This is a genomic window from Rhodanobacter sp. Root561, from assembly GCF_001427365.1.
Lineage (GTDB): Bacteria > Pseudomonadota > Gammaproteobacteria > Xanthomonadales > Rhodanobacteraceae > Rhodanobacter.
Genome location: NZ_LMGH01000011.1, coordinates 279,011 through 334,479 on the forward strand (window position 1 = coordinate 279,011; position 55,469 = coordinate 334,479).

55 protein-coding genes, 2 tRNA genes and 1 other RNA gene (2 of these 58 running past the window's edge) are annotated in these 55,469 nt (G+C 67.8%); 33 read left to right on the plus strand and 25 right to left on the minus strand.

Annotated features, from left to right (window positions below):
- The 5 genes from ASD55_RS10115 to msrA form a co-directional block, all read right to left on the minus strand.
- On the minus strand, positions 1-190 hold the start of the coding sequence (locus tag ASD55_RS10115) for a 3-hydroxyanthranilate 3,4-dioxygenase (protein WP_056718787.1). 332 nt of this gene lie to the left of the window's left edge; the window shows 190 of its 522 coding nt (coding positions 1-190); its start codon is at positions 188-190; its stop codon lies beyond the left edge, outside the window.
- Positions 191-299: 109 nt separating this feature from the next.
- The gene (locus tag ASD55_RS10120) at positions 300-818 is read right to left on the minus strand and encodes a fasciclin domain-containing protein (protein WP_343123501.1); all 519 of its coding nucleotides are present in this window, start codon (positions 816-818) and stop codon (positions 300-302) included.
- A gap of 200 nt (positions 819-1,018) precedes the next feature.
- Complete coding sequence (gene parE, locus ASD55_RS10125; protein WP_056765829.1) at positions 1,019-2,908, minus strand: DNA topoisomerase IV subunit B; 1,890 nt, start codon at positions 2,906-2,908, stop codon at positions 1,019-1,021.
- A gap of 75 nt (positions 2,909-2,983) precedes the next feature.
- A complete protein-coding gene (locus ASD55_RS10130; RefSeq protein WP_235577778.1) occupies positions 2,984-4,828 on the minus strand; it encodes an ABC transporter ATP-binding protein in 1,845 nt (614 codons plus the stop codon).
- Between the two features lie 112 nt (positions 4,829-4,940).
- Positions 4,941-5,651, minus strand: a complete 711-nt coding sequence (gene msrA / locus ASD55_RS10135; protein WP_056765834.1) for a peptide-methionine (S)-S-oxide reductase MsrA — start codon at positions 5,649-5,651, stop codon at positions 4,941-4,943.
- A gap of 186 nt (positions 5,652-5,837) precedes the next feature.
- Between msrA and ASD55_RS10140 the strand changes: the two genes are divergently transcribed.
- The gene (locus tag ASD55_RS10140) at positions 5,838-6,656 is read left to right on the plus strand and encodes an arylamine N-acetyltransferase (protein ID WP_056765836.1); all 819 of its coding nucleotides are present in this window, start codon (positions 5,838-5,840) and stop codon (positions 6,654-6,656) included.
- 1 nt (position 6,657) lies between these two features.
- On the opposite strand, the gene ASD55_RS10145 is transcribed toward ASD55_RS10140, so the two are convergent.
- From ASD55_RS10145 to ASD55_RS10155, 3 genes are read right to left on the minus strand one after another with little or no spacing between them, the layout of a single operon-like run.
- The gene (locus tag ASD55_RS10145) at positions 6,658-6,921 is read right to left on the minus strand and encodes an RNA-binding S4 domain-containing protein (protein WP_056765838.1); all 264 of its coding nucleotides are present in this window, start codon (positions 6,919-6,921) and stop codon (positions 6,658-6,660) included.
- 23 nt (positions 6,922-6,944) lie between these two features.
- The gene (locus tag ASD55_RS10150; protein WP_056765840.1) at positions 6,945-7,382 is read right to left on the minus strand and encodes a barstar family protein; all 438 of its coding nucleotides are present in this window, start codon (positions 7,380-7,382) and stop codon (positions 6,945-6,947) included.
- Complete coding sequence (locus ASD55_RS10155; protein WP_056765841.1) at positions 7,379-7,804, minus strand: ribonuclease domain-containing protein; 426 nt, start codon at positions 7,802-7,804, stop codon at positions 7,379-7,381. Before ASD55_RS10155 ends, ASD55_RS10150 begins: the two co-directional genes overlap by 4 nt.
- 149 nt (positions 7,805-7,953) lie before the next feature.
- Between ASD55_RS10155 and ASD55_RS10160 the strand changes: the two genes are divergently transcribed.
- Positions 7,954-9,507 carry an oligopeptide:H+ symporter gene (locus ASD55_RS10160; protein ID WP_056765843.1) on the plus strand — a complete coding sequence of 518 codons (1,554 nt, stop codon included), beginning with the start codon at positions 7,954-7,956 and terminating at the stop codon, positions 9,505-9,507.
- A 93-nt stretch (positions 9,508-9,600) separates the two neighbouring features.
- Here the strand turns inward: ASD55_RS10160 and ASD55_RS10165 are convergent, their stop codons facing one another.
- Positions 9,601-10,434, minus strand: a complete 834-nt coding sequence (locus ASD55_RS10165; RefSeq protein WP_056765844.1) for a DUF72 domain-containing protein — start codon at positions 10,432-10,434, stop codon at positions 9,601-9,603.
- Positions 10,431-11,222 carry a phosphatase PAP2 family protein gene (locus ASD55_RS10170; protein WP_056765847.1) on the minus strand — a complete coding sequence of 264 codons (792 nt, stop codon included), beginning with the start codon at positions 11,220-11,222 and terminating at the stop codon, positions 10,431-10,433. The genes ASD55_RS10165 and ASD55_RS10170 overlap by 4 nt, the downstream gene beginning before the upstream one ends.
- Positions 11,223-11,373: 151 nt before the next feature.
- On the opposite strand from ASD55_RS10170, the gene ASD55_RS10175 reads away from it, so the two are divergent.
- Together ASD55_RS10175 and ASD55_RS10180 are read left to right on the plus strand one after the other, a co-directional pair.
- Positions 11,374-13,047, plus strand: coding sequence for a serine hydrolase (locus tag ASD55_RS10175; protein ID WP_056765849.1), 1,674 nt, complete (start codon positions 11,374-11,376; stop codon positions 13,045-13,047).
- A gap of 63 nt (positions 13,048-13,110) precedes the next feature.
- On the plus strand, positions 13,111-14,739 hold the full coding sequence (locus ASD55_RS10180) for an alpha/beta hydrolase-fold protein (RefSeq protein ID WP_056766071.1): 1,629 nt from the start codon (positions 13,111-13,113) through the stop codon (positions 14,737-14,739).
- A gap of 102 nt (positions 14,740-14,841) precedes the next feature.
- Here the strand turns inward: ASD55_RS10180 and ASD55_RS10185 are convergent, their stop codons facing one another.
- Entirely contained in the window at positions 14,842-17,244 is a 2,403-nt protein-coding gene (locus tag ASD55_RS10185) for a DUF3772 domain-containing protein (RefSeq protein ID WP_056765851.1), read from the minus strand.
- 172 nt (positions 17,245-17,416) lie between these two features.
- Between ASD55_RS10185 and ASD55_RS10190 the strand changes: the two genes are divergently transcribed.
- Positions 17,417-19,258, plus strand: coding sequence for an ABC transporter ATP-binding protein (locus ASD55_RS10190; protein WP_056766073.1), 1,842 nt, complete (start codon positions 17,417-17,419; stop codon positions 19,256-19,258).
- 31 nt (positions 19,259-19,289) lie between these two features.
- Here ASD55_RS10190 and arsH read toward each other — a convergent pair whose 3' ends face one another.
- Entirely contained in the window at positions 19,290-20,057 is a 768-nt protein-coding gene (gene arsH, locus ASD55_RS10195) for an arsenical resistance protein ArsH (RefSeq protein ID WP_200946142.1), read from the minus strand.
- A gap of 74 nt (positions 20,058-20,131) precedes the next feature.
- On the opposite strand from arsH, the gene ASD55_RS10200 reads away from it, so the two are divergent.
- Genes ASD55_RS10200 through ASD55_RS10210 form a run of 3 tightly spaced genes read left to right on the plus strand, consistent with a single transcriptional unit; the run spans position 20,132 to position 22,079 of the window.
- Positions 20,132-20,635: an arsenate reductase ArsC gene (locus tag ASD55_RS10200; protein WP_056765853.1), complete on the plus strand. Its 504-nt coding sequence runs from the start codon at positions 20,132-20,134 to the stop codon at positions 20,633-20,635.
- Positions 20,632-21,711, plus strand: a complete 1,080-nt coding sequence (gene arsB / locus ASD55_RS10205; RefSeq protein ID WP_056765855.1) for an ACR3 family arsenite efflux transporter — start codon at positions 20,632-20,634, stop codon at positions 21,709-21,711. The genes ASD55_RS10200 and arsB overlap by 4 nt, the downstream gene beginning before the upstream one ends.
- A 17-nt stretch (positions 21,712-21,728) precedes the next feature.
- Positions 21,729-22,079 (plus strand): metalloregulator ArsR/SmtB family transcription factor, encoded by a 351-nt coding sequence (locus tag ASD55_RS10210; RefSeq protein WP_056765858.1) that lies wholly within the window; start codon positions 21,729-21,731, stop codon positions 22,077-22,079.
- 40 nt (positions 22,080-22,119) lie between these two features.
- Here the strand turns inward: ASD55_RS10210 and ASD55_RS10215 are convergent, their stop codons facing one another.
- The 3 genes from ASD55_RS10215 to ASD55_RS10225 form a co-directional block, all read right to left on the minus strand.
- Positions 22,120-22,524, minus strand: coding sequence for a VOC family protein (locus ASD55_RS10215; RefSeq protein WP_056765861.1), 405 nt, complete (start codon positions 22,522-22,524; stop codon positions 22,120-22,122).
- Between the two features lie 114 nt (positions 22,525-22,638).
- Positions 22,639-23,112: a cupin domain-containing protein gene (locus tag ASD55_RS10220; protein WP_056765863.1), complete on the minus strand. Its 474-nt coding sequence runs from the start codon at positions 23,110-23,112 to the stop codon at positions 22,639-22,641.
- 9 nt (positions 23,113-23,121) lie between these two features.
- On the minus strand, positions 23,122-23,919 hold the full coding sequence (locus ASD55_RS10225) for a hypothetical protein (protein WP_056765866.1): 798 nt from the start codon (positions 23,917-23,919) through the stop codon (positions 23,122-23,124).
- A 91-nt stretch (positions 23,920-24,010) separates the two neighbouring features.
- Between ASD55_RS10225 and ASD55_RS10230 the strand changes: the two genes are divergently transcribed.
- Complete coding sequence (locus ASD55_RS10230) at positions 24,011-25,450, plus strand: PLP-dependent aminotransferase family protein (protein WP_056765869.1); 1,440 nt, start codon at positions 24,011-24,013, stop codon at positions 25,448-25,450.
- 12 nt (positions 25,451-25,462) lie between these two features.
- On the opposite strand, the gene ASD55_RS10235 is transcribed toward ASD55_RS10230, so the two are convergent.
- Positions 25,463-26,722, minus strand: a complete 1,260-nt coding sequence (locus ASD55_RS10235) for a mechanosensitive ion channel domain-containing protein (RefSeq protein ID WP_235577779.1) — start codon at positions 26,720-26,722, stop codon at positions 25,463-25,465.
- Between the two features lie 64 nt (positions 26,723-26,786).
- Positions 26,787-27,239: a PA2169 family four-helix-bundle protein gene (locus tag ASD55_RS10240; RefSeq protein ID WP_056718806.1), complete on the minus strand. Its 453-nt coding sequence runs from the start codon at positions 27,237-27,239 to the stop codon at positions 26,787-26,789.
- Positions 27,240-27,458: 219 nt separating this feature from the next.
- On the opposite strand from ASD55_RS10240, the gene ASD55_RS10245 reads away from it, so the two are divergent.
- The 8 genes from ASD55_RS10245 to ASD55_RS10275 all read left to right on the plus strand — a co-directional run bounded on the left by ASD55_RS10245 (position 27,459) and on the right by ASD55_RS10275 (position 36,087).
- Positions 27,459-27,884, plus strand: a complete 426-nt coding sequence (locus ASD55_RS10245) for a heavy metal-responsive transcriptional regulator (protein WP_056765871.1) — start codon at positions 27,459-27,461, stop codon at positions 27,882-27,884.
- On the plus strand, positions 27,881-30,379 hold the full coding sequence (locus ASD55_RS10250) for a heavy metal translocating P-type ATPase (RefSeq protein ID WP_056765873.1): 2,499 nt from the start codon (positions 27,881-27,883) through the stop codon (positions 30,377-30,379). The genes ASD55_RS10245 and ASD55_RS10250 overlap by 4 nt, the downstream gene beginning before the upstream one ends.
- Positions 30,380-30,488: 109 nt before the next feature.
- Positions 30,489-30,653, plus strand: a complete 165-nt coding sequence (locus tag ASD55_RS18720; RefSeq protein WP_200946143.1) for a hypothetical protein — start codon at positions 30,489-30,491, stop codon at positions 30,651-30,653.
- Between the two features lie 76 nt (positions 30,654-30,729).
- Positions 30,730-32,028 (plus strand): bifunctional tetrahydrofolate synthase/dihydrofolate synthase, encoded by a 1,299-nt coding sequence (folC, locus tag ASD55_RS10255; RefSeq protein ID WP_056765875.1) that lies wholly within the window; start codon positions 30,730-30,732, stop codon positions 32,026-32,028.
- 64 nt (positions 32,029-32,092) lie between these two features.
- Positions 32,093-33,106 carry an SPOR domain-containing protein gene (locus ASD55_RS10260; protein ID WP_056765878.1) on the plus strand — a complete coding sequence of 338 codons (1,014 nt, stop codon included), beginning with the start codon at positions 32,093-32,095 and terminating at the stop codon, positions 33,104-33,106.
- 24 nt (positions 33,107-33,130) lie between these two features.
- The gene (locus ASD55_RS10265; protein WP_056765879.1) at positions 33,131-33,760 is read left to right on the plus strand and encodes a CvpA family protein; all 630 of its coding nucleotides are present in this window, start codon (positions 33,131-33,133) and stop codon (positions 33,758-33,760) included.
- Between the two features lie 27 nt (positions 33,761-33,787).
- Positions 33,788-35,263, plus strand: coding sequence for an amidophosphoribosyltransferase (gene purF / locus ASD55_RS10270; RefSeq protein WP_056765882.1), 1,476 nt, complete (start codon positions 33,788-33,790; stop codon positions 35,261-35,263).
- A gap of 11 nt (positions 35,264-35,274) precedes the next feature.
- Positions 35,275-36,087 carry a ferritin-like domain-containing protein gene (locus ASD55_RS10275; RefSeq protein ID WP_056765884.1) on the plus strand — a complete coding sequence of 271 codons (813 nt, stop codon included), beginning with the start codon at positions 35,275-35,277 and terminating at the stop codon, positions 36,085-36,087.
- A gap of 96 nt (positions 36,088-36,183) precedes the next feature.
- On the opposite strand, the gene ASD55_RS10280 is transcribed toward ASD55_RS10275, so the two are convergent.
- Positions 36,184-36,260 (minus strand) — tRNA-Pro (locus tag ASD55_RS10280).
- Between the two features lie 164 nt (positions 36,261-36,424).
- Here ASD55_RS10280 and hisS point away from each other — a divergent pair.
- From hisS to ASD55_RS10295, 3 genes are all read left to right on the plus strand, one after another.
- Entirely contained in the window at positions 36,425-37,813 is a 1,389-nt protein-coding gene (hisS, locus tag ASD55_RS10285) for a histidine--tRNA ligase (protein WP_056765887.1), read from the plus strand.
- Between the two features lie 115 nt (positions 37,814-37,928).
- Entirely contained in the window at positions 37,929-39,875 is a 1,947-nt protein-coding gene (locus ASD55_RS10290) for an aromatic amino acid lyase (protein WP_056765889.1), read from the plus strand.
- 25 nt (positions 39,876-39,900) lie between these two features.
- The gene (locus tag ASD55_RS10295; protein ID WP_056765890.1) at positions 39,901-40,299 is read left to right on the plus strand and encodes a DUF6165 family protein; all 399 of its coding nucleotides are present in this window, start codon (positions 39,901-39,903) and stop codon (positions 40,297-40,299) included.
- 12 nt (positions 40,300-40,311) lie between these two features.
- On the opposite strand, the gene ASD55_RS10300 is transcribed toward ASD55_RS10295, so the two are convergent.
- Positions 40,312-41,364, minus strand: coding sequence for a glycosyltransferase family 9 protein (locus tag ASD55_RS10300; protein ID WP_056765892.1), 1,053 nt, complete (start codon positions 41,362-41,364; stop codon positions 40,312-40,314).
- A 35-nt stretch (positions 41,365-41,399) separates the two neighbouring features.
- Here ASD55_RS10300 and ASD55_RS10305 point away from each other — a divergent pair, with 35 nt between their 5' ends.
- The 8 genes from ASD55_RS10305 to ASD55_RS10335 all read left to right on the plus strand — a co-directional run bounded on the left by ASD55_RS10305 (position 41,400) and on the right by ASD55_RS10335 (position 46,541).
- The gene (locus ASD55_RS10305; protein ID WP_056765895.1) at positions 41,400-42,131 is read left to right on the plus strand and encodes a 3-deoxy-D-manno-octulosonic acid kinase; all 732 of its coding nucleotides are present in this window, start codon (positions 41,400-41,402) and stop codon (positions 42,129-42,131) included.
- Complete coding sequence (locus tag ASD55_RS10310; protein ID WP_056765896.1) at positions 42,128-42,886, plus strand: MBL fold metallo-hydrolase; 759 nt, start codon at positions 42,128-42,130, stop codon at positions 42,884-42,886. Before ASD55_RS10305 ends, ASD55_RS10310 begins: the two co-directional genes overlap by 4 nt.
- A 94-nt stretch (positions 42,887-42,980) precedes the next feature.
- Positions 42,981-43,070, plus strand: a tRNA-Ser gene (locus ASD55_RS10315).
- Between the two features lie 217 nt (positions 43,071-43,287).
- An RNA gene (gene ffs / locus ASD55_RS18095) (signal recognition particle sRNA small type) lies at positions 43,288-43,384 on the plus strand.
- An 81-nt stretch (positions 43,385-43,465) separates the two neighbouring features.
- On the plus strand, positions 43,466-45,139 hold the full coding sequence (gene dnaX / locus ASD55_RS10320; protein WP_056765898.1) for a DNA polymerase III subunit gamma/tau: 1,674 nt from the start codon (positions 43,466-43,468) through the stop codon (positions 45,137-45,139).
- Positions 45,139-45,462: a YbaB/EbfC family nucleoid-associated protein gene (locus tag ASD55_RS10325; protein WP_040672683.1), complete on the plus strand. Its 324-nt coding sequence runs from the start codon at positions 45,139-45,141 to the stop codon at positions 45,460-45,462. Before dnaX ends, ASD55_RS10325 begins: the two co-directional genes overlap by 1 nt.
- 107 nt (positions 45,463-45,569) lie before the next feature.
- Positions 45,570-46,172, plus strand: a complete 603-nt coding sequence (gene recR, locus ASD55_RS10330; protein WP_056765900.1) for a recombination mediator RecR — start codon at positions 45,570-45,572, stop codon at positions 46,170-46,172.
- A gap of 24 nt (positions 46,173-46,196) precedes the next feature.
- Positions 46,197-46,541, plus strand: a complete 345-nt coding sequence (locus ASD55_RS10335; RefSeq protein WP_056765901.1) for a histidine triad nucleotide-binding protein — start codon at positions 46,197-46,199, stop codon at positions 46,539-46,541.
- A 48-nt stretch (positions 46,542-46,589) separates the two neighbouring features.
- Here ASD55_RS10335 and ASD55_RS10340 read toward each other — a convergent pair whose 3' ends face one another.
- From ASD55_RS10340 to ASD55_RS10365, 6 genes are all read right to left on the minus strand, one after another.
- Entirely contained in the window at positions 46,590-47,171 is a 582-nt protein-coding gene (locus ASD55_RS10340) for a Slp family lipoprotein (protein ID WP_056765904.1), read from the minus strand.
- A gap of 48 nt (positions 47,172-47,219) precedes the next feature.
- Positions 47,220-49,184: a DUF3488 and transglutaminase-like domain-containing protein gene (locus tag ASD55_RS10345; RefSeq protein ID WP_056765905.1), complete on the minus strand. Its 1,965-nt coding sequence runs from the start codon at positions 49,182-49,184 to the stop codon at positions 47,220-47,222.
- Positions 49,181-50,134, minus strand: a complete 954-nt coding sequence (locus ASD55_RS10350; protein ID WP_056765907.1) for a DUF58 domain-containing protein — start codon at positions 50,132-50,134, stop codon at positions 49,181-49,183. The genes ASD55_RS10345 and ASD55_RS10350 overlap by 4 nt, the downstream gene beginning before the upstream one ends.
- On the minus strand, positions 50,134-51,075 hold the full coding sequence (locus ASD55_RS10355; RefSeq protein WP_056765909.1) for a MoxR family ATPase: 942 nt from the start codon (positions 51,073-51,075) through the stop codon (positions 50,134-50,136). Before ASD55_RS10355 ends, ASD55_RS10350 begins: the two co-directional genes overlap by 1 nt.
- 70 nt (positions 51,076-51,145) lie before the next feature.
- Complete coding sequence (locus ASD55_RS10360; RefSeq protein ID WP_056765911.1) at positions 51,146-51,742, minus strand: Maf family protein; 597 nt, start codon at positions 51,740-51,742, stop codon at positions 51,146-51,148.
- Complete coding sequence (locus ASD55_RS10365; RefSeq protein ID WP_056766077.1) at positions 51,739-52,194, minus strand: hypothetical protein; 456 nt, start codon at positions 52,192-52,194, stop codon at positions 51,739-51,741. The genes ASD55_RS10360 and ASD55_RS10365 overlap by 4 nt, the downstream gene beginning before the upstream one ends.
- A gap of 182 nt (positions 52,195-52,376) precedes the next feature.
- Here ASD55_RS10365 and ASD55_RS10370 point away from each other — a divergent pair, with 182 nt between their 5' ends.
- From ASD55_RS10370 to fabG, 5 genes are all read left to right on the plus strand, one after another.
- Positions 52,377-52,850, plus strand: coding sequence for a YceD family protein (locus ASD55_RS10370; RefSeq protein ID WP_056718828.1), 474 nt, complete (start codon positions 52,377-52,379; stop codon positions 52,848-52,850).
- 63 nt (positions 52,851-52,913) lie between these two features.
- On the plus strand, positions 52,914-53,108 hold the full coding sequence (rpmF, locus tag ASD55_RS10375) for a 50S ribosomal protein L32 (RefSeq protein WP_007081784.1): 195 nt from the start codon (positions 52,914-52,916) through the stop codon (positions 53,106-53,108).
- 157 nt (positions 53,109-53,265) lie between these two features.
- Positions 53,266-54,240, plus strand: coding sequence for a beta-ketoacyl-ACP synthase III (locus ASD55_RS10380; protein ID WP_056718829.1), 975 nt, complete (start codon positions 53,266-53,268; stop codon positions 54,238-54,240).
- Positions 54,241-54,385: 145 nt separating this feature from the next.
- A complete protein-coding gene (fabD, locus tag ASD55_RS10385; protein WP_056766080.1) occupies positions 54,386-55,333 on the plus strand; it encodes an ACP S-malonyltransferase in 948 nt (315 codons plus the stop codon).
- 39 nt (positions 55,334-55,372) lie between these two features.
- Positions 55,373-55,469 carry the 5' portion of a 3-oxoacyl-ACP reductase FabG gene (gene fabG / locus ASD55_RS10390; protein WP_056765913.1) on the plus strand. The gene runs 647 nt beyond the window's last position, so 97 of the gene's 744 nt are visible here — the first part of the coding sequence; the start codon lies at positions 55,373-55,375; its stop codon lies beyond the right edge, outside the window.

A 55,469-nucleotide genomic window follows, 5' to 3' on the forward strand; every position in this document is an offset into this window, starting at 1 on the left:
TCTCGCCTTCAAGCTGATAGAAGAATTCGGGACCTTCGTCGTAGTGGTAGTCGGTGCGCGCATTCGGGCCGCCCACGATCATGATGATGAAGTCGCCGTCGACGATGCACTTGTTGCCCACCGGCGGTTTCAGCAGGTGGCGGTGTTCGTCGATCCAGCGCTGCAGGTTGAGGGGCGGCAACAGGGCCATGCGCAATGCTCGCGGGGAACCAACTCGCACCATAGCGCCGCCATCGCCACAAAAGAAGCCGCCCGGGCGACCCGGGCGGCTTCTTTTTGTGGCGATCGCAACTTCGCTGTTACGGCATCAGCACCTTGTCGATCACGAAGATCTCGCCGTTGGACTGGGCGACGTCGGCGATCGTGATATTCGCGACATTGCCCTTGGCATCGGTGACGGTCCACTTGCCGTTCTTGCCGGCGACGGTGATCGAGTCGCCCTCGACCGTCTTCAGCATAGCCTTGCCGGCGTGGGCCTTGGCCAGCTTGGCCAGGTCGTGCGCGGTGTATTTGCCCGGCACCACGTGGTAGGTGAGGATATTAGTCAGCGTGGCCTTGTTTTCCGGCTTCAGCAGATTGTCCACGGTACCGGCGGGAAGGGCGGCGAACGCCTCGTTGGTGGGCGCGAACACAGTGAACGGACCCGTGCCTTCGAGCGTCTCGACCAGGCCGGCGGCCTTCACCGCGGCGACCAGGGTGGTGTGATCCTTCGAGTTCACCGCGTTCTCGATGATGTTCTTCGTGGGATACATGGCAGCGCCGCCAACCATCACGGTCTTCTGCATGCTCATCGACTCCATCTGGCCGGCCATCGCCATCGGCACCACGGCAGCGGTGGCCAGAGCCATGGAAAGGCCGATGGCCAGGGCACGCATGCGGGAAAGGGTCTTCATGAATGTTCTCCAGGTTTTCCGCTTCGCGGATTGGAAGCAACTGGAGATACGCAGCTTGCATCGGAACGGATGCACGGGAGCCGCCTGGCACCCAGTGCAGGGAAGTCAGGCTAGCGACGCTCGGTTCAGACCTCGAGTGTGGCCAGGTCGCCTTTTTCTTCCAGCCACGCCTTGCGGTCACCGGCACGCTTCTTGGCCAGCAGCATGTCCATCAGTTTCGACGTGCCGTCGTCGTCGCCGATGGTCAGCTGCACCAGCCGGCGCGTATCCGGGTGGATGGTCGATTCGCGCAGCTGCGGCGGGTTCATCTCGCCCAGGCCCTTGAAGCGGGTGGTGCTGACCGCGCCCTTCATCTTCTCGCGCTCGATCCGCTGCAGCATCGCTTCCTTCTCGCCCTCGTCGAGGCAGTAGAACACCTGCTTGCCCACGTCGACGCGGAACAGCGGCGGCATCGCCACGAACACGTGGCCTTCGCTGACCAGCCTCGGGAAGTGCCGCAGGAACAGCGCCGACAGCAGGGTGGCGATGTGCAGGCCGTCGGAGTCCGCATCGGCCAGGATCACGACCTTGCCGTAACGCAGGCCGGACAGGTCGTCCTTGCCCGGATCGCAGCCGATCGCCACCGCCAGGTTGTGCACTTCCTCGGACGCCAGCACCGAGGTCGATTCGACTTCCCAGGTGTTGAGGATCTTGCCGCGCAGCGGCAGGATCGCCTGGAACTCCTTGTCGCGCGCCTGCTTGGCGCTGCCGCCGGCCGAGTCACCCTCGACCAGGAACAGTTCGGTGCGGGTGAGGTCGGTGGCGGTGCAGTCGGCCAGCTTGCCCGGCAACTGCGGGCCCTGGGTGATCTTCTTGCGCACGATCTGCTTGGCGGCTTTCAGTCGTGCGCTGGCTCGCTCGATCGCCAGTTGCGCGATGCGCTCGCCGGTACTCACGTTCTGGTTCAGCCACAGGCTGAAGGCATCGTGGATGACGTTCTCGATCATGCCTGCAGCCTGGCGCGAGGACAGCCGCTCCTTGGTCTGGCCGGCGAACTGCGGGTCCTGCAGCCGGGCGGACAGCACGAAGGCGATGCGCTCCCACACGTCTTCCGGCGCCAGCTTCACGCCGCGCGGCAGCAGGTTGCGGATGTCGCAGAACTCGCGGATCGCGGTGGTCAGGCCGGTACGCAAGCCGTTGACGTGGGTGCCGCCCTGCGCGGTGGGGATCAGGTTGACGTAGCTTTCCTGCACCAGCTCGCCTTCGGCCAACCAGGCCAGCGCAACCTCCATGCCCTCGGTATCGCGGGCCATCTGGTGCACGAACAGCTCGTTCGGCAACACCTCGTTGCCGTCGAGTTCGCCGCGCAGGTAGTCTCGCAGGCCATCTTCGTAATGCCACTCGATGACTTCACCGCTGGCCTCGTCGGTGAGCTTCATGTTGAGGCCGGCGCATAACACCGCCTTGGCGCGCAGCAAGTGCTTGAGCTTGCCCAGCGAAATCTTCGGTGAGTCGAAATATTTTGCTTCGGGCCAGAAGTGCAAGGTGGTGCCGGTGCGCTTCTTGCCGACCGTGCCGATCACTTCCAGCGGGCTGACCATGTCGCCATGTTCGAACGCCATCGCATACTCGGAGCCGTCGCGACGGATGTTCACTTCGACGCGGTCCGACAGCGCATTGACCACCGACACGCCAACGCCGTGCAGGCCGCCGGAGAAACTGTAGTTCTTGCCGCTGAATTTTCCGCCCGCGTGCAGCCGGGTCATGATCAGCTCGACGCCGGACACGCCTTCCTCCGGATGAATGTCCACCGGCATGCCGCGGCCGTCGTCGCTTACCGACACCGAGCCATCGGCGTGCAGCACCACCTCGATCGCACTGGCGTGGCCGGCCAGCGCCTCGTCCACCGAGTTGTCCACCACCTCCTGCACCAGGTGGTTTGGCCGGGTCGTGTCGGTATACATGCCAGGTCGGCGTTTGACCGGGTCCAGGCCGGACAGGACTTCAATATCGGCGGCGTTGTAGCGGCTGCTCATGCGTGTGTTTCGATTAAGACGAGACGACGAAGCATGGGGCGCGCGGGCGGGCAGGGTCAAGCCGATCGCGCTGAATCAGCGGTAGCCCTGCGCCTGTAGCGAGAACAGATGCGCGTAATGCCCGTCCTCGGCCATCAGCTGCACATGGTTGCCGCGTTCGATGATGCGGCCGTCCTGGATCACGATGATCTGGTCGGCCATGCGCACGGTGGAAAAGCGGTGCGAGATCAGGATCGCGATGCGGCCGCCGGAGAGTTCGCGGAAGTGTTCGAAGATGGTGGCTTCGGCTTGCGCGTCCATCGCGGCGGTGGGTTCGTCCAGCACGAGGATGTCGGCGCGTGAGCGCATGAAGGCGCGGGCCAGGGCGATCTTCTGCCACTGGCCGCCGGACAGCTCGCGGCCGTCGTTGAACCACTTGCCCAGCTGCGTATCGAAACCGGCCGGCAGGCTGTCGATGAAATCGCTGGCCATGCCCTTGTCGCTGGCCTCGCGCCAGCGCGCCTCGTCGTCGAAGTGGGTGACGTCGCCGGCGCCCACGTTCTCGCCCACGCGCATCTGGTAGCGGGCGAAGTCCTGGAAGATCACCCCGATGCGCTGCAGCAGCACGGCTTCGTCCCACTCGCGCAGGTCGGTGCCGTCGAGCAGGATGCGGCCGCTGTCGGGCGTGTACAGACGCGTGAGCAGCTTGATCAGGGTGGTCTTGCCCGAGCCATTCTGGCCAACCAGGGCCAGCGATTCGCCGGGGCGGATGTGCAGGTCGATGTCGCGCAGCGCCGGCTCGCTGGCGCCGGGGTAGGTGAAGCTGACCTGCTCGAAGCGGATGCCGTCCTCGGGTCTCGCGCCGCGTTGCGCCATGCCGGTCGCCGGCGGCACCGGGGTTTCCAGGTATTCGTACAGCGTGGAGAGATAAAGGTTGTCCTCGTACATGCCGCCGATCGCCGACAGCATCGCCGACACCGCCGACTGGCCCTGGCGGAACAAGGCCAGGTACATCGTCATCTGGCCCAGGGTGATGCGCGCCATCACGGTGCTGGCGGCGATCCACGCATAGGCGCCGTACAGCGCCAGCGTGCCCAGCAGGCCCAGCACGAAACCCCAGCTGTCGCGACGCACGGCGAGGTCGCGGTCGGCGCGGTACAGACTGTGGAAGATGTCGCGATAGCGCTGCAGCAGCAACGGGCCGAGGCCGAACAGCTTCACTTCCTTGGCGTGGTCCTCGCGCGCCAGCACCGTTTCCAGGTACAGCTGCATGCGCGTTTCCGGCGAACGCCAGCGGAACAAGCGGAACGCGTCGCCGGAGAATTTCGTCTCGGCGAAGAACGAGGGCAGGCCGGCCAGCAGCAGCACGGCCACCGCCCACGGCGAGAACTGGAACAGCAGGCTGCCGTAGCTGAGCAGGGAGATCGCGTTCTGGCCCAGCCCGAACGTGCGCGTCACCAGCGACAACGGCCGGCTCGATGCCTCGCGCCGGGCGCGGGTGAGCTTGTCGTAGAACTCCGAATCCTCGAAGTGCGCCAGCTCCAGGGTCAGCGCCTTCTCCAGGATCATCACGTTGACGCGCTGGCCCAGTTGCGCGCGCAGCAGCGACTGGCACAGCGACAAACCGCGTTGCGCGCCGGCCAGCGCGGCCACCAGCAAGCCTTCCAGCGCCACCCATTCGAAGACGGATCGCAGCGGGGCGGTTCCGTGGGCAGCCCACGACGTGCTGGCGCCGACCACGGCGTCCACGATATGCGCACCGACGTAGGCAATGCCGGCCGGCAGCAGGCCGGCGACCAGGGTCAGCGCGGCCAGCGCGATGGTCAGCCCGCGGCTGGTGCTCCAGACCAGTTCCAGCGCGCGCCCGCTATAGCGGAACACGCCCAGAAAGCTGCGGGTGAGTTCCTTCGGTGGAGCAGGAGGGGCGGCATGAGGCGGCACGTGGGGAGGATATCGGAAGCGCGCAATGACGCGCGAAGCTTCCGAGATGGGGGCCGTGCCGCCTCAGGCAACCCGAGGCGGGAAGACATCGGCAATGCAGCGCCAGATCGATTCAATGCAGCTGGACTTCCACCAGATGTTGCGGAGCCTGGTAGAGCTCGGGAAACAGCTGCTGCAGGTGGGCGACCTTGGGCGCATCGTTGAACACGATGTACGGGTTGTTCGGATGCAGGTCGTAGTAGTGCTGGTGGTAAGCCTCGGCCGGATAGAAGGCCTTGAGCGGCACCACCTGGGTGACGATCGGTGCGCCGAACGCCTTGATGGAAGTCAGCTGGGCGATGTAGCCGGTGGCGATCTTCCGCTGCTCGTCGTTGGCGTAAAACACCACCGAGCGATACTGCGTGCCGCTGTCGGGGCCTTGCCGGTTGAGCTCGGTGGGGTTGAGCGCGACGGAGAAGAACACCTGCAGAAGCTGGCCGTAGCTGACCCGGGATGGATCGAATTCCACTTTCACCGACTCGGCGTGACCGGTGTCGCCGTTGCCGACCTCTTCGTAGTGCGCCGTATCGGCGTCGCCACCGGAATAACCGGCGGTGACCCGCTGCACGCCCTTGATGCGTTCGAACACCGCCTCGATGCCCCAGAAACAGCCGCCGGCAAGCACGGCCACTTCGTTGTGCGCGGTCGAATGGGTGGAGTCGACGGCGGGAGCGGGCAGGCGCGCCAGTTCGCCGGCAACCGCCGTGGGTTGGCAGGCGGCGAGGCCGGTGAGCAGGATGGCGCCGAGAAACGGAAGCAGGCGAAACGCACGATGGCGGAACATGGGCAACCTCGCGGACGATGGGCATGCACAAGCACGGCATGCATGGATGTTTACGCGCAACGGACGGCAACGGATGCCTGCCGTTTCTGCGCGCTCACCTGATGATTCGCCGACCGCTCACCCACGGTTACATGCAGGCACGCGGCGCGCTGGCTACCATGGGCGGGGAATTCATCGGAGAATTGCATGTCCGACGCCATCAACTTGGATGCCTATCTGCGCCGAGTGGGCTGGTCTGGTCCGGTTGCGGCCGACCTTGCCACCCTGCGCGGGCTGGCGATGGTGCACGTGGCGACGATCACCTTCGCCAACCTCCATCCGCTGATGGGCTTGCCGGTGGCACTGGATCTGGTGACGTTGCAGCGCAAGCTGGTGGATGAAGGTCGCGGCGGTTACTGCTTCGAGCAGAACCTGCTGTTCGAGGCCGTGCTGCGCGAGATCGGCTTCGAGGTCAGCGGCCTGATCGCCCGCGTGCTGTGGAGGCATCCGGAGGATGCGGAAACGCCGCAGACCCACATGCTGCTGCACGTCGTGCTGGATGGGGAGGGGTGGCTGGTCGACGTCGGCTTCGGTGGCCATGTGCTCACCGGTGCGCTGCGATTGCAGAGCGATATCGAGCAAGCCACGGGCCACGAGCCGTTCCGGTTGCTGCAGCACGACGCCGAGTGGCGCATGCAGTCGCTGGCTCGTGGCGAGTGGCGCACGTTGTACCGCTTCGATCTGCGGCCGGTGCCGATGGTCGATTACGTGGTAGCCAACCACTACGTGTCGACACATTCCGCCTCACGCTTCGTGAACAACCTGCTGCTCGGGCGGACCACGGCGGATCGACGGTTGAGCCTGCTCAATTACGAGTTCACCGAGCGGCGGATCGGCCACGAACCAACGCGCCAGCGCATGCAAGACGTGGCCGAGCTGCGGGACGTGATGGAGCGTGAATTCCTGCTGCGCATTCCCGCCGACGCGGACTTCAATCGCCGGCTGGAAGGTTTGCCGCGAGACTGATTCAGCCGGGGCGGCTGGCCTGCGGACGGCCGTCGTCGAAGCCTTCCGGGTCGGCCAGCACGTGGATTTCCACGTCGTCGATGGTGGCCACCTGGCCTGCGTGGATCTTGCAGGTCTTGCGCAGCTCGATCTTGCCATCCACCGCCACCGCGCCAGTGGCCACGATCGCCTTGCCGGCGCCGCCGCTGTCGCACAGGCCGACCAGCTTGAGCAGCATGTTCAGCTCGACGTAGTCGCCTTCCAGTTCAAATTCGATGGTTTGCATGGTGTTCCGGATTGGTGGAATAGCTACGGTGAAGAATGTTCAAAAGCGCTGTCGGGCAGCGCCAGGAACGCGAACCAGGGACGATCGTGTTCCTCGCCGAAGGTGGCGGCATCGTCGAGCATGCCCAGCAGGATGTCGTAATCGGTACCGGCGGCGTCACGCAATTCGTCGACGTGTTCGAACAGCAACACGTAACCCCACGACGGCATCCAGCCCAGGTCGCGCAGGCAGTCGGCCAGCGCATCCCAGTTGTAGCCGAAGGTGGCGGGCAACTGCAGCGACACGGCGAGGCGGCGCAGCAGTTCGTCCTTGTCGCGACAGCCGGCCAAGTCGGTGCGGCACACGCACAGGTCGTCGCGGGTGGCGGCGCGATCGAGCCGGTCGATGTCGTCGGCGCCGACGAAGTACACCCCGCTCTGGCTGGGCCGGGTCAGGTCCAGATCGAAACGCTGCGCGCTCATCGCGCCACCTCGAAGCTGCGGAAGCTGCGGTAGTGGTCGTCGGTGTAGTACCACTCCACCGGCGGCGTGCCGCCGGTGACGATGCGTCGTGCGCCGCGGGTGCGCGCGCCCGGCGTCTCCACCGTGTACTCGTGGTAGTAGCCGCGCGGCTGTTTTGGCAGCAGGCCTTCGTAGTTGCCGAACACGGCGCCGTCCTGGCTGTGCTCGAACGGGCCGCCCCGGTTGATCCGCTGCACCATCTCGCGCGCCTGCGCCGGCAGCGAGGCGTCGCCAGACTGGGCTTGCGGCGCGCGCGTGGCGACCTCGCCCCCTGCATGGGTCGGGGTGGGCACAGTCGTACTTGGCGTGCCGGCGTGGCGGTTCCACATCGTCACCGCAAGGATGACGATCGCCAGCAGGATCAGTGGTTTGAGTTGACGCATGGGCTCGATGAGCGGCAGAAGGCGCCGCGAGCTTAGCAGGGGCCGGGGCGCTGCCGGCCGCGCCGGCTTCCTTCATCGCAGGAAATTACGCACACTCGGGCTTCCCTGGACGCAGCCTTTGCGCTGTCCGCCCGAATCCTGGAGTCTGGATGAGCACTACCCCCGACCACGCCACGGGCCGTTTGCCGCGGCAGATTGGCTACATCATCGGCAACGAAGGCTGCGAGCGCTTCTCGTTCTACGGGATGCGCAACATCCTCACGCCGTTCCTGATCACCACCTTGCTGCTGTACATGCCCGAGGGGCAGCGCATCCTGGCGGCGAAGGACATCTTCCATACCTTTGTGATCGGGGTGTACTTCTTCCCGTTGCTGGGCGGCTGGCTCAGCGATCGCTTCTTCGGCAAGTACAACACCGTGCTGTGGATGAGCCTGATCTACTGCGCGGGCCACGCCTGCCTGGCGATCTTCGAGCACAACCGGCTGGGCTTTTTCACCGGGCTGGCGCTGATCGCGCTGGGTGCGGGCGGCATCAAGCCGCTGGTGGCGTCGTTCGTGGGCGACCAGTTCGACCAGTCGAACAAGCACCTGGCGAAAATGGTGTTCGACGCGTTCTACTGGATCATCAACTTCGGCTCGTTCTTCGCGTCGTTGCTGATGCCGCTGTTCCTGCGCCACTACGGTGCGGCGGTCGCGTTCGGCATTCCCGGTGGCCTGATGTTCATCGCCACCGTGGTGTTCTGGCTGGGCCGCAGGCAGTACGTGATGGTGCCGCCGGGGCCGCCCGACCGGGATGCGTTCTCGCGGGTGGTCCGCACCGCCTTGCTGGCGCAGCGGCCCGGCCAGGCGCGGCCCGGCTTGTGGGTCGCGGCGTTGGCCGTGGCGCTGGCGCTGGCCTCGTTCGCGCTGGTGCCGTCGCTGGGTTTCGTGATCTGCGCATGCATCGCGCTGGTGCTGCTGATCGGCGGCGTGGGCGGCGGCGCGTGGCTGCAGATGGATCGGGCGCGCGGCCTGCATCCGGATCACGCCGTCGATGGCGCACGCAACGTGCTGCGGGTGCTGGTGATCTTCGCGCTGACCACGCCGTTCTTCTCGCTGTTCGACCAGAAAGCCTCGACCTGGGTGGTGCAGGGTGGCGAGATGACCATGCCTTCATGGTTCGTGCCTGCGCAGATGCAGGCGCTGAATCCGTTGCTGGTGATGCTGCTGATCCCGTTCAACAACTTCGTGCTGTATCCGATGTTGCGCCGGCTCGGCTACGAGCCCACCGCGCTGCGCCGGATGACTGCGGGCATCGCCTTCAGCGGCCTGGCCTGGATCGTGGTGGGTGGTTTGCAGATGGTGATCGACGGCGGCGATCCGCTGTCGATCGCGTGGCAGGTGCTGCCGTATGCGCTGCTGACCTTCGGCGAGGTGCTGGTGTCGGCGACCGGGCTGGAGTTTGCCTACAGCCAGGCGCCAGCCTCGATGAAGGGCGTGGTGATGAGCTTCTGGAACCTCACCACCACGGTCGGCAACCTGTGGGTGCTGCTGGCCAACGCGGCGGTGCGCAACGACACGGTAACCGGGTCGATCGCCAGCAGCGGGCTCAGCATCACCGCCTTCCAGATGTTCTTCTTCGCCGCGTTCGCGCTGCTCGCCGCGCTGGCGTTCGGCCTGTATGCGCGGCGTTACCGCGAGGTGGATTACTACCGGCCGGCCTGACCTGGTCCTGCGGGTCACGACACGGCATCGCGTAGGGCGGGCACCGCCCGCCGCTTCCCGCCATGAACCAGGGGCCGGCGGGCAGTGCCCGCCCTACGCCGACGAGTCGACGCGCTTTTGCAGCGCCATCGCGGCGGCCGGGTTGCGGTGCTTGGCGGCACTGATGAAGAACACGAACACGTCGCGCGGCGAGGCCTTTTTCTGCAGCGCCGCGACGTGCGGCAGTTCGGCGATGTCGTGGCCGGCGGCCCAGCCGCGCGCATGTCCGGCCCAGCGATCCAGCTCGGCGGGCGCGTAGCCGGCGGGGTGGTCGTCTTCGCTGCGCATCAGCCGGGCGTAGCTGAAATCACCGGTGAGGTCGGCCAGCGACGGGTACTTCGGCGAATCGGTGAACACAGTGGGGATGCGGTGGCTGCGCGCCAGTTCCACGTACGCGGCGTCGAGGAAGCTGGGGTGGCGCACTTCCAGCACGTGGCGCAGCGGCTGGCCGTCCAGTTCGCGGGGCAGGGTGTCGAGGAAGGCGGCCAGGTCGTCGGCGTCGAACGGCCGCGACGGCGACAACTGCCACAGGATCGGCCCCAGCCGATCGCCCATTTCCGCCAGGCCGCCATGGATGAAACCGCTGGCGCCCCTGGTCGCGTCGGCCAGGTGCCGGCTTTCCACCACGTAGCGCGGCGCCTTCAGCGAGAACACGAAACCTTCCGGCGTTTCCTTCGCCCACTTCGCGTAGGTGGCGGGCTTCTGCGCGCCGTAGAAGGTGCCGTTGATCTCGATCGCGCGCAGCTGGCGGCTGGCGTATTCCAGCTCGCGCCGCTGCACCAGCTTCGGCGGATAGAAGTTGTCGCGCCACGGCGCGTAGGTCCAGCCGCCGATGCCCACCCGGATCGCCGGGCCGTGATGAGTCCTGGCGGCAAACAGGTCGTTCATGGCGATGTCTCCGGCAACGGTTGGCGCAGGATTTCGGCGACGACGATGCACACCACCAGCCACGCCGCGCCCGCGGCATAGCCGGCCATCACGTCGCTGAAGTAATGCACCTGCAGCAGGATGCGACTGATCCCGATCATCCCGATCAGCAGCACGGCGGCGGCGATGATCGCGCGGTGGAAACGCGGCGTCAGCCGCAGCAGCACATAGGCCAGCATGCCGTAGAACACCATCGCGCCGAACGCGTGGCCGCTGGGAAAGCTCCAGCCCGGCTCGACGATGAAGCCGTGGTCATGCAGCGGCCGCACCCGCTGGAACAGCGCCTTGAGCCCGCCGTTGATCGGCAGGATGCCGAGCAGCGCGATGATCCACGCGCCGGCCAGTCGCCGATGCCTGCGGCACAGCAAAAACACGGCGATCACGGCGGACAGCGGCGCCACCCAGAGCAGGTCGCCCAGGTGGGTGAGCATGGCGATCGCGTGCAGTACCGGCGTCGGCAACTGCGCGCGCAACTGTTCGGCCAGGTTGGTGTCGAAACCGGGCAACCTGCCGCCGTGTTGCGCGTTGACCGCGAAGGCGATGGCCGTGAAGGCCAGGGCCAGCAGCAGCGCCAGCAGCAGGCCGACATGCCGGCGCAGCACCACCGCCGGCTCGCCCCGATGGCGCGCGCGGCGCTGCCAGCGCGCGTTGTGCTGCCAGGCCAGGTCGCCGGCCAGCAGGGCCAGCAGCAGCAACAGGGCCCACAGCGGCAGCGCGTGGGCCGCGATCCATTCCGGCATGGCATCCATCGTATGTGCGTTTCCGTGTCCGCTTTCGATCGCCCATGATCGGCGGTCACCGGCGCGGCGTCGAGCCGGGCGGGCCCGGCATGACTTCCAGCGCTGGCCTTGCGCCGGATTTGCCGCGATAGTTGGGCGATCACCACCGGCGGAGTCTTCGATGTCCCAGCGACCCCTTTCCCTGCGTCTGGCGCTTTGCTGCGCGCTGCTCGTTTCCGCCACGGCTGCCTCGGCGCAGTCGCCCGCCGCGCAGTCGCCGCCGCCGGTATCCACCGGCGACCGCGTGCGACCGATGCTGCCGGCGCAGCTGCAGGATTTCAGCGCCTACGTCGACAGTGCGCGCAAGACCTTCGACGTGCCCGGCATCGCGGTGGCCATCGTCAAGGACGGCAAGGTGGTGATGGAGCAGGGCTTCGGCCTGCGCGAGATCGGCAAGCCGGACCAGGTCGATGCCCGCACGCTGTTCGCGATCGCCTCCAATACCAAGGCGTTCACCGCGGCAGCGCTGCAGCAGCTGGCGGACGCGGGCAAGCTGAAGATGGACGACCGGGTGATCGATCACCTGCCGTGGTTCCGCATGTCCGATGCCTACGTGACGCACGAGATGCGCATCCGCGACCTGCTGGCGCATCGCAGCGGACTCAGCCTGGGCGCCGGCGACCTGCTGTACTGGCCGCCGACCTCGTACTCGACGAAGGAAGTCGTGCAGCGACTGGCCCACGTGCCGATCAAGAACGGCTTTCGCAGCGGCTATGCCTACGACAATATCCTGTTCGCGGTGGCGACCCTGGTGATCGAGCAGGCCTCCGGCCAGAGCTACGCCGACTACGTGCGCGAGCACCTGTTCCAGCCGGTCGGCATGGACGAGTCGCTGGTCGACATGACCTATCTGAAGCCGGGCATGGACGTGGCGATGGGCCACGCCAAAGCCGACTTCAAGGATCTGCAGCCGGTGCCGCCGATGGCGTGGCTGAACGATCCGGGCGCCGGCGGCATCTATTCCAGCGTGCACGACCTGGCCAAGTGGATGAACGTGCAGCTGGCCGGCGGCGTGTTGCCGGGCACGGGCAGCGACGGCAAGCCGCAGCGCCTGTTCTCCGACAAGGCGCACCAGGAAATGTGGAGCATGCTCACGCCGATCCGGGTCGGCAAGCCCTCGGTGCCCGCAATGGCGGCGCTGACGCCAAACTTCTCCGGCTACGGTGAAAGCTGGTTCCTGTCCGACTACCGGGGCCAGAAACTGGTCTGGCACACCGGCGGCTGGCCGGGCATGGTGTCGCGGGTAACCCTGGTGCCGGGGCAGAACCTCGGCGTGGTGGTGCTGACCAATGCCGAGTCCGGCGCCGCGTTCAACGCGGTGACCTATCGCGTGCTGGATGCATATCTGAATCCGGACCAGAAGACCGACTGGGTGGCCGTGTACGACAGCGCGGTGAAGAAGTCCGAGGCGAAGGCCGACGACAGCCTGGCCAAGCATGAGGCGGCGCGCGACAAGCACAGCAAGCCGTCGCTGGCGCTCGCCAGGTACGCGGGCACCTATCGCGACCCGTGGTATGGCGACGTCATCGTCAGCCGCGAAAACGGCAAGCTGCGGCTGCGCTTCTCCAAGACCGCCCAACTGGTCGGCACCATGACGCCGTGGCAGCACGACACCTTCACCGTGCGCTGGGACGACCGCACGCTGAACGCCGACGCCTTCGTCAATTTCGACCTCGATGTGGACGGCCATATCACCGAAATGCGCATGCAGCCGATCTCGCCGCTGACCGATTTCAGCTTCGACTTCCAGGACCTGCGCATGGTGCCGGTCGACGGGAAGTCGGACGCCGACTGATGATGCTCTGCGGCCGGGGCAATCGCGCCCCGGCTGATGCTTGGCAACCCGGGGGACATGGAAATGCGTGATTTGCGTGGCGTTGCGGCGATCGTGTTGGGCTGCGGGCTGTTCGCCAGCGTGGCGGTGGCGCGTACCGAGGCGCCAATGGCGCACAGCCAGTTCCATGTCCAGCTGGGCGACACGCTGACCCGGCCCACCTCGGGGCGCCTGCTGCTGTTCGCCGTGGATGCGAAGGCGGCCGTGGCGGCGGCCAGGGACGGCAAGGTCGAGCAGGTCGACGCCAGCCCGTTCGGCGCCACCCAGGCTTCGGTGGCCGCGCGCGAGGTCAGCCGGCTGGTGCCGGGGCAGGGCGTGGACATCGACGCGGACGCCCTGGCCTTCCCCGCCGGCTGGTCAAAGCTGCCGCCAGGCGACTACCTGGTCCAGGCCGTGCTGGACGTGAACCACGACTACAACTACGGCGGACGCGGCGCGAGCGACCTGGTCAGCGACGTGGTGCGCATGCATCTTCCGGCCAGCACCACGCCGACCCTGCAACTGGCTCGCGTGTTGCCGGCGGATGCGTCGTGGACGCTGTCGCCGTCCACGCCCGAAGAAGTACGCAAGGCGCTGCCCGACGCGCGCAGCCATTCGCGCCCGATCGATTTCGTCAGCCCTTCGTTGAGCGCGTTCTGGGGGCGGCCGATCCACATGCGTGGCTGGGTGGTGCTGCCGCCCGGCTACGACGTGAACACGGCGTCGCGTTATCCGGTGGTCTACAGCACGCACGGTTTCGGCGGCAATGCCGACCGTTTCACCGGCAGCATCGCCCGCGTGTGGCAGGGCATGAGCAGCGGACAGATGCCGCCGATGATCTGGGTGTTCCTGGACGAGTCCAGCGCCACCGGCACCCACGAGTTTGCCGACTCGGTCAACAACGGCCCGTGGGGCCAGGCGCTGACCACCGAGCTGATTCCGCAGCTGGAGTCCCGCTACCGGATGGACGGCAAGGCGAACGGCCGTTTCCTCAACGGCCACTCCTCCGGCGGCTGGGCCACCTTGTGGCTGCAGACCCGCTACCCGAAGGTCTTCGGCGGCACCTGGTCGACCTCGCCGGACTCCAGCGATTTCCATGACTTCACCGGCGTGGATCTGTACGCGCCCCATGCCAACGTCTATCGCCGCGCTGACGGCACGGCGTATCCGCTGGTGCGCGACAAGGGCAAGGTGCTGGCCAGCTTCGAGGACTTCGCCAGGCTCGAACGCGTGCTGGGCGAATACGGCGGCCAGATGGCCTCGTTCGACTGGGTGTTCTCCCCGCGCGGAGCGGATGGCCGGCCGATGCCGATGTTCGATCGCGACACCGGCGCGGTCGATCCGGCGGTGGTCGCCTACTGGCGCGACCATTACGACATCGCCCACCTTGTCCAGCTCAACTGGCCGCAGCTGAAGGCCGATCTCGATGGCAAGATCCACCTCTACGTGGGCACCGCCGACACGTTCTACCTCGACGGCGCCGCGCACCGCCTGAAGGCGGTGCTGGACGGTTTGCAGGCCAGCTCGGATTTCCATTTCCTGCCTGACCGCACCCACTTCGACCTGTACGTCGTGGGCAAGGACCGCATGGGACTGCTCAAGCAGATCAGCTGGGAAATGTATGCGATCGCACGACCGGATTCAAAACTGAAACCCGCTGCCGCGGCGCCCTGAAACGACATCGGCGCGTCGATTGACCGAAGGTCGGCCAGGTGCCGGCCTTCGGTTTTTCAGGCCGCGGCGTTGAGGAGTGAGCAAGTGAAGGGCCGCGACCGCTCACCCCTGGCCGTCGATGCTCTCGTCCAGCGGCGGCAACGTGCGGACCAGCATGCTTTGCGGGCTGCTCATCGGCAGTTTCTCGCTGCGCAGGCGTTCGAGGATCTCGAACAGCAGATCGCTTTTCACGCCGCCGACCTCGCGCGGGCTGCCCACGTAGGCCACGCAGTTGAAGGTCATCGCGCCGGCGGTGACGTTTTCCAGCTGCACGTACGGCGCCGGCGTGGCCAGCGTGCCGTGGTGGGCGCGCAGGATGCCCAGCACCAGTTCGCGCACCTTGCCCGCGTTGGTGTCCAGCGGCATCGGCAGCTTGATCTGCACGCGGCCCAGGGCGTTGGCCTGGGTGACGTTGCGCACGTTCTGGGTGATCAGCTGCGAGTTCGGCACGATCACGGTGGAGCGGTCCCACATCTGGATTTCGGTGGCGCGCACGTTGATGCGGCGGATGTCGCCCTCGACGTCGCTGCTCAGGCTGACCCAGTCGCCCACCTTCACCGGCCGCTCGACCAGCAGGATCAGCCCGGAGATGAAGTTCTGCACGATCGCCTGCAGGCCGAAGCCGATGCCCACCGACAGCGCGCTGACGATCCACGCAATGCTCTTGAGGTCCACCTGCAGCGCGGCCAGGGTCAGCACCACCACCAGCAGCCCGCCGAGATAGCCGAGCAGGGTGATGATGGATTCCTGCATGCCCCGATCCATCGCGGACTTGGGCAGCAACTGTTCGCGCAGCCAGCGCTTGAGCACGCGCAGCACCAGCACGCCGGCCAGCAGCACCAGCACGGCGGTGATGATGCTGGCCGGGTTGATCGCCAGCTCGCCCAGCTTCAGGTTGCCCAGGGTCTGCCGGGCGCTTACCAGCAGATCGCCCGGGCCGGCGCCGAACGGGGTGAGCACGGTGGCCAGCGCCACCAGCACCAGGCCCACGCGCACGATGCCCACCAGCAGCACGTTGGCCTGTTCCAGCTTGTGCGACGGCAGGGTCAGGCTGGCCTGCAACTGCTGGCCGCCCCGCCCGCGTGGCGACAGCAAGGTGTTGATCAGGTCAGTCAGCAGGTGGACCAGCAGGTAGGTGGTGGCAAAGATCAGGCCGACCCAGAGCATCTGCCTGGCCAGGAAGAAGGCCATCGCGATGAAGCCGGTGGCCACGCACAGCCAGCTGACCACCACGCCGAGCGAGGCCGCCGCAACCAGCAGGCTGACCCACACGGGCCGCTGCACGGGCTCGCCGCCGTCCCGGGCCAATTCGCTGCGGCTGCGGCGCAGGCGCCACAACGCCGCGCCGATCAGCCCGCTGATGACCAGGGCGAACAGTCCGCGGGTGGCCACGGTGGCGGGCAGGCTGGTGCCGATCGTGCGGGTGGTGCGCTCGACCATTCCGGCCAGCAATGCTGCGGCGGCAAGCAGCCACGGAAACGGCTGCAGCCATTGCGCGGTGAGGTCCGACAGCGCGGGCAAACGCCAGGAAGGGCGCCGTACCGACAGCAGGGCGCGACCCAGCCCGGTGATGAAGGCGGCCAGGCAGACCAGCCGCACCAGGGACGTCATCAGATTTTGCGTGTCGTCGTCGAGAACGTCGTTCCAGTTCAGTCCCGTGTAGGCCAGCTGGGCGGCGAGCCCGGTCGTCAGCACGGCAGTCAGCGCCACCGCGGTGGCCATCGCGCTGCGGCGCAGGTGTCCGTCCGGCACATGGCGGGCGGCCAGCGCCAGCAGCAGGCGCTCCAGCACCCAGCGGCCGCCGGCCAGCAGCAGCACGGCCGCCGCCAGGCACCACAGCAGCGGCTGCCGGTTCGGCGGTTGCCAGGCATCGTTGACTGCCGCGGTGAAGCGCGTGCCCAGGCGCTTCAGGCGCACCAGGTCATCGGGAAAGGTGCGCACGGGGCCGGCCCAGAACGCACGGCTGAATGGCGTGGGCGTGCGCGAGGCCAGTCGCGCCTGGAACTGGTCGTTGCGCAGGCCGGTGATCTGGGCGGCCAGCTGCATCGCGTTCTGGTTGAGCAGTTGCGACTGCTTGATCTGCGCGTCGAGGTCGGCCTGCGCCTTGTCCAGCTTTCGGCGTTGCGCCGCCACTTCCGGCGCTTCGGCCGGCGCTCCCTTCGCCGGCGCCGGACCCAGCACCGCCAGTTGGGCCTGCAAGGCGGTCATCTGCGGCGCGAGACTGGCGGTGAGCTGGCGCGACTGATCCTGCACGGCCAGCGCGGTGCTGCGCAGGTCGGCCAGCGGCGCATCGGGTGTGGGGTTCTTCAGTGCAAGCTTCACTTCGTCGAGCTGGCTGCCCAGCTGGTCCAGCGCCTGTGCCGGCGATACCGCCGCGGTATCGGGCGCGGCACTGTCCTGCGCATGCAGGGTGGCAGCACCGAAGATCAGCAGGAGGGATAAGGCGAGGCGAGGCAGTCTGGACATCCGCGCATGATCGGAGCGCGCCCGCGGGTGGTCAATCGCGGCGAGCCGGCAAGCGCTCGCCGGCGTGGCTGGCGTTCAGATTGGGCTGCACCGGGCTTCGACATTGCCCGCCCGTGAGCACGCCGCCGACTTGCCGCACAATACACACCCGCCAACATCCGGGTTCTCCATGATTTTTCGCTGGTTCGAGTCCCTCATCGACGCGTTCAAGGAACCCGTCGACGGCATGCCACCGCAGTCGGTGTGGCGCTTCTACGCGTTCTACCTGCGCCAGGTGTGGCCGGTGTTCGCCGTGGCGATCGTGCTGGGTTTCGTGGTGGCGATCATCGAGGTGTCGCTGTTCGGCTTCATCGGCAGCATCGTGGACATGGCCAGGGGCGCGCCGCCGGCGGATTTCTTCCGCCTGCACGGCAACGAACTGCTGTGGATGGGTTTCGTGGCGCTGATCGCGCGGCCGCTGGCGATCGGCACGCACGACCTGCTGGTGAACCAGGCCATCGTGCCCAGCCTGACCAACCGCATCCGCTGGCAGAACCACCGCTACGTGATCCGCCAGAGCCTGGGTTTCTTCCAGAACGATTTCGCCGGCCGCATCGCCAACCGCATCATGCAGACCGGCGGTGCGCTGCGCGAATCGGCGGTGCAGATTGTCGATGCGATCTGGTACGTCAGCATCTACACCGGCAGCGCCATCGTGCTGTTCGCCCAGGCGGATTTCTGGCTGGCCGCACCGCTGTTCGCCTGGGTGTTTGCCTACGTGGGCCTGCTGGCGTTCTTCGTGCCGCGGCTGAAGCAGCGCTCGTGGAAGGCCTCGGAGGCGCGCTCGAAGCTGATGGGCCGGATCGTGGACGGCTACAGCAACGTGCTGACGCTCAAGCTGTTCGCGCATACGCGCCGCGAGGAAGCCTACGTGGCCGAGGCGATGATGGATCAGACCGACAAGCTGCGCCGGATGACCCGCATCACCACCGCGCTGGACGCCAGCATCACCACCCTCAACGGCTTCCTGATCGTGGGCACGTCGGCGCTGGCGTTGTGGCTGTGGAGCGAGGGCCGGGTGACGGTGGGCGCGATCGCGCTGTCGACCGGGCTGGTGATCCGCATCAACAACATGTCCGGCTGGATCATGTGGGTGGTCAACGGCATCTTCGAGGATGTGGGCACGGTGCAGGACGGCATCACCACCATCGCCCAGCCGCGCGCGGTGCAGGATCGCGACGACGCGGTGCCGCTGGCGGTGACCGACGGCGCGGTGCGCTTCGAGCAGATCCATTTCCACTACGGCAAGCAGGGCGGGGTGATCGCCGGGCTCGACCTGGCCGTGCGCGCGGGCGAGAAGATCGGCGTGGTCGGGCCGTCCGGCGCGGGCAAGTCCACCCTGGTCAACGTGCTGCTGCGGCTGTATGACCTCGAGGCCGGGCGCATCCTGATCGACGGCCAGGACATCGCCCGCGTCACCCAGGAAAGCCTGCGTTCGCAGATCGGCGTGGTCACCCAGGACACCTCGCTGCTGCACCGCTCGATCCGCGACAACCTCCTGTATGGACGTCCGGACGCCAGCGAGGCGCAGGTTGCCGAAGCGGTGCGCAAGGCCCGCGCCGACGAATTCATTCCCGCCTTGAGCGACGGCGAAGGCCGCCGCGGTTACGACGCCCTGGTCGGCGAGCGCGGCGTGAAGCTTTCGGGCGGCCAGCGCCAGCGCATCGCGATCGCCCGCGTGCTGCTGAAGGATGCGCCGATCCTGGTGCTGGACGAGGCCACCAGCGCACTCGACTCCGAGGCGGAGGCGGCGATCCAGGAAAGTCTCGACCTGCTGATGCAGGGCAAGACGGTGATCGCCATCGCCCATCGCCTGTCCACCATCGCGCGGATGGACCGGCTGGTGGTGCTGGACAAGGGGCAGGTCGTCGAAACCGGCACGCACGCCGAGCTGATCGCGCGCGAGGGTTTGTACGCGCGGCTGTGGAAACGACAGACCGGCGGCTTCGTGGCCGCGGAGGATGCGCCGGCCTAGCCGGCGGTTGCGGCGGGCGTGAGTTGCGGGCTCAGCATGCTCCGCTGCTGCAGCAAGCGGGTTTGCCCGCTGTCGCCGCACCTTCCAGCACGTCGGCCGCGGCCGCCAGTGCACGCGCCGCGGCGGCGCCCTTGCGTTCGCTGTAGCGGCTGACCAGGTAGTCGCTGCGCCCGCGCACCAGCAGGGTGAACTTGAACAGCTCCTCCATCACGTCCACCACGCGGTCGTAGAACGGTGACGGCTTCATCCGGCCGTCGGCGTCGAACTCCTGCCAGGCCTTGGCCACCGAGGACTGGTTCGGGATGGTCACCATGCGCATCCAGCGGCCCAGCACGCGCAGCGCATTCACCACGTTGAACGACTGCGAGCCGCCGCTGACCTGCATCACCGCGAGCGTGCGCCCCTGCGTGGGCCGCACGCTGCCGTCTTCCAGCGGCAGCCAGTCGATCTGGTTCTTGAATACGCCGGTGATCGTGCCGTGCCGTTCGGGGCTGACCCAGACCTGGCCTTCGGACCACAGCGACAGCGCGCGCAATTCCTGCACCTTGGGGTGGCTGGCCGGCACGCTGTCCAGCATCGGCAATTCGTGCGGGTCGAACACCCGCGTCTCGGCGCCGAACTGGCGCAGGATGCGCTCGGCTTCCAGCGCCAGCTTGCGGCTGAACGATTGCAGGCGCAGCGAGCCGTACAGGATCAGGATGCGCGGCGGGTGGTCGGCATCGGCCGGCAAGGCCAGCTTGGCCAGGCTGGGCGTGTCCAGCGCTTCGGCGGCGATATGGGGCAGATCCTGGATCGGCACGGTGCGGTTCCTGTTGCCTTGGTTTTATGATTCTATCATTATGGAAATATGGAAACCAATCCGGAATCGCCGCCATGCATCCGTGTCGCGTCCTGTTCATCTGCACCGGCAACTCGGCCCGCAGCATCCTGTCCGAGGCCACTCTCAACCACTTGGGTGCGGGACGCTTTGCGGCGTTCAGCGCCGGCAGCCGGCCGACCGGGCGCGTCCATCCCCAGGCGATCGAGGAACTGAAAGCCCGGGGCATCGCCACCGAAGGACTCGCCAGCAAGTCGTGGGATCGCTTCACCGAAGCGGGCGCGCCGCCGCTGGACATCGTGATCACGGTTTGCGACAACGCCGCCAGCGAGACTTGCCCGGTGCTGTTCGGCGACTTCGTGAAGAGCCATTGGGGCCTGCCTGATCCAGCGGCCGCTCGGGAAGCGGACACCGCCGCGGCGTTCCGGCGTGCGCATGCGCTGATCGTGCGGCGGATTACCGCGCTGCTGCAGCTGCCGGTGGAAATGATGGGCCGCGATGAGCTGAAACAGACGCTTGACCGCATCGGCAGCCTCACCGGCGAGGAAGCCGGCGCATGAACCAGCCATCCGCAGCACTCGCTGCCGGCGCGGTTCCTGCGGACGGCGCCCGCATCGGTTTCTTCGAGCGCTGGCTCACGCTATGGGTCTTGCTGTGCATCGTCGCCGGCACGCTGCTGGGCCATCTGCTGCCTGGTAGCTTCGCGGCGCTGGGCGGCATGCAGGTGGCCCGGGTGAACCTGCCGGTCGCGGGGCTGATCTGGCTGATGGTCATCCCGATGCTGCTGAAGATCGACTTCGGCGCGCTGGGCGGCGTGCGCCGGCAGTGGAAGGGCATCGGCGTCACGCTGTTCGTCAACTGGGCGGTAAAACCCTTTTCGATGGCGCTGCTGGGTTGGATCTTCATCCGCCAACTGTTCGCCGGACAGCTGCCGGCGGCGCAGCTCGACTCCTATATCGCCGGCCTGATCCTGCTGGCCGCCGCGCCGTGCACGGCGATGGTGTTCGTGTGGAGCAACCTGTGCAACGGCGAGCCGGCGTTCACGCTGAGCCAGGTCGCGCTGAACGACGCGATCATGGTGGTGGCCTTCGCGCCGATCGTGGCGCTGCTGCTGGGCATCTCCTCGATAACGGTGCCGTGGAACACGTTGCTGTTGTCGGTGCTGCTGTACATCGTGGTGCCGGTGGCGCTCAGCATGCTGCTGCGGCGTCGGCTGCTGGCGCACGGCGGCGAGACGCGGTTGCAGCAACTGCTGCAGCGGCTGGGCCCGGTGTCGCTGGGCGCGCTGCTGGCCACCCTGGTGCTGCTGTTCGGTTTCCAGGGCCGGCAGATCCTCGCGCAGCCGGCGATCATCGCGCTGCTGGCGGTGCCGATCCTGATCCAGGTGTATTTCAACGCCGGCCTGGCGTACTGGCTCAATCGCCGCTTCGGCGTGCCGCATTGCGTGGCCGGTCCCTCGGCACTGATCGGCGCCAGCAACTTCTTCGAGCTGGCCGTGGCCACTGCGGTCGGCCTGTTCGGCGTGCATTCCGGCGCGGCGTTGGCGACCGTGGTGGGCGTGCTGATCGAGGTGCCGGTGATGCTGTCGGTGGTGCGCATCGTCAATCGCAGCAAACGCTGGTATGAATCGGCATAGACAGCTGGAGCAGCACCATGCAGAACAAGCAGGCCATCACCATCCTCGCCGCGCTCGCCCAGGAGTCGCGCCTCGCGGTCTATCGGCTGCTGATCGAGCACGCGCCGGAGGGACTGGCGGCCAGCGCGATCGCGGAGCAGCTGGGCCTGCCCAACGCCACGCTGTCCTTCCACCTCAAGGAGCTGTCGCATGCAGGCCTGGTGAGCAGCCGGCAGAGCGGGCGCTTCATTTATTACGCGCCGGTGATCGAGGTGATGAACGACCTGATCGGCTATCTCACGGATCACTGCTGCAGCCAGTCCGGCGGCTCGTGCGCGCCAGCCAAGCGCGTCGCCGGCGCCGGCAAGCGGCGGCCGGCTTCGGCTTGATGCAGCGGGCGATTGATGACCTGGCAGCGCTCCGGCGTACTCAACCCGGGATGGCGGCCGGGTCCATCCAGAACGCTTCCCACACATGGCCGTCGGGATCGGTCAGGTCGCGGCCGTACATGAAGCCGTGTTCCTGCACGGGATTGATGTCGGCCGTGCCGCCGTTCGCCGCGGCCGTGTCGTTCATGGCATCGACTGCGGCACGGTCATCGAGGGAGAGCGCCAGCATCACCTCGCTGGCGCCGGCGTCCGGTATCGGCCGCCCGGTGAAGGTGCGCCACTTGGCGTGAGTGAGCAGCATGACGTGGATGGTCTCGCTCCACACCATGCACGCGGCGGTGTCGTCGGTGAAGTGGGGGTTGTTGACGAAGCCGATGGCAGCATAGAAGTCCATCGACTTCTTGAGGTCGGCGACCGGGAGGTTCACGAAGATCATCTTGGGCATGGGGGTTTTCCGGTGGTGGAGGCGGGGAGCGACGGTGCTCGTCATCCGAACGACGATCGGCGGGCGGCGATTTCGACACGGTGGGGAAGCCTGCTGTCGCCGCCGTGGCTGCGTTCAACGATCCCGGAGGTCCGGCGTCGCCACGCCCAGTGAACGGCAATGGCGTTCGTACTCCGCCCATTGGCTGCTGGCCGATGCACGTCCGCTCACCACGCCGCCGGGGCCGAGGAATTCGACCGTGCCCATCACGATCACCAGCGCCAGCATCGGCTCGTCGCCGACGATTTTCCACCAGTCGGTGTTGCCCGGCGGTTCGTAAACGTAATCGCCGGGACCGATCAGCTCGCCGGTGCACAGCTTGCGGGTGCCGCTGAGGTTGTACGCGTGGATCTCGCCGGTGTGGCGATGCAGCGGCATCACCGTGCCCGGTTCCATCCGCAGCAGTTCGACGAAGCCGCGGTCGTCGGCGAAGAAGCGCAACGGGCTCGACGATTTGCCGGGGCTGGAGGAGGGCACCCAGTGCCGCGCGGCGGCGGTGCTGAAGCGGGCGGGCAGGTAGTCGTGCAGGCGGGTGGATGGTGTGGTCATGGGCGTGGCTCAGGCGGCGATGGCGGAAAGGTAGATTTCGAACGAGGCATCCACCGCCGCGCGGCCTCCGCCGATGATGTTGCGGCCCCAGGTGAAGCCGTAGACGTCCTCGAACGCGTAGCCGGCCAGGCGCGCCTGCATGCCGCGGACGGCCTCGGGCGGCATCGGCGTGAAGTTCGGATAGCTGTGCATGAAGGAGACGTGGCGACGGTTGCTCACCACGTGCGGCGCGTCGCCGGAAAACAGCGCGCCGCCGGGCCGCGGTCCGTCCTTCCAGTGCAGCACCGTGCTGCCGGGGAAATGGCCGCCGCTGCGGATCAGCGTTACCGCATCGGACAGCCGGTACGCGTCGCCGCGCCAGAACTGCACGTTGGGCGAGGGCCGGCGTACCCAGTCGCGGTCCGCCTCGTGCAGCAGGATCGGCACGTTGCCGAGCGCCTCGCTCCACTCCAGTATCGAGGCGTAGAAATGCGGATGCGAGATCGCGATCAGGTCCACGCCGCCGCGCGCCTCCAACGCGGCGACGGCTTCGTCGGTAACCAGGCTCAGCGATTCCCACAAGATGTTGCCCGCGTCGGTGGGCAGGTACAGCGCGCGCTGGTTGATCGCGAAATCCGGCGCCAGGCCGATGCCGAGCACGCCGGCTTCGTCCTGCATGCGCAGTGTGTGGGTGGCTTTCAGCGCCTCGTGCGTCGTCCACGTCTGGCCGTGCGCGCCGACGTACTGGCGCTCGTCCTCGCACACGGCGCAATGCCCAGGAGTGTTCGGGTACTGGGTGCCGCAGGTTTCGCAGATGGCTTTCGTCATGATCTGGTCTCGCTTGGGGCGGGCGGTGCCCGTACGGTGCAGACTCTAGGCATAATCTGGACCCTTGATTGATCCATTCATGAGAGATTCGATGGAACCAGTTTTCCCGTTCCCCGTGCTGCTGCCGCGCGGCGCCGGCTCGCTCACGCAGGCGCTGCACCAGCAGTTGCGGGCGGCGATCCTCGATGGCCGCCTGCCGCCGCACGCCGCGCTGCCCGCCACGCGCAAGGTGGCCGAGGCGCTGGGCGTGGCGCGCAATACGGTGGTCGCCGCCTACGACCTGCTGATCGCCGAGGGCTATGTGGTGCCGCGCCAGGGCGCCCGGCCCCAAGTCGCCGAATTCGCGCGGCGCCGGTCGAGGCCAGCGCGCGCCGGCGTGGACGAATCGCGTCTTGCGCCGGCGTGGCGCACACCATTCCTGCAGCCGTCGCCGGCGCGCAGCCTGCCCGAGCGCAATTTCCGCCTGGGCATTCCGGACCACCGGCATTTCCCGCACGAGCTCTGGCGTCGGCTGATGGCGCAGACGCTGCGCAGGAGCGTGCGCGAACCGTTCGCCTATGCGCCGTCGCAAGGCATCCCCGCCTTGCGCGAGGCGATCGCGCAGCACGTGGCGTTTGCCCGCGCGGTGGCCTGCAGCGCCGACGACGTGATCGTCACCTCCGGCGCGCAGCAGGCGTTCGACCTGATCGCCCGCCTGCTGGTCACGCCGGGACAGACGAAGGTGGCGGTGGAGGAGCCGGGTTACCCGCCGGTGCGGGCCGCGTTCGCCGCGGCCGGCGCGCAGCTGGTGCCGTTGCCGGTGGATGACGAAGGCCTGTGCGTCGAGCGCCTGCCCGAGGACGTGCGCATCATCAGCGTCACCCCGTCGCACCAGTCGCCCACCGGCGTGGCGATGTCGCTGCGCCGTCGCGCGGCCTTGCTCGACTTCGCGCGCCGCCATCACGCGGTCATTGTCGAAGACGACTACGACGGCGAGTTCCGTTTCGGCGGCCGCCCGCTGGATGCCCTGCAGACGCTGGATCGCGACGCGCAGGTGTTCTATGTCGGCACCTTCTCCAAGAGCATGTTCCCCTCGCTGCGCAAGGGCTTCGTGGTGGCGCCGGCGTGGGCGCGCAGCGGGCTGGTCACGGTCAAGCACTGCGTCGACTCGCATTGCGACGGCATCCCCCAGGCCGCACTGGCCGCCTTCATCCGCGACGGCCACCTGGCGCGGCATGTGCGCCACATGCGGCCGATCTATGCCGCGCGGCGCGAGGCTTTGCTCGACGGCCTGCAGCGCGGGCTCGGTGAATGGCTGCAGCCGATCCCGTCCGAAGCCGGCCTGCATCTGGCCGCGCGCCTGCGCGACCCGGCGCGGGCGTCGAAGCTCATGCCGGTGGTGTTGCGTGCCGCCACCGGAGCGGAGGCCACCGCCGACTACGCGATGACACGCGATGTCGAGCCGGCGGTGACCTTCGGCTACGGCGTGATCGACGCGGCGGACATTTCGGCGGCGCTGGCCGGCCTGCGCCGGTCGTTGCGAAAACTCTAGGGCGTCACGCAGTCACGCCCGGATCGGCGTGGCGCCAGCGCCGTCATCGTGCGGACGCAGCGGCCCTTCATCCTCGGGCGAAGGGCTGTGCTGCGCGGGCGGTACGGCAGGATCGGGAAGGTCCGGAGCCTGCCCGCTGCGGCTGAGTTCGCCGCGCCAGCGCGGCAACGCGTCGGGATAGTGGGCCTGGATGAAGGCGATCAGGCCTTCGCGCACCAGGCAGCGAAGGTCCCAGCCACGACCGGAATCCGAGGTGCTGACCAGGGCGCGCAGCTGCATGGCGTGTTCGTCGGTGTCGGTCACCTGCAGGATGCAGACGCGGCGATCCCACAGTTCCGACTGGTCGCACAAGCGCGTCAGTTCCTCGCGCAGTGGCGCCAGCGGCGTGCGGTAGTCGAGCTTGAGATACACCGTGCCGATCAGTTGCGCGCTCTGCCGGGTCCAGTTCTGGAACGGGTTCTCGATGAACCAGTTCAGCGGCACCACCAGCCGTCGTTCGTCCCAGATGCGCACCACCACATATGTGCCGGTGATCTCCTCGATGCGGCCCCATTCGCCTTCGATGATCACCACGTCGTCGAGCCGGATCGGCTGGGTCAGGGCAATCTGCAAGCCGGCGATCAGGTTGCTCAGCACGGGTTTGGCGGCCAGTCCGATCGCCAGGCCCGCCACGCCGGCCGAGGCGAGCAGGCTGGTGCCGAGCTGGCGTACGCCGGGAATGGTCATCAGGATGATCGCGGCGCCCAGGATGATCACGATGACGTCGGCAGTGCGCCCGAGCACGCGCACCTGGGTCACCACGCGGCGCGCCCGCAGGTTGTCGGCCACATCCATCGGATGGTTGCGGATCGCGGCATCCTCGAACGCGCCGATGCAGCGCACCACCAGCCACGTACACGCGCCCAGCAACGCGATCAGCGAGAGATGCTGCAGCAGGGTGAACAGCGGCGAGACGCTGGCGGGCCAGGTGCGCAGGCAGATCGCCAGCGCCAGCAGGGGCAGCACCCACTCCATCGGACCGCTGGCGCGGCGCAGGAGATCCGAAAGCACCGGTTGCCGCGTCGCCACGCGGTCCAGCGCGGCATGGGCCACGACGCGTACGAGCAGGGTAAGTACCAGGCCGGCCACCAGCGCCAGGCCAAGGCGTGCCCACGGATCAGCGGCCAAGGTCGAGAGGAAATCGCTCAGCATGATGTCCAGCCTGCCGCTTTCGATGTGGAAGAAATGTCGGCTGGCGGATGGGCGTGGCGCATGCGCCACGAAGAAGGGCACCCTGCGGTGCCCTTCTTCGTTGCCGAATCGCGAGTCGGATAGCTGGCACGATCAGCTGGCACGCTCAGTTGGCGTGGAACGCCTGCTTGATGTCGCGCATCTGGTCATGGCCGTTGCGCACCGAGGTGTAGACATCGGCGATCACCGACAGCGTATGGGGCGAGATCTCGTCGTCCTTCATCGCGTCCTCGAATTTCGACTTGATGTGATCCTCGCCGCGTTCGACCTCGTCGACCACGGCCTTGTTGTCGGCCTTGGTGAGGCTGGTGCGCAGGTTGACGAACATCCGGTGGGCCGAGGCCAGCACGGTGCCGTCGTCCTCGGGTTTGCCGCCCAGCGAGCGCACGCAGTTCTGCAGGGCCGACGCCGCGGTGCGGCGCTCGCCGGAGCGTGCGCGGAACAGCGAGACCAGCGGTTCGCTTTTCGCATCCTTGGCCGCTTCGGCGTAGCCGTCGGCGCTGTCCAGCGTGGTCTCGATCAGGCTGTTGAGGGTCTTGATGTCGTGTTGGTTATTCATGAGTTCTCCTTGCGGATTCCGATGGGAACGATGGTGGCAGGGGAATCGCCGTGGACGAGTACACGGGAACACAGGTGACGGAAGCGCCACGGCTTTGTTCAGACCCGTGGTTTGCGTTCATCTTGATGGCGCGTCGTTGCGCGACCGGGTGCGCGCTGGAAAAGGGCGCGCCTCCACCGCTTGACTCTAGACCTTGATCAAGGGTCTAGACTTGTTCGCATGAACACAAAGCTCCCCTCCCTGACCATCGGTACCGTCGCCAGGCGCGTCGGCGTGGCGATCGACACGATCCGTTATTACGAGCGCGAAGGCCTGCTGCCCGAACCCGAACGGCGCGCTTCCGGCTATCGCAGCTACGGCGAGGCCACGGTGACGCAGCTGCGCTTCATCCGCCGTGCCAAGGATCTTGGCTTCACGCTGGAGGAGATCCGCGAACTGCTGGCGCTGTCGGCGGATCGCCAGCGCGGGGTGAAGGCGGTGAAACGGCGGGCGGAAAAGCGGCTGGCGGCGATCGAGCAGCGCATCGTCGAACTGCAGCGCGTGCGCGATGGACTGGCGCAACTGGTGGCCTCGTGCCCCGGACACGGCAAGCCGGAGGAGTGCCCGATCCTGCGCGCGCTGAACGATGAAGAGGTGTCGGCATGAACGCGCAGGCGTGTTGCCAGGGCAGCGGCAAGGCGACCGACCCGGTCTGCGGCATGACGGTCGATCCGGCCACGTCGAAGCATCAGTCCATGCACGACGGGCAGGCCTTCCATTTCTGCTGCGGCGGCTGCAAGGCGAAGTTCGAGGCGGAGCCGGCGCGTTATCTGGCCGCACCTGCCGCCCACGATCATGACCACGCTGCGCACCGGGTGAAGGACCCGGTCTGCGGCATGAGCGTGGACCCGCACACCGCAAAACATCGCGCCGAACACGACGGCCACCCGTACTACTTCTGCTCGGCGCGTTGCCGTGAGAAGTTCGTGGCCGACCCGGCCGCGTACCTGGGCGAGCGCCAGCCCGCGCCGGCTGCGCCTGCCGGCACGATCTACACCTGCCCGATGCATCCGGAAGTGCAGCAGGTCGGCCCCGGCGACTGCCCGAAGTGCGGCATGGCGCTGGAACCGATGATGCCTTCGCTGGACGACGACGACGGCGGCGAACTGCGGGCGATGACGCGGCGCTTCGGATGGCTGGTGGCGCTGACCTTGCCGGTGTTTGCTCTGGCGATGGGACCGCACCTGTTCGGCTGGCATCTGCCCGCGCGGTGGGCTGGCGTGGCCGGCTGGGTCGAGGCGGTGCTGGCCAGCGTCGTGGTGTTGTGGGGCGGTGCGCCGTTCTTCGGGCGCGGCTGGCGCTCGCTGAACCCGTGGTCGCCGAACATGTATACGCTGATCGCGCTGGGCACCGGCGTGGCGTGGCTGTACAGCGCGGTGGCGTTCCTGCTGCCCGGCATTTTTCCGGGCGGTTTCCGCGACATCCATGGCCGCGTCGCGGTGTATTTCGAGTCGGCGGCGGTGATCGTCAGCCTGGTCACCCTGGGCGATTTCCTGGAACTGCGCGCGCGGCGGCGCACCGGGGCGGCGCTGAAGGCGTTGCTGGGGCTGGCGCCGAAGACCGCGCGGCGGATCGCCGCCGACGGCAGCGAAAGCGATGTGCCACTCGACGAGGTGCGCGCCGGCGACGTGCTGCGCGTGCGCCCCGGCGAGAAGCTGCCAGTCGACGGCGTGGTGATCGAGGGCGAGAGCCACGTCGACGAGTCGATGCTCACCGGCGAGCCGATGCCGGTGGTCAAGGCGAAGGATGATCCGGTCACCGGCGGCACGGTGAACCAGGACGGCGCGCTGACCATGCGCGCCCGGAAGGTCGGCGGCGAAACCCTGCTGGCGCAGATCGTGGCGTTGGTGGCGCAGGCACAACGCAGCCGCGCGCCGCTGCAGCGCGTGGCCGACAAGGTCGCGGCGTGGTTCGTGCCCGCGGTGGTGGGGATCGCGTTGCTGGCTTTTGCCGCCTGGGCGATGGTCGGGCCGGAACCGCGCCTGACGCATGCGCTGATTGCCGCGGTGTCGGTGCTGATCATCGCCTGTCCCTGCGCGCTGGGCCTGGCCACGCCGATCTCGATCATGGTCGCCAGCGGTCGCGGTGCGCAGCACGGCGTGCTGTTCAAGGACGCCGGCGCGATCGAATCCCTGCGTGACATCGACACCCTGGTGGTGGACAAGACCGGTACGCTGACTGAAGGCAAGCCGGCACTGACCGAACTGGTGGTCCTGGGCGAGCAGTCGCGCGAGCAATTGCTGGCGCTGGCTGCCGCGCTGGAGCGGCCCAGCGAGCATCCGCTGGCGCGGGCGATCGTCACGGCCACCGATGCCGAAGGCGTGGCGGTGCTGGCGGCGACGGGGTTTCGTTCGTTGATCGGGCGCGGCGTCAGCGCGACGGTGGACGGCAGCACGGTGACGCTGGGCAATGCGAAGCTGATGGCCGAGTCGCGTGCTGCGGTCACCGACGATGCGAACATTCGTGCCGAACAACTGCGTGAACACGGCGCCACGGTGATGTTCCTCGCCGTCGATGGCACCCTCGCCGCGCTGCTGGCGGTGGCCGACCGGATCAAGCCGGGCACGCCCGCCGCCATCGAGGCGCTTCACGCGGCCGGCCTGCGCATCGTGATGCTCACCGGCGACAACGCCACCACCGCGCAGTCGGTGGCGCGTGCGCTGGGCATCGACGAGGTGCATGCGGATGTCTCGCCGGCGGACAAGGCTGCGGTGGTGAACCGGCTCAAGGCCGAGGGCCGCCGCGTGGCGATGGCCGGTGACGGCATCAACGACGCGCCGGCGCTGGCCGCTTCCGACGTCGGCATCGCGATGGGCGGCGGCACCGACGTGGCGATGGAGAGCGCCTCGGTGACCCTGGTCAAGGGTGAGCTGGGCGCGATCGTGCGGGCGCGCAAGCTGTCGCAGGCCACCGTGCGCAATATCCACCAGAACCTGTTTTTCGCCTTCGTCTACAACGCGGTGGGCGTGCCGCTGGCTGCCGGTGTGCTGTATCCGTGGTTCGGCATCACGCTGTCGCCGATGATCGCGGCGCTGGCGATGAGCCTCAGCTCGGTGTCGGTGGTCAGCAATGCCTTGCGGCTGCGGCGTGCGCCGCTGTGAGGCCTGCGTCGTGACGATTGTCACCGGCGATGCTTGACGGTGGCGACTGTGGCCGGCGGCGCGTCCGTTCGATCATGCTCCCGCACCACGGTGGTGCCGGAGAGCATCCATGAACGGCATTCCCGAAACCCACGGCACGCTCGACAAATACCTGCCCCTGCTGCTCGGCCTGATGGCTGCGCTATTGGTGGGCAGGACGCTGAGGAAGACCCTGTGGAGCGCGTTCGCCCTGTACATGGCCTTGCACTACAGCGGCATTCATCCGTTTGGCTGAGCGCATGCCCTAGACTTCGTGCCTTCCGTTCGCGCACCGGCGCGGACGCTGCCACTCTCCAGCACAAAGTCACCGCATGAGCCGCACACTCGCCGAATGGCTGGCGTACCAGGAACGCGTCAACGTCCACAGCATCGAGCTGGGCCTCGAACGGGTACGCGAGGTGTGGTCGCGGATGGGCGCACCGGCACCGGCGCGGCAGGTGATCACCGTCGCCGGCACCAATGGCAAGGGCTCCACGGTGGCCTTGCTGGAGGCGATGCTGCGCGCCGCGGGCCGCCGCGTGGGGGCATTCACCTCGCCGCACCTGCTGGCCTACAACGAGCGCGTGCGCATCGACGGGGCGGATGCCGACGACGCGGCGCTGATCGCCTCGTTCGAGCGGATCGAGGCTGCGCGCGGCAGCGTCCCGCTGACCTATTTCGAGTTCGGCACGCTGGCCGCGCTGGACCTGTTCGCGCGGGCCGAGCTCGACGTGGCTGTGCTGGAAGTGGGCCTGGGCGGGCGGCTGGATGCGGTCAATATCATCGACGCCGATGCGGCGGTCATCACCACGGTCGACCTGGACCACATGGACTGGCTCGGGCCGGATCGCGACAGTATCGGTCGCGAGAAGGGCGGCATCGCGCGGGCCGGGCGGCCGGCGATCGTGGGCGAGCTGGACCCGCCAGCGGGCCTGCTCGCCGCGCTGGACGCCTGCGGCGCCCGGGTCGAGCGCGCCGGCATCGATTTCAGCGTCGAGCGCCATGCGGACGGCTGGCGCTGGCGTCACCGCGACGGCAGTGCGATGGAGCTGCCCGATCCGGCCCTGTCCGCGCCGGTGCAGTACGCGAACGCGGCGGCGGCGATCGCCGCGCTGCACGCGCTGGGTGACGAGAGGCTCACGCCCAGCGCGTTCTTTGCCGCGATCAGCGTGGGCCTGCACGAGGTACGGGTGCCGGCGCGACTGCAGCTGATCAGCGGCGAAATCCCGATCATGGTGGATGTCGGGCACAACCCGCAGGCGGCCCGCGCCCTGGCCGAATGGCTGGACGCGCAACCGGAGACTGCGGTGCGTGCCGTGTACGGTGCGCTGGCCGACAAGGATGCCGCGGGCGTGATCGCGGCGCTCGGCGACCGCGTCGATCATTGGCACCTGGCCGGGCTGGAGCGGGACAGCCCGCGCGGCATGAGCGTCGATGCGCTGGGCGCCATCCTGCGACAAACCCTGCCGCAGGCCTCGTGCACGGCGCACGCCAACGTGGCGGCGGCGTTGCAGGCGGCGCGCGCCGCCGCGAAAGCGGGCGACTGCATCCTCGCGTTCGGCTCGTTTTTCGTGGCCACGGCGGTGCTGGCTGAACACGCGGCCATGGCGGGCGGCGTCGACGCCGGATGACCGTTGCCCGCGGCAGGTATAATCGCCGTGTTGTGCACTGCCTTTGCCGTCCTGGAGCGATAACTTGAAAACACGCCTGCTGGGAGCCGCCGTCCTGATTGCCTTGGCGGTTCTGTTCGTGCCGATGTTCTTTTCCAGTACGCCGCCAGCCCCCGGTGGTGACCAAGCCGTCAACCTGGCGATTCCGCCGGCACCCGATCGCGACCTGCAGACCCGCACCATGAGCCTTGCGCCTGACGCCGCCAGTGCCTCGGGCACGGTGGCGCCACCGGCCGAAACCGTCACGCCCGGATCTGGTGACCGGCTGGCCACGGTGAACATCGGCTCCAGCCGTCCGCGCGACGTGGAAACTGATCCGCAGGCCGGCCAGGCGCCGCCGCCGACCACGGTGACCATCGGCTCGGGCGCGTCGCCCAGCCAGCCGGTGATTCCGCAGCGGGACAAGCCGACGGCGACGACCCCGCCGGCGGCGAGCAAGCCGTCTGCCTCCGTCGAACCGGCCAAGCCGGTGGCGGTCACCCCGAAGCCCGCGCCGACACCTGCCGCGGTCGGTCGTGGCAACTACACGCTCAACCTCAGTGCCTATGCCAGCGCCGCCGGCGCGGCCAGCCTCGAACGCCGCGTGCGCGTCCTGGGCTATCCGGTCAGCGGCCAGACGATCACCCAGGCGGGCAAGCCGCGCACCCTGGTCACCGCCGGCCCGTTCGAAACGCGTGCCGCGGCCGAGGCGGCCCGGCTGAAGATCACCCAGTCGATTCCCGGCGTGCCGGCGCGGCTGGAACAGGACGCCAGCCGCGACAGCGCGCCGGCCAGCGCACCCGTGGCCCACGAGTCCGCCAAGGCCGGTGGCTGGGCGGTCCAGCTGGCGGCGGTCAGCGCCCAGGCCGACGCGATCGCGCTGCGCGACAAGCTGCGCGCGAACGGTTTCGACAGCTTCGTCGATTCGGTGCAGGCCAGCGGCAAGCAGTTGTGGCGCGTGCGGGCCGGCCCGCAGACCCAGCGCGGCGACGCGCAGCGCGTGCACGACCAGATCAAGGCGAAGCTGGGCATCGACGGCAACGTCGTCCCGGTGCCCTGAGTTCAGCGGCAAGCTGGCGAACCCATGAACTGGACCGACTACATCATCCTTGGCGTGCTGGCCCTGTCCGTCCTGGTCGGGCTGTGGCGCGGGCTGGTTTCCGAGGTGCTGGCGCTGGTGATCTGGATCGCCGCGTTCTGGGTGGCGTGGAGTTTCGGCCCGGCGGTGGCCCGACATTTCGAGCACGTGATCGAGCTGCCCTCGGCGCGGATCATCGTGGGTTACGGCCTGTGCTTCGTCGCCGTGCTGATTCTGGGCGCGCTGCTGCGCTTCGTGATCAGCCGGCTGGTCGAAAGCACCGGCCTGTCCGGCACCGACCGCCTGCTCGGCATGCTGTTCGGCCTGGTGCGGGGCGTGCTGCTGGTGACCCTGCTGGTATTCCTGATCGGCTTCACCGCGTTCACCCGCGATCCGTGGTGGCAGCAGTCCGTGCTGCTGCCCCAGTTCCAGCACGTGGCGGCCTGGCTGGGCCAGCAGGTGCCGCCCGGCGTGCGCGATTACATCCACCCGCCGGCCGTGCTCGATCGCCTGTCCGGCTTGCCCGCGACCCTGCCTGCCTCCATATCCGGCGCGTCACCCGCGCCAGCGGCGACCTCCATCCATCCGGCATCGCCGGCCGCAGCCAGCTCGGCTGCGCCGCCCCGGAATTTCTGAACACATCTCCCGAAGCAGGCAACAACCATGTGCGGAATCATCGGCATTGTCGGTACCACCGAAGTGGCATCGGCGCTTTATGACGGACTGACGGTGCTGCAGCACCGCGGCCAGGACGCCGCCGGCATCGCCACCGTGGACGGCTCGCGGCTGCGCCTGCACAAGGGCAATGGCCTGGTCCGCGACGTGTTCGGCCAGAGCGCGATGGCGGGCCTGCGCGGGCGCATCGGCATCGGTCACTGCCGTTACCCCACCGCCGGCTCCGAGGGTTCGGCCGAGGCGCAGCCGTTCTACGTGAATTCGCCCTACGGCATCGCGTTCGCGCACAACGGCAACCTGGTCAACACCGACGCACTGCGCCGCGAAATGTTCGAGGGCGATCGCCGCCACATCAACACCGAATCCGACTCCGAAGTGCTGCTGAACGTGCTGGCGCACGAGCTGCAGATCCAGGACCGCATGGCGTTGACCCCGGACCACATCTTCAAGGCGGTGGCCGGCGTGCATGCGCGGGCCCGCGGCGGCTATGCCTGCATCGCGTTGCTGCTGGGCTACGGCCTGATCGCGTTCCGCGACCCCAACGGCATCCGCCCGCTGGTGCTGGGCGAGCGGATCACCGGCGAAGGCCGTGAATACGCGGTGGCCTCGGAGTCGGTGGCGCTGGACATCCTGGGCTTCAAGCGCATCCGCGACGTGGCGCCGGGCGAGGCGGTGATCATCACCGACGACGGCCAGTTGCACAGTCGCCGCTGCGCCGAGGGCGCGACGCATACGCCGTGCATCTTCGAATACGTGTACCTGGCGCGGCCCGACTCGATGATCGAGGACGTCTCGGTGTACAAGGCGCGCCTGCGCATGGGCGAGAAGCTGGCCGAGAAGATCCTGCGCCTGCGCCCGGACCACGGCATCGACGCGGTGATCCCGATTCCCGACACCGCGCGCACCGCGGCCAGCGCGCTGGCCGGCGCGCTGGGCGTGCCGTTCCGCGAGGGCTTCGTCAAGAACCGCTACATCGGCCGCACCTTCATCATGCCGGGGCAGGGCGAGCGGGTGAAATCGGTGCGCCGCAAGCTCAACGCGATCGACCTGGAGTTCCGCAAGAAGAACGTGTTGCTGGTGGACGACTCGATCGTGCGCGGCACCACCTCGAAGCAGATCATCCAGATGGCCCGCGACGCCGGCGCCAAAAACGTCTACTTCGCCTCCGCCGCGCCGCCGGTGCGCTACCCGAACGTCTACGGCATCGACATGCCGTCCACCTCGGAGCTGGTCGCCGCCGGGCATACCGAGCAGGAAGTGGAGCACGTGCTGGGCGCCGACTGGCTGATCTACCAGGACCTGAAGGACCTGATCTGGGCGGTGCAGGATGGCAACGAGAACCTGCAGCAGTTCGACACCTCCTGCTTCTCGGGCGAGTACATCACCGGACTCGACCAGCGTTACCTGGAGCAGATCGAAATGCTGCGCTCGGACGACGCCAAGGCGGCACGGCGCGTCGTCTGAATCCGTGCCTCGTGACTGATCTCCATGCTGCTGCCAGGCGCTGCCTCGACGCCATCGACCCGGCCGAGAAGCTGCGCCTGACCCACGAAACCTGGCAGGCCTTTCTCGCCGGCGAGTTGCGCGCCGATCCCGACTCGCCGCCACCCGAGCCGATCGGCGCGCCCGGCCGCCCGGCGAAGCCGCGACTGGTCAATGCACGGCAGGTGCCGCAGCGCGGGCTGGGCAGCGCCGAGGGGCGGGCCGCGCTGGTGCATGCGGTGGCGCACATCGAGTTCAACGCGATCAACCTGGCTTGGGACGCGGTCTACCGGTATCGCGACAAGCCGGCCGACTATTACCGCGACTGGGCCAGTTGCGCCCACGACGAGGCCCGGCACTTCGCCATGCTGTCGGCACGGCTGGCCGAGCTGGGCCATGCCTACGGTGACTTCGACGCGCACGACGGCTTGTGGGCGATGGCCGAGAAGACCGCCGCGCACGACACCGCCCGGATGGCGCTGGTGCCCCGCGTGCTGGAGGCGCGCGGACTGGATGTCACGCCGGGCATGATCGAGCGCCTGCGCAAGCTGGGCGACCAGCGCACGGTGGCGATCCTCGAGGTGATCCTGCGCGAGGAAGTGGCCCACGTCGCCGCCGGCACCCGCTGGTACCGGCACTGCTGCGAGCGCGACGGCGTCGATCCGATCGACACCTTCTTCGTCCTGCTGCGCGACTACATGGGCGCGACTCTGCGCGGCCCGTTCAACCGGCCGGCTCGGCTGGAGGCGGGCTTCCTGGAGGAGGAACTGGATCGCCTGGCGGCGCTGTCGCCGATGCCGGGCTGAGCGGGCCGGCGGCGAAGCCGAATAGAAAAACCAGCCTGGGGCCGGCGCGAGGCCAAATAAAAAAGCCGGCCTGAGGCCGGCTTTTTCATCGAATTTTGGTCGGGGTGACAGGATTCGAACCTGCGACTTCTACGTCCCGAACGTAGCGCTCTACCAGGCTGAGCTACACCCCGTGGGAAGCCGCGTATCTTAATCGCGGATCGGGAGCTTGGCAACAGGTTTGCGCGACCCGGCTGGCGACGATGCTGGGGAAGGCTGCTGGCGTTCTGTTAATCTTGACGGCTGCCGTCGCGCGCCCTCGCGCGGCGGAATGTCCACCCCGTCAGTAGAGGATTCCATGGCGCTTACCCCGGCCCGCACCATGCCCGGCGTGCTCGAGCTGCTGCCGCTCGACCAGATCGCATTCCAGCGCATGCTCGACGTGATCCGCCGTAATTACGAGCGTTTCGGCTTCCTGGCCATCGAAACGCCGGTGATCGAGTACTCCGACGTATTGCTGACCAAGACCGGCGGCGAGACCGAGCGCCAGGTTTATTTCGTGCAATCCACCGGCGCGCTCAACGCGGCCGGCAAGGTCGACGAAGGCATGCCGGAACTGGCGCTGCGCTTCGACCTCACCGTGCCGTTGGCGCGTTACGTGGCCGAGCACGAGCGCGACCTGAGCTTTCCGTTCCGTCGCTACCAGATGCAGAAGGTGTACCGCGGCGAGCGCGCCCAGCGCGGTCGCTTCCGCGAGTTCTACCAGTGCGACATCGACGTGATCGGCAAGGACTCGCTGTCGGTGCGCTATGACGCCGAGATTCCCGCGGTGATCCACAGCGTGTTCCGCGAGCTGGACATCGGTCCGTTCACCATCCACATGAACAACCGCAAGCTGATGCGCGGCTACTTCGAAAGCCTGGGCGTGCTCGACGCCGAGCAGCAGATGCTGGTGCTGCGCGAGGTGGACAAGCTGGACAAGCGCGGCGCCGACTATGTGCGCGACACGCTGACCGGCGCAGCCTTCGGCCTCGACCCCGAGGTGACGGCGAAGATCCTCGCCTTCGTGCAGGTGCGCTCCACCTCGCTGCAGGACGCGCTGGACAAGCTCGATGCGCTGGGCCCCGGCCCGGAGGCGATGGAGCAGGGCCGCGCCGAGCTGAAGGAAGTGCTGAACCTGATCCACGCGTTCGGCGTGCCCGAAAGCGCGTACGCGCTGAACCTGTCGATCGCCCGCGGCCTCGACTACTACACCGGCACGGTCTACGAGACGACACTGAACGACCACCCGCAGATCGGCTCGATCTGTTCCGGCGGCCGCTACGAGAACCTGGCCGGCCAGTACACCAAGTCGCACCTGCCCGGCGTGGGCATCTCGATCGGCCTGACCCGGCTGTACTGGCAGCTGCGCGACGCCGGCCTGATCGACACGGCCAAGAGCACGGTCGACGTGCTGGTGACCCAGATGGACGAGGCGCAGCTGCCCGCCTACCTGGCGCTGGCCGGCGAACTGCGCGGCGCCGGCATCGCCACCGAGGTGGTGCTGGAAGGCGGCAAGCTGGGCAAGCAGTTCAAGTACGCCGACCGCGCCGGCATCCGCTTCGTGATCGTGCTGGGCGAAGACGAAATCGCCAAGGGCATGGTCACGGTCAAGGACCTGCGCCGCGAGGACCAGTTCGAAGTGGCGCGCAGCGAGCTGATCAAGACGCTGCGCGTGGAGCTGGAGCAGGCCGCGGCGATGGGTTGATGGTGGATGGTTTGAGGCAAGGCGTCGCCTCTCACCTCCCTCATTGCCACGAAGACGGGAGGCGCTTCACGACAGCGAAGCTGGCAGTCCGACTTCACGTTGCGACAAATTCAAAATGGATTCCCGCCTTCGCGGGAATGACGCAACAAATGCGGAGCATTTTTCAGTGAGCAAAACGATTCTTCTCGACGGCAGCAGCCTGACGCGTGCGCAGCTGGTGGCGGTGGCGCGGCAGGGGGCCTCGGTGGCGCTGGATCAGGCGCAGCTCGCACGCGTGCAGCGCGCCGCGGATTTCCTTGCCGAAAAGGTCAGCTGCGGGGAGCCGACCTACGGCGTCACAACCGGCTTCGGCAGCAACGCCGACAAGCTGCTGGGCGCGCACCGCGTGCGCGACGAGCTGCCGGCCAGCCACGCCGGCGCGCCCGAGGGCACGCTGATGGAGGAACTGCAGCACAACCTGATCATCACCCACGCGGTATGCGTGGGTAAGCCCTTTGGCGAGGACGTGGTGCGGGCGATGTTGCTGATCCGCATCAACACCTTGATGCGCGGGCACTCGGGCATCCGCGTCAGCACGCTCGAAGCGTTGACCGCGATGCTCAATGCCGGCGTGGTGCCGGTGGTGCCGGAGAAGGGTTCGGTGGGCGCCAGCGGCGACCTGGCGCCGTTGTCGCACCTGGCGATCGTGCTGCTGGGTGGCGGCGAGGCGTTCCATCGCGGCGAGCGGATGAGCGGCGGCGAGGCGCTGAAGCGCGCCGGACTCCAGCCGATCCGCCTGTCGTTCAAGGAAGGCCTGGCGCTGAACAACGGCACCGCGCAGATGCTGGCCACCGGCGCGCTGGCGCTGGACACGCTGGAGGCCTTGCTGGACACGGCCGACGTGGCGGCGGCGATGACCCTCGACGCGTTCGCCGGCCGCAGCGGCGCGCTGCGCCCGGAAGTGCACGCCCTGCGCCCGCATCCGGGCCAGGTGGACGTGGCGGCGCGCGTGCGCGAGCGGCTGGCCGGCTCGACCCTGCTCGACATTCCGTATCACCTGGTGCCGCGCTTCAAGTCGTGGACCGCCGAGGCGTGGAGCGAACCGGACGACCAGGCGCTCAGTTTCGACATCGGCTGGGATTGGGTGCCGGCCAACCAGCGCCACGGTCGCGAGGCGTTCTACAGCCGCTTCCTGCCGTTCAAGGGCGGCAAGAAACACCAGCCGCAGGATGCCTACAGCCTGCGCTGCATGCCGCAGGTGCATGGCGCGGTGCGCGATGCGTGGGCGCAGGCGTGCCGGGTATTCGACATCGAACTGAACTCGGTCACCGACAATCCGCTGATCTTCCCCGACAACGACGCCGCCGAATTCATCGAGGAGCAGGTGATCTCGGCCGGCCATTTTCACGGCATGCCGCTGGCGCTGGCGATGAGCTACGTGAAGGCGGCGATCCCGGTGCTCGCGTCGATCTCCGAGCGTCGGCTCAACAAGCTGGTCGACCCGGCCACGAACGATGGTTTGCCGGCCTTCCTCACCGGCAACGAGGATGGCACCGATTCCGGTTTCATGATCGTGCAGTACACCGCGGCGGCGCTGGTCAACGACCTGGCCACCCGGGCGCATCCGGCCAGCGTGTATTCGGTGCCGACCAGCGCGAATGCCGAGGATCACGTCTCGATGGGCGCCAACGAGGCGCGCCACGTGTTGGAGATGATGGAGGACCTCGGCCACGTGCTGGCGCTGGAGCTGTACACCGCGGCGCAGGCGCTGGACTACCGCCAGGAGATGCTCAACGCGGCCCGCCGGCTGGCCACGCGCGGTGGCTGGCAGGCGCTGGCGGCGAAGATCGCCAACGCGCCGCGCGAAGACCAGCCGCACCACCCGCAGTTCGTCGCCGAGGTGCAGCAACTGGCCGCGGCACTGGCCGGCGCGGGCGACTTCCACGCCGGCGTCAGCGTGCGCGAAGCCCACGCGGTGCTGCGCGGGCAGATCGGTTTCATGCATCGCGACCGCGCGATGGACGGCGACATCCGCGCGGTCTGCGCACTCGTGCGGGATGGCGCGTTCCGCGCCGGCCACTGATTCGACTTTCCAGGGAATACATCTCATGAGCCTGATCCAGACCCCGGTGTCCTACGGCGAACTGATCGACAAGATCACCATCCTCGAAATCAAGTCGCGCCGCATTGCCGACGAGGCGAAACTGGCCAACGTGCGCAACGAGCTGGACCTGCTCAACGCCACCTGGGCCAACGATGCCGCCTCGCAAACCGACATCTCGGACGAGCGCGCCCGCCTGCTGGCGGTGAACGAGCTGCTGTGGGACATCGAGGACCAGATCCGCCTGAAGGAGCGCGCCCAGGCGTTCGACCAGGAGTTCATCGAACTGGCGCGCGCGGTGTATTTCCGCAACGACGAGCGGGCCGCGTTCAAGCGCGAGATCAACCTCAAGCTCGGCTCGCAACTGGTCGAGGAAAAGTCGTACCAGGATTACCGCGCGGTCTGAATCGCTGGCGTTTCAGCCGAGGCCGAGTTCCCGTGCCGCGGCCTCGTAGCGTTCGACCACGTCGCCGACGCTGATCAGGTCCATCACGCCGGGCTTCTCGATCTTGCTGCCCCAGGGAAGATCGCCGGCCGGCTTGCCCAGGTACTTGCGCGCCGCCTCGTCGTATTTGTTCACGCACCAGCGGCGATCGGAGTACGGCCCGGATCGATCCGGATTGCTCGCGGCATGCAGGCCCAGCACCTTCGTGCCCACCGCGTTGGCCATGTGCATCGGGCCGGAGTCGGGAGTCAGCAGCAGCTGTGCCCGGCCCAGCATCGCCAGCAGCTTCTTCAGCGTGTCCTTGCCGGTGAGGTCGAGCGGCTGGCGCTGGCAGGCCGCCAGCACCGCATCGGCCATCGCCCGTTCGCCGGCGGAAGGCCCGCCGATCAGCGCCACGCGCCAGCCCCGCGTGGCGGCATGATCCATGACCGCCGCGTAGCGCTCCGGCCGCCAGTTGCGCAGCGCGTGACTGGAGGTGGGGCTGACCAGCAGGGTGGGCACGTCGCCGGGCAGCTGTTCGACGGCCCATGCATGCGCCTCGTCCGGAATCGGGATATCCCAGCGCACCCGGGTCTGCTTCAGGCCGAGCGGCTCGCAAAAACTGCCGATCGCATCGAGCACGTGTTCGCCACTGCGCGCAGGGATGCGTTCGTTGATGACCAGCCCGTGCAGATCCTTCGAACGCGCGCGGTCATAGCCGACGCGGCGATCGGCGCTGATGCCCAGGCTCAGCAGGTTCGAGCGCATCGCCACCTGCATCTGCAGCAGGGCATCGAAGCGCTGTCCGCGCAGCGCCGCGTGCACCGCACGCATGCCGGCCCAGCCGGCGGCCTTGTCGAAGGTGACGAACTCCACGCCGGGGAGGTCGCCGACCAGCTTGCGTTCGAGCTTGCCCACGATCCACGTCAGCGACGTGTCCGGCCATGCCTGTTGCAGTGTGCGCAGCAACGGCACCACGTGGGTGACATCGCCGATGGCGGAGGTGCGCAGCAGGCAGATCGAGGCGGGTGTCGGGTTCGGGGTCATGGGGCCTGGGTTAGAATCGTGGGCATTCACCGGGCATGATGATGCAGGAACGAACCCACAACGATGCCGAAGGCGCGATTCTGTTCGACGCGACGGTGTCGTCACAAGTCGGGCATGAATGGTTCGCCGCGGATTACTGGGGCGAACGCGGTGCGTTGCGGACGCAGTCGGGTGGCCGCGGCGGCGTTGCGATCATCACCACGCCGATCGGCGAATGCGTGCTGCGGCATTATCGTCGCGGTGGCCTGGTGGCGGCGTTGATGGGCGATCGCTACCTGTGGACGGGCGCCGCGCGCACCCGTCCGTTTGCGGAATTCCGCCTGCTGGCCGAGATCGCCCGGCTGGAGTTGCCCGGCCCGGTCGTGGTGGCCGCGCGCTATCGGAGGCATGGCCTGTTCTACAGCGCCGACCTGATCACCCGCCGCATCGCCGACGCGCAGACCCTGGCCGAATGCCTGGCAAGCGGGCGGATGGACGGCGAACTGGCCGAAGAGGTCGGTGCGCTGGTGGCACGCTTTCACCGCGTCGGCGTCTGGCACGCCGATCTCAATGCGCACAATGTGCTGGTGACGCCGGAGCAGCTGTACCTGATCGACTTCGATCGCGGACGCATGCGCATTCCCGCCGGAAGCTGGCAAACAGCCAACCTGCAACGCCTGCGCCGCTCGCTGCTCAAGCTTGGCGCCGCCGCCGCGGGCGAAGCGGCGTTCGAGGAAACCCTGTGGCACCCCCTGCTGTACCGCTATGGGCGTACGCTCAATCCATGAACTGGCATCTGAACTTTCTCGGCGTCGGCGCGGCGCACGCGGCGGAGCTCGGCTCCTCCGCGGCGGTGCTCGAGCGCGATGGCGTGCCGCTGCTGCTGGTCGATTGCGGCCCCGACACGCTGGACCGCTACATGGCGACCTACGACGCGCTGCCGTCGGCCGTCTTCATCACGCACACCCACATGGACCATGTCGCCGGACTGGAGCGACTGTTCATCAAGTTGTGGTTCGACGGGCACCTGCGCGGCACCACCCGCGTCTTCCTGCATGCCGGCCTGATGCCCTGGTTGCAGGCGCGCGTGGCTGACTACCCCGGCGTGCTGGCCGAAGGGGGCGTGAACTTCTGGGAAGCGTTCCGGCTGATCCCATGCACGCGCGGCTTCTGGCTGGACGGCTTGTGGTTCGACGTGTTCGCCACCCGCCACCACGTACCGGGAACCTCGTACGGACTCGCCCTGGACGGCTGCTTCGCCTATACCGGCGACACCCGGCCGATCCCCGAGGTGCTGGCGCGCCATGCCGGGGGCACGGGGCTGATCGCTCACGACTGCAGCCTGGTCGGCAACCCCTCGCACACCGGCATCGACGACATCGAACGCGAATACCCCGCGTCGCTGCGTCGACAGATGATCCTCTATCACTACGGCAGCGCTGCCGATGGTGAAGCGCTGGCCGCCCGTGGTTATCGTGTGGCTGCCACGGGCGAGCGTGTTGCGCTGGCGCCACCTTCTGCGCCTCGCGCTGATGCTGGCTGAGCGACCTGGTCGCTTGCCTGTATCCGAGCCTGCGGCTATCCTTCCGCTTCTTTGTCGGGCAACGCATGCTTGGCAGAGGCGGTTTCACCCATGCGGAGAGGTGTCCGAGTGGTTGAAGGAGCACGCCTGGAAAGTGTGTATAGGGTAAAACCTATCGCGGGTTCGAATCCCGCTCTCTCCGCCAGTGAGTGAAACCGTACGACGCAGGCTGAGGTTCGACAAATTCGTCTGGAACGAATTTGGACAGCCGCAGGCTGGCCCCTCGCGGAGCGAGGGGTGAGGTCCAGGATGGGCCGAGCAATCCCGCTCTCTCCGCCAGAATTCGAGTAGTGCGACAGCCTTGACGGGCTGGCGCAACAGCAAAACAACCAAGCGATATCGCTTGACGTCCATGGTGGCCCCGTCGGTCCCCCCGCGACGATAGTTCGCAAACTCCGCCAGGTCCGGAAGGAAGCAACGGTAGCGAATGATTCGGGTGCCGGGGTGTGGCTGGCGGGGCCGCCGCCATTTCGGGCGTGCCGTTACTGACTTGGCCGCCCCGACTTGGCACAATCGGTCTTTGCCCCAACGTTGGTAGCCATGTCCTATCAAGTACTCGCCCGCAAGTGGCGTCCGCGCAAGTTCGCCGAACTGGTCGGGCAGGAACACGTGGTGCGTGCGCTGACCAACGCGCTTGATACCGGCCGCATGCACCACGCCTACCTGTTCACCGGCACCCGCGGCGTCGGCAAGACCACCATCGCGCGCATCTTCGCCAAGTCGCTGAACTGCGAGCGCGGCCAGTCGGCCGATCCGTGCGGCGAGTGCTCGGTGTGCGTGGCGGTGGACGAGGGGCGCTTCGTCGACCTGCTGGAGATCGATGCGGCCAGCAACACCGGCGTGGACGACGTGCGCGAGGTGATCGAGAACGCCCAGTACGCACCGTCGCGCGGCCGCTTCAAGGTGTACCTGGTCGACGAGGTGCACATGCTGTCGAAGAACGCGTTCAACGCGTTGCTGAAGACGCTGGAAGAACCGCCGCCGCACGTGAAGTTCCTGCTTGCCACCACTGACCCGCAGAAGCTGCCGGTGACGGTGCTGTCGCGCTGCCTGAAGTTCAACCTGAAGCGGCTGCTGCCGGAGCAGATCTCCGGCCAGATGCGGCACATCCTGGGCGCCGAGAACATCAGCTACGACGACAGCGCGATCGGCGAACTGGCACGCGCCGCCGACGGTTCGCTGCGCGATGGCCTGTCATTGCTGGATCAGGCGATCGCCTACGGCGGCGGTGCGTTGCATGCCGACGACGTGCGCACCATGCTGGGCAGCGTGGCGCGGGGGCAGGTGCTGGGCGTGCTCGATGCGCTGGCCGCCGGCGATGGCGAGCGGCTGCTGGTCGAGTGCCGACAGATCGCGTCGTATTCGCCGGATTTCGGCGGCGTGCTGGACGATATCGCCAGCGTGCTGCACCGCCTGCAGCTGATCCAGCTGATTCCCGGCTATCGCCCCGACGAAGCCAGCGAGGACGACGGCGAGCTGTCGTCGCTGGCCGAACGGATCACGCCCGAAGACGTGCAGCTGTACTACCAGATCGCCACCTCGGGCCGGCGCGATCTCGCACTGGCACCGGATGCGCGCACCGGTTTCGAGATGGCCCTGCTGCGCATGCTGGCGTTCCGTCCCGGCGACGGCGCGCCGTCGGCGCGCGTCGAGCGACCGGCGAGCAATCAAGCCACCGCACCGCGGCCGCCTGCGCCTGCGCGTGCTTCCGCGGCGCCGGCACGTGCAGTGGAAGTTTCGGCTCCTCCGGTGGCCGCTGTGCCAGCACCCGCGCCGGCGCCGGCTGTTCCCGTGACGCGCGACGCCGATGGCCTGCCCGATTGGGAATCGCTGATCGAGCGCGCCGGCCTGCGTGGCCCGTTCAGCGTGCTGGCGCAGAACGCCATCCTGCGTGAACGCGACGGCCAGACCCTGGTGCTGGCCCTGCAGCCGGCGCACATGAGCATGGCGGTCGAGCCGATGGTCAGCCAGATGGAGGAGCGCATCGGCAACGCGCTGGGCGAGCGCATCAAGCTGCGTTTCGTGAGCCAGAACCAGGCCGCCGCCGCGCAAACCCCCGCGGCTCGCGCCGCGCAGGCACGCAACAGCGCACAGGCCGCTGCCGAGCAGGCGATGGAGGACGATCCGCTGGTGCAGACGCTGAAGCGCGATTTCGGCGCACGCGTGGTGCCGCAATCCATCAAGCCCTTTGACAACGAATCCGGAGCCAGGTGATGAGAGGACAGATCGGTCAGCTGATGCAGCAGGCCCAGCGCATGCAGGAAGACATGAAGCGCGCGCAGGAGGAAATCGCCAAACTGGAAGTCACCGGCAGCGCCGGCGGCGGCCTGGTCAGCGTGGTGATGACCGGCGCCCACGAAGTCCGTCGCGTGCAGATCGACCGGCAGACCTTCGCCGACGATCCCGAAATGGCCGAAGACCTGGTCGCCGCCGCGATCAACGACGCGGTGAACAAGGTGGCCCAGGTCAGCAAGGACCGGCTCGGCGGCGTCACCGCCGGCATGAACCTGCCGGCCGGCTTCAAGATGCCGTTTTGAAGGCAGGAGTGAGTGGAGCGGAGTGAGAAGAGAGAGAAGGCACCAGCACTCGGCTCTTCGCTTTTTCTCTCACTCCTCACCCCTCTCCACTCACTTCTCAATCATCCATGACCCCAGGCTCCCCACTTCTCGCCGAACTGATCGAAGCGCTGCGCTGCCTGCCCGGGGTAGGCGGCAAGAGCGCGCAACGGATGGCCTTCCATCTGCTGGAGCGTGAGCGCGATCGCGGCCTGAAACTCGCGGCGGTGATGGAACAGGCGATGCAGCGCATCGGTCATTGCGAGCGCTGCCGCAATTTCAGCGAAGAGCCGTTGTGCGCGCTGTGCGCCAGCGCCACTCGTGACCGCCAGGTACTTTGCGTGGTGGAGTCGCCGACCGATCTGGCGGCGATCGAGCAGGCCACCGGTTTTCGCGGCCAGTATTTCGTGCTGATGGGTCGCCTGTCGCCGCTCGATGGCCTGGGGCCGGAAGAGCTGGGCCTGCTGCAGCTGAGCCAGCGCCTGGGCGAGGGCGAGGTCGAGGAACTGATCATCGCCACCAACCCCACCGTGGAAGGCGAGGCCACGGCGCATTACCTGGCCCAGCTGGCGCGCGCCGGCGGCGTGCGGCCGACCCGGCTGGCGCATGGCGTGCCGCTGGGCGGCGAACTGGAATACGTCGACCGCAGCACGCTGGCACACGCCTTCGGCGGCCGCCAGCTGCTGGACTGAAGCCTTGATCCGAGGGAGCCCGACATGAGCGACACGATTTTCAGCAAGATCATCCGGCGCGAGATACCGGCGGACATCGTCTACGAGGATGACGAGGTGCTGGCCTTCCGCGACCTCAATCCACAGGCTGCGGTGCACGTGCTGTTCATTCCGAAGAAGCCGCTGGCCACGCTCAACGATGCGGTGGCGGGCGATGCGGAGCTGCTCGGCAAGCTGCTGCTGGCGGCGGCGAGCTACGCCAAGTCGGAGGGTTTTGCCGAGCAGGGCTATCGCACCGTGATCAACTGCAACGAGGATGGTGGACAGACCGTGTTCCACCTGCACGTGCATCTGCTCGCCGGCCGCCGGCTGCACTGGCCGCCGGGCTGAGATGGGAGCAAAAAAACGCCGGCTGCGAGCCGGCGTTTTTCTGGATGCTTATTTCTTCGGGGGCGGCGGGGGCGGGCGCACCACGATCACCCGGCGCGGATAGAAACCGCCGTACGGATAACCGCCCCAATACGGACCGAAGCCGGGACCCCAGAACGGGTCATAGAAGCCCGGCGGATAGTTCACCACCACCGGCCGCTTCGGCCACAGGTAGACCACGTCGGCCTCCACCCGCGGGTAGGCGTAGTCGAACTCGCCGACCTTCTGCGACACCGTGCCGTGCAGGGTGCCGGTGACGGTCAGCTCGCGGCCGCGAACGAACACTTCCGGATCGTAGAAGCCATTGCGGCAGGCCACGAAGCGGCCGAGATTCTCGCCGTTGCTGCCGGCCGTGGGGCGCGCCTGGCTGTCGAGCGGGCGGGACAGCAGGTAGAAGCAGGTCTGCTGGGGACCCGGCTCGGTCTTGATGATTTCGCCGCCCCAGCGCACGTGCGTGCCGCCGGCGCCGCCTTGCTGTGCGCTTGCGGTGGACACGTCGGCATAGGTGCCTTCCAGCGGTTTCGGAATCGTCGCGCAGCCTGCCAGCAAGGCCAGGGCTGCGGCGAGCGTCAATGGGCGGTACAGGGACATGGGGATATCTCCAAACGGGGGCAGCGATGACGGCCGTCGATTCGACGGCTATTTGACCACGCGGGCGATACGGAAATCCCGTACCGACCGGATGAAGCGGCGCAATGGTTCAGTTGGCGGTTCGGCATGGGCGTAGCGCAACTCAAGATAACTCCTCATCAGCTCGGCCAGTTCCTCGCGTCGATCAGGCAATGCATCGGCAGCGCGGCGCAGGTAATCCTGCGGGCCTTCGCCGCGCCGGCGCACGATGCCCTTGCGCGCCAGCTTGCGTTCCAGCTCGCGCATGGCCCCGCGCAACGGGTCACGCGGCTGTCGCCGGCGCAGGGCCCAGACCAGGCCGATCGCGACAAACAGCGTGCTGCTGATCGCCAGCAGCCAGCCCAGTGTCGCGGTATCGACATCGCGAATGCCGAACGGCTGCAACAGGCCGCGCTGGCGCAAGGCGTCGAACCCGATAACGCCCTGATCCCACCAGCGGTTGACAATGTCCCAGCGGTTGCGCAAACCCTGCAGCCAGTCGGTGCGGTACCAGGCCAACTGGTCGCCGGCCGCGGCGGCGGCACCTTGCGACACGCGTTCCGGGCGCACGGCGGCGGTGGGGTCGACGCGCACCCAGCCGCGACCGGGCAGCCACACTTCGCTCCAGGCGTGGGCGTCGGAGTTGCGCACCAGCAGGTAATTGGCGGCCTTGTTCCAGTATCCGCCCTGATAGCCGGTGACCACCCGGGCTGGAATGCCGGCGGCCCGCATCAGCACGGTGAAGGACGAGGCGTAGTGTTCGCAGAAACCTTCGCGGGTGCCGAACAGGAAGTCGTCCATGGCGTTGCGCCCCAGCGGTGCCGGAGCCAGCGTGTAGCGAAAGCCGCCGTCGTGGAACAGCGCGAGCGCGGCGCGCACGATGGCGCCGTCGTCGCCGCCGTGACTCTGTCGCCACTCCCGTCCCAGCGCCAGCGCCCGCGGGTTGAATCCGTCGGGCAATTGCAGCCAGCGACGCCGATGTGGGCCCAGCTTCGGTTCCAGTCGATAACGCGTGGCCGAACTCAGGCTGTAGCGGAGCGTGTCGTTGACCGGCTTGTCGGCGACCACCACCCGGTCGGCCCGCATGCGGGCACCGTCCGGCGGGTCGATCGGCATGTCCAGGGTGGGCAGCACGTTCTGGTGGCTGGCGACGAGGCTGACGTGATAGCTCGTGGCGCCGGCGACTTCCAGCTTCGACGGCGCCAGCGCGGCGAGGTCGCGGAACGTCCAGGTGAAGCCGTCGTAGCGGGCCATGACGTAGGCGCGGAAATAGCGCTGGGCGCGGGCCGGCGGGTCGCCATCGAAAGTCACCCGCATGGCTGGGCTGTCGTCCATCATCAGCTCGGCAAACTTGCCCGGCGACATGCTGTCGGCCAGGCCCGTGCTGGCCTGGTCGGGCGTGGGCGCGCCCCACAGCGGCGAGTCGAGTCGGGGAACCAGCAGGAAGGCCAGCAGCGCCAGCGGCAATGCCGCGCCGATCAACCCCAGGCCGGGCAGCAGCGAGCGCGGCAGGCTGTCCGTCGCCTGTGCGGGTTCCAGTGCCCGCAAGGTCGCCAGCGCAGGCAGCAGGCCGAGAGCGACGGCTACGGTGGCGACCATGCCCTGACCCGACAACAGCGCCGCCATCAGGGCGAAGCAGGCGAAGCTGATGCCGACCCGGGCGTCGCGGATGGTTTCGGTCTCCAGCAGCTTCAGCACCAGCAGGCCCACCGCCAGCGCGGTGCCGGGTTCCCGGCCGAAAACATTGCCGTACTGCAGGACCACCGCCAGTGTCAGCAAGGCCAGCATCGGCAGCTTCAGCCAGCGCGGCACGCGACCGGCGCGTTGTCGCCGTTGCCACCAGCGCCAGCCGAGCACCACGGCCAGCACCGCCACGAGCCACCACGGCATGTGCAGGGCATGCAGGCCGAGCACCATTGCCAGGGTCAGGCTGAGCAGGTCGAAGGCGCGGGCGTCGACGGGATGGACGGGCGCGGCGGCTCGCAGGCGGCTCATGGCAATTGCGCCAGCGCGTTCATGCAGCGCGCGTAGTGCAGCGGCCCGTTGCTGCTGGCGATCTCGTCGCCGGGCAGCCACAGGCTGTAGCTGCAGCGCTGCGCCTCCGCCTCGTCCACCCAGCGGGCGAGGCGGGCGATGCGCGCCTCGTTCTCCATGCCGCCAAGCTGGCGCCAGTCGAGCTGCCATTGCGGGCGGCTTTGCGGCTGTTCGAAATCCTTGACCAGCAGATTTTCGTGGCGCGCACTGCTTTTCCAGGCGATGTGGCGGCGCGGGTCGCCGACCCGGTAGTCACGCAAGGCGGCCAGTTCGTCGCCACGGTACAGCCGCATGTGGCGGGCATCACCCGCCGGCGCGCGGGGTGGCGGACCGGCATCCTCCGCGCGCGGCCACACCAGCACGGCCTGCTCCGGTCGCAGCCAGCTCCAGGCGCGGAACATGCCCAGCGGCCAGCTGCTCCATACCCGCATGCGCGGCATCGCCTGCCAGCCACGCTTTTCGGTGGCCAGGGAAAGTTGCACCGCGGTGCCGCTGCGACCATCGAGCGCGAAGGCGATGGTGCCGTCGGCAAGCTCCACGCGAATCGATTGGCGCGCACGGGCGGAGTCGAATTCCAGGGTGAGCGTGAGCGGGTCGCCGGCCACCGCGTGGCCGGGGCGGACATGTGCCAGGCGCAGGCCGTCGAGGTTGCGGAATGCCACCAGCATGCTCGCCGCACTGGCGGCGCCGAGCAGGCAGGTCAGCAGCAGGGCGGCGTTGTTGCTGTAGTTCAGCGCGCCGGCGAGCATCACCAGCAGCAGCACGGAGAAGCCCAGGCCGAAACCGGTCGGCACGATGTAGATGCGGCGCCGGTGCAGTTCGATCGGCAGGCTTTCCGGGCGGCGATAGCGGGTGAGTGCGGGCAGCCGGCCTTCGGCCCAGCGTTGCAGGCGTTGCATCACGCTGCGCATCAATCCACCGCGACCTCGGCCAGCAACTGCCGCGCCAGCGTGTCGCCATGGGCGCCACGGGCCGGCAGCAGGCGGTGGGCGGCCAGCGGGACGAACAGCGCCTGCAGGTCTTCCGGCAGCACATGGTTGCGATGGTGGAGCAGGGCCCATGCCCGTGCCGCGCCCAGCAGGGCGAGGCCGGCGCGTGGCGACAGCCCCACCCGAATGTCGGCATGGCGGCGGCTGGCGCTCAGCAGGGCCTGCAGATAATCGAGCAGGGCATTGCTGGCGGTGATCGACTGCGACTGCCGATGCAGCTCGATCAGCGCCGCCGCATCCAGCTTCGGGCGCAACTGCGCCAGCAGGTCGCGCCGGTCGCTGCCGCCGAGCAGGGCCCGTTCGGCGGCAGCGTCGGGGTAGTCCAGCGACAAGCGCAGCATGAAGCGGTCGAGCTGGGAATCGGGCAACGGGAAGGTGCCGTTCAGATCCAGCGGGTTCTGCGTGGCAACCACGAAGAACGGCTGCGCCAGCGCGTGGGTCTGGCCGTCCACGGTGACCTGGCCTTCGGCCATCGCCTCCAGCAGGGCGCTTTGCGTTTTCGGACTGGCGCGGTTGATCTCGTCGGCCAGCAGCAGGCCGGTGAAAATCGGGCCGGGGTGGAAGCGGAACTGCGCCGTCTCGCGTTCGTAGACGCTGACCCCGAGGATGTCCGAAGGCAGCAGGTCGCTGGTGAACTGCACGCGCTGGAAGTCCAGCGCGAAGGTGGCGGCCAGTGCGTGCGCCAGGGTGGTCTTGCCCACGCCGGGCACGTCTTCCAGCAGCAGGTGGCCGCCGGCGATCAGGCAGGCGAAGGCCAGTTTCACCTGTCGCGGCTTGCCGAGCAGCACCAGGTTGACCTGGGCCATCGCGGCATCCAGTCGCTGCTGCAGGGATTCTTCGTGGGGCTGGGTCATGGCGGACATCGTGGCAGGGTTCTTCGCTGGCGTGACGGGTGCCAGTGTAGCCGCCCCGCAGGGATGTTCCGGGACGGCCTCAGGGCAGGGCGACGCCGGCTTCGCGCAGCAGGCGCGCCAGTGCGATCAGGGGCAGGCCGATCAGTGCGCTGGGGTCGTGGTTGTCGATGGTTTCGAACAGGCTGATGCCGAGGCCTTCGCACTTGAAGCTGCCGGCACAATCCAGGGGTTGTTCGCGTTCCACGTAACGAAGGATTTCGTCGGCCTGCAGCGGGCGGAAGCGCACGCGGGTCAGGTCGACATGGGTGTGCTGCTGATGCTGGCGGGTGTCGATCACGCACAGCGCGGTATGGAACACCACCTCGCGCCCCGAGCTGGCGGCAAGCTGCGCGCAGGCATTCTGCGGGCTACCCGGCTTGTCCAGCAGCCGGTCGTCCAGCGCAGCGACCTGGTCCGAACCGATCACCAGCGAGTCCGGATGGAGCGCAGCCACGGCCTCGGCCTTCGCGATGGCCAGGCGCAAGGCGCGCGCCCTGGGGGCCTCGCCGGGCCAAGCCGCCTCGTCGGTTCCCGGTGCGGCCTGTTCGAACTGCGGCAGCAGCCGGCGCAGCAGTTCGGCGCGGTAGCGTGAGGTCGAGGCCAATACGATACGAGGTGAGGGGCCGGCCTGGATCATGTGTCCGATTCGCGCCGGATATGGTCGCGCATGGCGCTGTCGAGATCGGTCTGCGCCTGGTCGAGTGCCTTCAGCAGCGGTTGCAGGCGGGCGCGTGTATCACGCATCGAGGTGGCGGCTTCATCCAGTTCCTGCTGGCCGGCATGCGGCGAGCGGTCCCTGATCCACAGGCGCTGCTGCAGCAGGGCGCGCAGGCCGGCGTCGACCGCATGACGGGCCTCCTGCTCGCTGGCGGCGGGCAGGTCCGGGTTCAGCGACATCACCGCATGCGCCTGTTGCAGGCCGGTGCGGCAGGTCTTCAGGTCGGCTTCCAGGCGATCGGCCAGGTCGAGCAGGTTGTTCAGGCTGCTGCCGCGCAGGTTCTGGCGCCGCCGCAGCAGCAGCGCGCTGGCGGCAAGGCCGACCAGCAGCACCAGCAGCGCGACGAGGCCCAGGGTGAGGTAGGAGTTCAAGGGCAGCGGCTCGGGCGACAGGGAGAGCAAGTCTGCCGCATCGGGGGCAAATCAGGCAAAATGCGCCGCCGGCCACCCATTTCGGGGGTCCGGGCGCCGCACCAGTTGACTTCAGGCCGCCTGGAACCTAACATTTCGCGATTATGTCCGTGACACTGCCAGAGTCCGTGGACGCTTGGCGCATGGTCTCGGCGCGGCGTTCGTTCGAGGGAACGCTTCCTGTGGCGTCCATGTCACGCCTGTGCGAGGCGTTGGCCGATACCGATGGATCGGTGCATTTCGAGCTGGATTTCGGGCGCGACGAGCTGGGCATCAGCTATGTCGACGTCCGCGCCACCGGATCGCTGAGCGTGACATGCCAGCGCACGCTGGAGCCGTTCGACTTGCCGGTGACGGTGGACACGCGGCTCGGCCTGATCAGACAGGAGCGCGAAGAGGCGGGATTGCCGCCCGATTGCGAGCCGCTGCTGGTGGCCGAGGATGGCCGGTTGAATCCGGTGGATGTGATAGAAGACGAATTGTTGTTGGCGCTGCCGCTGATTCCGATCAATCCGGACAGCAGCCTGCCCGACGAAGCGATCAGCCAGGAACCGGAGACCTCCGGCGAAGGGCAGTCAGAAAATCCGTTCGCGGTGTTGCGCGAACTGAAGAAGTAAACGCCGACCCGAGTCATCGGGTCATCAAGTCACAGATCATCAAGTTTCCGTTGGAGAACTACCATGGCAGTTGCCAAGAGCCGCCGTACCCCGTCCACCCGCGGCATGCGCCGCTCGCACGATTCGCTGAAGACCGTGCAGCTGTCGACCGATCCGACCAGTGGCGAGGTGCATCTGCGCCATCACGTCACCAAGGACGGTTACTACCGCGGCAAGAAGGTGATCGAGACCAAGGGTGCGGTGTCGGTCGAGGATTGATCTGCTTCGGGAGCCCCTCGGGGTTTCCGGACCTGATTGGCAAAACGGCGCGGTGACGCGCCGTTTTGCGTTGTTGGACAGTCGGATGCCGGGCGCGGCGGTTGCACTGGTGCCGCCCAAGGCGTTCAATCCCAAGTTTACGTTGATGGACAGCTGAATGGCCCAGATCTACTCCCGCATCATTGCCACCGGCAGCGCGCTGCCGGAGCGCGTGGTAACCAACGCCGACCTGGAAAAGATCGTCGAGACGAGTGACGAGTGGATCCGCAGCCGCACCGGCATCCGCCAGCGTCATATCGCTGCCGACGGCGAGACCACCGGCGACCTGGCCTTCCGTGCCGCGCAGCAGGCGCTGGAGGCAGCCGGCGTCAAGGCGTCCGAGCTTGATCTGATCATCCTGGGCACCACCACGCCGGACATCATCTTCCCGTCCACCGCCTGCCTGGTGCAGCATCGCCTGGGCGCCAACGGCTGCGCCGCGTTCGACGTCAATGCCGCGTGCTCGGGCTTCGTCTACGCGCTGGGCATCGCCGACAAGTTCATCAAGAGCGGACAGTCGAAGAAGGTCCTGGTGATCGGCGCGGAAACACTGACCCGGATGGTCGACTGGACCGAGCGCGAGACCTGCGTGCTGTTCGGCGACGGCGCCGGCGCGGTGGTGCTGGAGGCGTCGAGCGAGCCGGGCATCCATGCCACCTGCCTGCATGCCGATGGCGGCCACAAGGAACTGCTGTACAACCCGGTGGGCGTCTCCGTCGGTTTCAGGGACGAGCCCAACCACGGCGTGCGCATCCGCATGGCCGGTCGCGAAGTGTTCAAGGTCGCGGTGAAGACGCTGGACTCGCTGGTCGAGGAAACCCTCGCCGCCGCCGGCATGAACGAGTCGCAGATCGACTGGCTGATTCCGCACCAGGCCAACCTGCGCATCATCGAGGCGACCGCCAAGCGCCTCAACATGTCGATGGAGCGCGTCATCGTCACGGTCGACAAGCACGCGAACACGTCGTCGGGCTCGGTGCCGCTGGCGCTGGATTACGCGGTGCGCTCGGGCAAGGTGCAGCGTGGCCAGAACCTTCTTCTGGAAGCCTTCGGCGGCGGTTTCACCTGGGCGTCCGCGCTGCTGCGCTACTGATCCGGCAAGCATTTCCATGCCGGTCACGATGCCGCCCTCGGGCGGCATCGCATTTTGCGATGCCGGCGGATTCGCGAAATACAGCTGCGTATGGCGGCCCATGCATGGCACCATGTTCGCTTTCGTCGACGGGATTCGCCCATCCATGAGTTCAACCGCTTCCTCGCTCGCTTTCGTCTTTCCCGGCCAGGGTTCGCAGTCGGTCGGCATGTTGACCGAACTGGCCGCCGCACACAGTGAAGTCCGGGCCACCTTCGACGAAGCTTCGCAAGGCGCCGGTGTCGATCTGTGGAGCCTGAGCGCCCAGGGTCCGGAAGATCAGCTCAACCGTACCGAGAACACCCAGCCCGCGCTGCTCGCGGCCAGCGTCGCGGTGTGGCGGGTGTGGCAGAAGCTGGGCGGCGCGCAGCCGGCTCGCCTATCAGGTCACAGCCTGGGCGAGTACAGCGCGCTGGTCTGCGCCGGAGCGATCTCCCTGCATGACGCGGCCGCGCTGGTGGCCGAACGCGGCCGGCTGATGCAGGCCGCGGTGCCGGCGGGCGTCGGCGCGATGGCGGCGATCCTTGGCGGCGACGACGCGCAGATCGCGGCGGTGTGCGACGAGGTGGCGCAGGGCCAGGTGGTGGCGCCGGCGAATTTCAATTCGCCCGGCCAGCTGGTGATCGCCGGCAACGCCGAAGCGGTCGATCGCGCGCTGGCGCGACTGGCCGAACTGGGCGTGAAGAAGGCGATCAAGCTGGCGGTGTCGGTGCCGTCGCATTGCGCACTGATGCGCGGAGCGGCCGACAAGCTGGGCGAGCGGATGGCGACGGTCGACTGGAAGCTGCCCTCGGTGCCGGTGATCCAGAATGCCGAAGCGTGCAGCTACGGCAGCATCGAAGAGATTCGCGGGGCGTTGCAGCGCCAGCTGTACATGCCCGTGCGCTGGACCGAATGCGTGCAGGCGCTGGCCGCCGGTGGCGCCACGCGCGTCGCCGAATGCGGCCCGGGCAAGGTGCTGGCCGGCCTGATCAAGCGCATCGACAAGAGCATCGAGGCGCGCGCGATCGGCGCGCCGGCGGATCTCGATGCCGCACTCACCGAGTGGGCCTGACGGCCCCTCGATCATCGGATTTCCGAAGGAACGTTTTTCATGAGCAAACCACTGCAAGGTGAAATCGCGCTGGTCACCGGCGCCAGTCGCGGCATCGGCGCGGCGATCGCGGACGAGCTGGCGGCGATGGGCGCCA

Bases quoted from the DNA above. Each gene is read 5' to 3' on its own strand.
- ASD55_RS10120 (WP_343123501.1), bottom strand. From the start codon at position 818: ATGGCGATGGCCGGCCAGATGGAGTCGATGAGCATGCAGAAGACCGTG.
- parE (WP_056765829.1), bottom strand. From the start codon at position 2,908: ATGAGCAGCCGCTACAACGCCGCCGATATTGAAGTCCTGTCCGGCCTG.
- msrA (WP_056765834.1), bottom strand. From the start codon at position 5,651: ATGTTCCGCCATCGTGCGTTTCGCCTGCTTCCGTTTCTCGGCGCCATC.
- ASD55_RS10140 (WP_056765836.1), top strand. From the start codon at position 5,838: ATGTCCGACGCCATCAACTTGGATGCCTATCTGCGCCGAGTGGGCTGG.
- ASD55_RS10145 (WP_056765838.1), bottom strand. From the start codon at position 6,921: ATGCAAACCATCGAATTTGAACTGGAAGGCGACTACGTCGAGCTGAAC.
- ASD55_RS10150 (WP_056765840.1), bottom strand. From the start codon at position 7,382: ATGAGCGCGCAGCGTTTCGATCTGGACCTGACCCGGCCCAGCCAGAGC.
- ASD55_RS10155 (WP_056765841.1), bottom strand. From the start codon at position 7,804: ATGCGTCAACTCAAACCACTGATCCTGCTGGCGATCGTCATCCTTGCG.
- ASD55_RS10160 (WP_056765843.1), top strand. From the start codon at position 7,954: ATGAGCACTACCCCCGACCACGCCACGGGCCGTTTGCCGCGGCAGATT.
- ASD55_RS10165 (WP_056765844.1), bottom strand. From the start codon at position 10,434: ATGAACGACCTGTTTGCCGCCAGGACTCATCACGGCCCGGCGATCCGG.
- ASD55_RS10170 (WP_056765847.1), bottom strand. From the start codon at position 11,222: ATGGATGCCATGCCGGAATGGATCGCGGCCCACGCGCTGCCGCTGTGG.
- ASD55_RS10175 (WP_056765849.1), top strand. From the start codon at position 11,374: ATGTCCCAGCGACCCCTTTCCCTGCGTCTGGCGCTTTGCTGCGCGCTG.
- ASD55_RS10180 (WP_056766071.1), top strand. From the start codon at position 13,111: ATGCGTGATTTGCGTGGCGTTGCGGCGATCGTGTTGGGCTGCGGGCTG.
- ASD55_RS10185 (WP_056765851.1), bottom strand. From the start codon at position 17,244: ATGTCCAGACTGCCTCGCCTCGCCTTATCCCTCCTGCTGATCTTCGGT.
- ASD55_RS10200 (WP_056765853.1), top strand. From the start codon at position 20,132: ATGCATCCGTGTCGCGTCCTGTTCATCTGCACCGGCAACTCGGCCCGC.
- arsB (WP_056765855.1), top strand. From the start codon at position 20,632: ATGAACCAGCCATCCGCAGCACTCGCTGCCGGCGCGGTTCCTGCGGAC.
- ASD55_RS10210 (WP_056765858.1), top strand. From the start codon at position 21,729: ATGCAGAACAAGCAGGCCATCACCATCCTCGCCGCGCTCGCCCAGGAG.
- ASD55_RS10215 (WP_056765861.1), bottom strand. From the start codon at position 22,524: ATGCCCAAGATGATCTTCGTGAACCTCCCGGTCGCCGACCTCAAGAAG.
- ASD55_RS10220 (WP_056765863.1), bottom strand. From the start codon at position 23,112: ATGACCACACCATCCACCCGCCTGCACGACTACCTGCCCGCCCGCTTC.
- ASD55_RS10225 (WP_056765866.1), bottom strand. From the start codon at position 23,919: ATGACGAAAGCCATCTGCGAAACCTGCGGCACCCAGTACCCGAACACT.
- ASD55_RS10230 (WP_056765869.1), top strand. From the start codon at position 24,011: ATGGAACCAGTTTTCCCGTTCCCCGTGCTGCTGCCGCGCGGCGCCGGC.
- ASD55_RS10240 (WP_056718806.1), bottom strand. From the start codon at position 27,239: ATGAATAACCAACACGACATCAAGACCCTCAACAGCCTGATCGAGACC.
- ASD55_RS10245 (WP_056765871.1), top strand. From the start codon at position 27,459: ATGAACACAAAGCTCCCCTCCCTGACCATCGGTACCGTCGCCAGGCGC.
- ASD55_RS10250 (WP_056765873.1), top strand. From the start codon at position 27,881: ATGAACGCGCAGGCGTGTTGCCAGGGCAGCGGCAAGGCGACCGACCCG.
- ASD55_RS18720 (WP_200946143.1), top strand. From the start codon at position 30,489: ATGAACGGCATTCCCGAAACCCACGGCACGCTCGACAAATACCTGCCC.
- folC (WP_056765875.1), top strand. From the start codon at position 30,730: ATGAGCCGCACACTCGCCGAATGGCTGGCGTACCAGGAACGCGTCAAC.
- ASD55_RS10265 (WP_056765879.1), top strand. From the start codon at position 33,131: ATGAACTGGACCGACTACATCATCCTTGGCGTGCTGGCCCTGTCCGTC.
- purF (WP_056765882.1), top strand. From the start codon at position 33,788: ATGTGCGGAATCATCGGCATTGTCGGTACCACCGAAGTGGCATCGGCG.
- hisS (WP_056765887.1), top strand. From the start codon at position 36,425: ATGGCGCTTACCCCGGCCCGCACCATGCCCGGCGTGCTCGAGCTGCTG.
- ASD55_RS10290 (WP_056765889.1), top strand. From the start codon at position 37,929: ATGGATTCCCGCCTTCGCGGGAATGACGCAACAAATGCGGAGCATTTT.
- ASD55_RS10295 (WP_056765890.1), top strand. From the start codon at position 39,901: ATGAGCCTGATCCAGACCCCGGTGTCCTACGGCGAACTGATCGACAAG.
- ASD55_RS10300 (WP_056765892.1), bottom strand. From the start codon at position 41,364: ATGACCCCGAACCCGACACCCGCCTCGATCTGCCTGCTGCGCACCTCC.
- ASD55_RS10305 (WP_056765895.1), top strand. From the start codon at position 41,400: ATGATGATGCAGGAACGAACCCACAACGATGCCGAAGGCGCGATTCTG.
- ASD55_RS10310 (WP_056765896.1), top strand. From the start codon at position 42,128: ATGAACTGGCATCTGAACTTTCTCGGCGTCGGCGCGGCGCACGCGGCG.
- dnaX (WP_056765898.1), top strand. From the start codon at position 43,466: ATGTCCTATCAAGTACTCGCCCGCAAGTGGCGTCCGCGCAAGTTCGCC.
- ASD55_RS10325 (WP_040672683.1), top strand. From the start codon at position 45,139: ATGAGAGGACAGATCGGTCAGCTGATGCAGCAGGCCCAGCGCATGCAG.
- recR (WP_056765900.1), top strand. From the start codon at position 45,570: ATGACCCCAGGCTCCCCACTTCTCGCCGAACTGATCGAAGCGCTGCGC.
- ASD55_RS10335 (WP_056765901.1), top strand. From the start codon at position 46,197: ATGAGCGACACGATTTTCAGCAAGATCATCCGGCGCGAGATACCGGCG.
- ASD55_RS10340 (WP_056765904.1), bottom strand. From the start codon at position 47,171: ATGTCCCTGTACCGCCCATTGACGCTCGCCGCAGCCCTGGCCTTGCTG.
- ASD55_RS10345 (WP_056765905.1), bottom strand. From the start codon at position 49,184: ATGAGCCGCCTGCGAGCCGCCGCGCCCGTCCATCCCGTCGACGCCCGC.
- ASD55_RS10350 (WP_056765907.1), bottom strand. From the start codon at position 50,134: ATGCGCAGCGTGATGCAACGCCTGCAACGCTGGGCCGAAGGCCGGCTG.
- ASD55_RS10355 (WP_056765909.1), bottom strand. From the start codon at position 51,075: ATGTCCGCCATGACCCAGCCCCACGAAGAATCCCTGCAGCAGCGACTG.
- ASD55_RS10360 (WP_056765911.1), bottom strand. From the start codon at position 51,742: ATGATCCAGGCCGGCCCCTCACCTCGTATCGTATTGGCCTCGACCTCA.
- ASD55_RS10370 (WP_056718828.1), top strand. From the start codon at position 52,377: ATGGTCTCGGCGCGGCGTTCGTTCGAGGGAACGCTTCCTGTGGCGTCC.
- rpmF (WP_007081784.1), top strand. From the start codon at position 52,914: ATGGCAGTTGCCAAGAGCCGCCGTACCCCGTCCACCCGCGGCATGCGC.
- ASD55_RS10380 (WP_056718829.1), top strand. From the start codon at position 53,266: ATGGCCCAGATCTACTCCCGCATCATTGCCACCGGCAGCGCGCTGCCG.
- fabD (WP_056766080.1), top strand. From the start codon at position 54,386: ATGAGTTCAACCGCTTCCTCGCTCGCTTTCGTCTTTCCCGGCCAGGGT.